Source organism: Mycobacterium genavense ATCC 51234 (genome assembly GCF_000526915.1).
Lineage (GTDB): Bacteria > Actinomycetota > Actinomycetes > Mycobacteriales > Mycobacteriaceae > Mycobacterium > Mycobacterium genavense.
In genome coordinates this window covers 346029-403699 of sequence record NZ_JAGZ01000004.1, presented here as the reverse complement: position 1 = coordinate 403699, position 57671 = coordinate 346029, and the positions used below count along the sequence as shown (strand labels likewise).

The 57671-nt window shown below is 67.2% G+C and carries 47 protein-coding genes, 1 tRNA gene and 7 pseudogenes (2 of these 55 cut by a window edge); 28 read left to right on the top strand and 27 right to left on the bottom strand.

The window, feature by feature from the left end; all coding sequences use genetic code 11:
* The 9 genes and pseudogenes from T428_RS27610 to T428_RS27600 all read left to right on the top strand — a co-directional run.
* Positions 1 to 1655: pseudogene (locus tag T428_RS27610) on the top strand (heavy metal translocating P-type ATPase); it begins 286 nt to the left of the window's first position.
* Complete coding sequence (locus tag T428_RS0112245; RefSeq protein WP_036467921.1) at positions 1652 to 2491, top strand: mycofactocin-coupled SDR family oxidoreductase; 840 nt, start codon at positions 1652 to 1654, stop codon at positions 2489 to 2491. The pseudogene T428_RS27610 and the gene T428_RS0112245 overlap by 4 nt, the downstream one beginning before the upstream one ends.
* A gap of 113 nt (positions 2492 to 2604) precedes the next feature.
* Positions 2605 to 3003: an ArsR/SmtB family transcription factor gene (locus tag T428_RS0112240; protein WP_084298716.1), complete on the top strand. Its 399-nt coding sequence runs from the start codon at positions 2605 to 2607 to the stop codon at positions 3001 to 3003.
* A pseudogene (locus T428_RS27605) lies at positions 3000 to 4014 on the top strand (cation diffusion facilitator family transporter). Before T428_RS0112240 ends, T428_RS27605 begins: the two are co-directional and overlap by 4 nt.
* A 168-nt stretch (positions 4015 to 4182) precedes the next feature.
* Positions 4183 to 4764: a TetR/AcrR family transcriptional regulator gene (locus T428_RS0112220; protein ID WP_084298737.1), complete on the top strand. Its 582-nt coding sequence runs from the start codon at positions 4183 to 4185 to the stop codon at positions 4762 to 4764.
* 129 nt (positions 4765 to 4893) lie between these two features.
* On the top strand, positions 4894 to 6102 hold the full coding sequence (locus T428_RS0112215; RefSeq protein ID WP_025736701.1) for a lipid-transfer protein: 1209 nt from the start codon (positions 4894 to 4896) through the stop codon (positions 6100 to 6102).
* A gap of 34 nt (positions 6103 to 6136) precedes the next feature.
* The gene (locus T428_RS0112210; RefSeq protein ID WP_025736700.1) at positions 6137 to 6571 is read left to right on the top strand and encodes a type II toxin-antitoxin system Rv0910 family toxin; all 435 of its coding nucleotides are present in this window, start codon (positions 6137 to 6139) and stop codon (positions 6569 to 6571) included.
* Positions 6568 to 7455 carry a MaoC/PaaZ C-terminal domain-containing protein gene (locus tag T428_RS0112205; RefSeq protein WP_025736699.1) on the top strand — a complete coding sequence of 296 codons (888 nt, stop codon included), beginning with the start codon at positions 6568 to 6570 and terminating at the stop codon, positions 7453 to 7455. Before T428_RS0112210 ends, T428_RS0112205 begins: the two co-directional genes overlap by 4 nt.
* A gap of 2 nt (positions 7456 to 7457) precedes the next feature.
* A pseudogene (locus tag T428_RS27600) lies at positions 7458 to 7760 on the top strand (SDR family NAD(P)-dependent oxidoreductase); the annotation flags it as partial.
* Here T428_RS27600 and T428_RS35410 read toward each other — a convergent pair.
* From T428_RS35410 to T428_RS0112170, 8 genes are all read right to left on the bottom strand, one after another.
* Positions 7726 to 8673: an AMP-binding protein gene (locus tag T428_RS35410; protein WP_281173779.1), complete on the bottom strand. Its 948-nt coding sequence runs from the start codon at positions 8671 to 8673 to the stop codon at positions 7726 to 7728. The pseudogene T428_RS27600 and the gene T428_RS35410 overlap by 35 nt on opposite strands.
* Positions 8655 to 9281, bottom strand: coding sequence for an AMP-binding protein (locus T428_RS35405; RefSeq protein ID WP_211243940.1), 627 nt, complete (start codon positions 9279 to 9281; stop codon positions 8655 to 8657). The genes T428_RS35410 and T428_RS35405 overlap by 19 nt, the downstream gene beginning before the upstream one ends.
* A 35-nt stretch (positions 9282 to 9316) precedes the next feature.
* On the bottom strand, positions 9317 to 10312 hold the full coding sequence (locus tag T428_RS27590; RefSeq protein WP_245604885.1) for an aldehyde dehydrogenase family protein: 996 nt from the start codon (positions 10310 to 10312) through the stop codon (positions 9317 to 9319).
* Positions 10313 to 10782: 470 nt separating this feature from the next.
* A tRNA-Ala gene (locus T428_RS0112190) sits at positions 10783 to 10855 on the bottom strand.
* 50 nt (positions 10856 to 10905) lie between these two features.
* On the bottom strand, positions 10906 to 11913 hold the full coding sequence (gene sepX, locus T428_RS0112185) for a divisome protein SepX/GlpR (protein WP_051465227.1): 1008 nt from the start codon (positions 11911 to 11913) through the stop codon (positions 10906 to 10908).
* A gap of 201 nt (positions 11914 to 12114) precedes the next feature.
* Positions 12115 to 12768: a GNAT family N-acetyltransferase gene (locus T428_RS0112180; RefSeq protein WP_025736697.1), complete on the bottom strand. Its 654-nt coding sequence runs from the start codon at positions 12766 to 12768 to the stop codon at positions 12115 to 12117.
* A gap of 21 nt (positions 12769 to 12789) precedes the next feature.
* A complete protein-coding gene (gene glp, locus T428_RS0112175; RefSeq protein ID WP_025736695.1) occupies positions 12790 to 14082 on the bottom strand; it encodes a molybdotransferase-like divisome protein Glp in 1293 nt (430 codons plus the stop codon).
* A gap of 97 nt (positions 14083 to 14179) precedes the next feature.
* Complete coding sequence (locus tag T428_RS0112170; RefSeq protein ID WP_025736693.1) at positions 14180 to 15094, bottom strand: UTP--glucose-1-phosphate uridylyltransferase; 915 nt, start codon at positions 15092 to 15094, stop codon at positions 14180 to 14182.
* A gap of 76 nt (positions 15095 to 15170) precedes the next feature.
* Between T428_RS0112170 and T428_RS0112165 the strand changes: the two genes are divergently transcribed.
* The 4 genes and pseudogenes from T428_RS0112165 (at position 15171) to mscL (ending at position 17454) form a co-directional block, all read left to right on the top strand.
* Entirely contained in the window at positions 15171 to 15776 is a 606-nt protein-coding gene (locus tag T428_RS0112165) for a 5-formyltetrahydrofolate cyclo-ligase (protein ID WP_025736692.1), read from the top strand.
* A gap of 73 nt (positions 15777 to 15849) precedes the next feature.
* The gene (locus T428_RS0112160; RefSeq protein WP_025736691.1) at positions 15850 to 16182 is read left to right on the top strand and encodes an FmdB family zinc ribbon protein; all 333 of its coding nucleotides are present in this window, start codon (positions 15850 to 15852) and stop codon (positions 16180 to 16182) included.
* Between the two features lie 66 nt (positions 16183 to 16248).
* Positions 16249 to 16928 (top strand): annotated as a pseudogene (locus T428_RS27585) (SAF domain-containing protein).
* A 64-nt stretch (positions 16929 to 16992) separates the two neighbouring features.
* A complete protein-coding gene (mscL, locus tag T428_RS0112150) occupies positions 16993 to 17454 on the top strand; it encodes a large-conductance mechanosensitive channel protein MscL (RefSeq protein WP_025736690.1) in 462 nt (153 codons plus the stop codon).
* A gap of 23 nt (positions 17455 to 17477) precedes the next feature.
* On the opposite strand, the gene T428_RS0112145 is transcribed toward mscL, so the two are convergent.
* The 5 genes from T428_RS0112145 to rpmF all read right to left on the bottom strand — a co-directional run bounded on the left by T428_RS0112145 (position 17478) and on the right by rpmF (position 22184).
* Positions 17478 to 18038, bottom strand: a complete 561-nt coding sequence (locus tag T428_RS0112145) for a MogA/MoaB family molybdenum cofactor biosynthesis protein (RefSeq protein ID WP_036467839.1) — start codon at positions 18036 to 18038, stop codon at positions 17478 to 17480.
* Positions 18038 to 19573, bottom strand: a complete 1536-nt coding sequence (locus tag T428_RS0112140; RefSeq protein WP_025736688.1) for a S1C family serine protease — start codon at positions 19571 to 19573, stop codon at positions 18038 to 18040. Before T428_RS0112140 ends, T428_RS0112145 begins: the two co-directional genes overlap by 1 nt.
* Before the next feature lie 74 nt (positions 19574 to 19647).
* Positions 19648 to 21207: a HAMP domain-containing sensor histidine kinase gene (locus tag T428_RS0112135; RefSeq protein ID WP_025736687.1), complete on the bottom strand. Its 1560-nt coding sequence runs from the start codon at positions 21205 to 21207 to the stop codon at positions 19648 to 19650.
* On the bottom strand, positions 21207 to 21890 hold the full coding sequence (mprA, locus tag T428_RS0112130; RefSeq protein WP_036467912.1) for a two-component system response regulator MprA: 684 nt from the start codon (positions 21888 to 21890) through the stop codon (positions 21207 to 21209). Before mprA ends, T428_RS0112135 begins: the two co-directional genes overlap by 1 nt.
* 120 nt (positions 21891 to 22010) lie before the next feature.
* A complete protein-coding gene (gene rpmF, locus T428_RS0112125; protein WP_025736685.1) occupies positions 22011 to 22184 on the bottom strand; it encodes a 50S ribosomal protein L32 in 174 nt (57 codons plus the stop codon).
* A gap of 249 nt (positions 22185 to 22433) precedes the next feature.
* Between rpmF and T428_RS0112120 the strand changes: the two genes are divergently transcribed.
* The 9 genes and pseudogenes from T428_RS0112120 (at position 22434) to T428_RS0112080 (ending at position 34713) form a co-directional block, all read left to right on the top strand.
* Positions 22434 to 24155 carry an acyclic terpene utilization AtuA family protein gene (locus T428_RS0112120; RefSeq protein ID WP_025736684.1) on the top strand — a complete coding sequence of 574 codons (1722 nt, stop codon included), beginning with the start codon at positions 22434 to 22436 and terminating at the stop codon, positions 24153 to 24155.
* On the top strand, positions 24152 to 25300 hold the full coding sequence (locus T428_RS0112115; RefSeq protein ID WP_025736683.1) for an acyl-CoA dehydrogenase family protein: 1149 nt from the start codon (positions 24152 to 24154) through the stop codon (positions 25298 to 25300). Before T428_RS0112120 ends, T428_RS0112115 begins: the two co-directional genes overlap by 4 nt.
* Before the next feature lie 59 nt (positions 25301 to 25359).
* Positions 25360 to 26892 (top strand): acyl-CoA carboxylase subunit beta, encoded by a 1533-nt coding sequence (locus T428_RS0112110; RefSeq protein ID WP_211243948.1) that lies wholly within the window; start codon positions 25360 to 25362, stop codon positions 26890 to 26892.
* A gap of 5 nt (positions 26893 to 26897) precedes the next feature.
* Positions 26898 to 28871, top strand: coding sequence for an acetyl/propionyl/methylcrotonyl-CoA carboxylase subunit alpha (locus T428_RS0112105; RefSeq protein ID WP_025736681.1), 1974 nt, complete (start codon positions 26898 to 26900; stop codon positions 28869 to 28871).
* Positions 28868 to 30034, top strand: a complete 1167-nt coding sequence (locus tag T428_RS0112100) for an acyl-CoA dehydrogenase family protein (protein ID WP_025736680.1) — start codon at positions 28868 to 28870, stop codon at positions 30032 to 30034. Before T428_RS0112105 ends, T428_RS0112100 begins: the two co-directional genes overlap by 4 nt.
* Positions 30034 to 30840, top strand: a complete 807-nt coding sequence (locus T428_RS0112095) for an enoyl-CoA hydratase family protein (protein ID WP_025736679.1) — start codon at positions 30034 to 30036, stop codon at positions 30838 to 30840. The genes T428_RS0112100 and T428_RS0112095 overlap by 1 nt, the downstream gene beginning before the upstream one ends.
* 74 nt (positions 30841 to 30914) lie before the next feature.
* Positions 30915 to 31517: a DUF1707 SHOCT-like domain-containing protein gene (locus T428_RS0112090; RefSeq protein ID WP_036467835.1), complete on the top strand. Its 603-nt coding sequence runs from the start codon at positions 30915 to 30917 to the stop codon at positions 31515 to 31517.
* A gap of 330 nt (positions 31518 to 31847) precedes the next feature.
* Positions 31848 to 33327: pseudogene (locus tag T428_RS27580) on the top strand (condensation domain-containing protein).
* Positions 33328 to 33330: 3 nt separating this feature from the next.
* Complete coding sequence (locus T428_RS0112080; protein WP_025736677.1) at positions 33331 to 34713, top strand: hypothetical protein; 1383 nt, start codon at positions 33331 to 33333, stop codon at positions 34711 to 34713.
* On the opposite strand, the gene T428_RS0112075 is transcribed toward T428_RS0112080, so the two are convergent.
* From T428_RS0112075 to T428_RS27570, 6 genes are all read right to left on the bottom strand, one after another.
* Positions 34710 to 36692, bottom strand: a complete 1983-nt coding sequence (locus T428_RS0112075; protein WP_025736676.1) for a vWA domain-containing protein — start codon at positions 36690 to 36692, stop codon at positions 34710 to 34712. The two genes, T428_RS0112080 and T428_RS0112075, sit on opposite strands and share 4 nt — an antisense overlap.
* Positions 36685 to 38070, bottom strand: a complete 1386-nt coding sequence (locus T428_RS0112070) for a sigma 54-interacting transcriptional regulator (RefSeq protein WP_036467833.1) — start codon at positions 38068 to 38070, stop codon at positions 36685 to 36687. Before T428_RS0112070 ends, T428_RS0112075 begins: the two co-directional genes overlap by 8 nt.
* A gap of 63 nt (positions 38071 to 38133) precedes the next feature.
* On the bottom strand, positions 38134 to 39717 hold the full coding sequence (purH, locus tag T428_RS0112065) for a bifunctional phosphoribosylaminoimidazolecarboxamide formyltransferase/IMP cyclohydrolase (protein ID WP_025736674.1): 1584 nt from the start codon (positions 39715 to 39717) through the stop codon (positions 38134 to 38136).
* On the bottom strand, positions 39714 to 40343 hold the full coding sequence (gene purN, locus T428_RS0112060) for a phosphoribosylglycinamide formyltransferase (protein WP_025736673.1): 630 nt from the start codon (positions 40341 to 40343) through the stop codon (positions 39714 to 39716). The genes purH and purN overlap by 4 nt, the downstream gene beginning before the upstream one ends.
* Positions 40344 to 40442: 99 nt before the next feature.
* Positions 40443 to 41864 (bottom strand): cell division protein PerM, encoded by a 1422-nt coding sequence (locus tag T428_RS27575; protein WP_211243939.1) that lies wholly within the window; start codon positions 41862 to 41864, stop codon positions 40443 to 40445.
* Positions 41865 to 41903: 39 nt separating this feature from the next.
* Positions 41904 to 42755 carry a DUF5336 domain-containing protein gene (locus T428_RS27570; protein ID WP_036467831.1) on the bottom strand — a complete coding sequence of 284 codons (852 nt, stop codon included), beginning with the start codon at positions 42753 to 42755 and terminating at the stop codon, positions 41904 to 41906.
* Between the two features lie 284 nt (positions 42756 to 43039).
* On the opposite strand from T428_RS27570, the gene T428_RS0112045 reads away from it, so the two are divergent.
* Complete coding sequence (locus T428_RS0112045; protein ID WP_025736672.1) at positions 43040 to 43888, top strand: LLM class F420-dependent oxidoreductase; 849 nt, start codon at positions 43040 to 43042, stop codon at positions 43886 to 43888.
* A gap of 23 nt (positions 43889 to 43911) precedes the next feature.
* Here T428_RS0112045 and T428_RS27565 read toward each other — a convergent pair.
* The 3 genes and pseudogenes from T428_RS27565 to sucC all read right to left on the bottom strand — a co-directional run bounded on the left by T428_RS27565 (position 43912) and on the right by sucC (position 47617).
* Positions 43912 to 45431: pseudogene (locus tag T428_RS27565) on the bottom strand (acetyl-CoA acetyltransferase).
* A 107-nt stretch (positions 45432 to 45538) separates the two neighbouring features.
* On the bottom strand, positions 45539 to 46441 hold the full coding sequence (sucD, locus tag T428_RS0112035; RefSeq protein WP_025736670.1) for a succinate--CoA ligase subunit alpha: 903 nt from the start codon (positions 46439 to 46441) through the stop codon (positions 45539 to 45541).
* Positions 46442 to 46453: 12 nt separating this feature from the next.
* A complete protein-coding gene (sucC, locus tag T428_RS0112030; RefSeq protein WP_025736669.1) occupies positions 46454 to 47617 on the bottom strand; it encodes an ADP-forming succinate--CoA ligase subunit beta in 1164 nt (387 codons plus the stop codon).
* 264 nt (positions 47618 to 47881) lie between these two features.
* On the opposite strand from sucC, the gene T428_RS0112025 reads away from it, so the two are divergent.
* Both T428_RS0112025 and T428_RS27560 read left to right on the top strand, forming a co-directional pair.
* Positions 47882 to 48979 (top strand): M23 family metallopeptidase, encoded by a 1098-nt coding sequence (locus T428_RS0112025; protein WP_025736668.1) that lies wholly within the window; start codon positions 47882 to 47884, stop codon positions 48977 to 48979.
* Between the two features lie 149 nt (positions 48980 to 49128).
* Positions 49129 to 49518, top strand: coding sequence for a hypothetical protein (locus tag T428_RS27560; RefSeq protein ID WP_036467829.1), 390 nt, complete (start codon positions 49129 to 49131; stop codon positions 49516 to 49518).
* A gap of 94 nt (positions 49519 to 49612) precedes the next feature.
* Here the strand turns inward: T428_RS27560 and pcrA are convergent, their stop codons facing one another.
* Complete coding sequence (gene pcrA, locus T428_RS0112015; protein WP_025736666.1) at positions 49613 to 51955, bottom strand: DNA helicase PcrA; 2343 nt, start codon at positions 51953 to 51955, stop codon at positions 49613 to 49615.
* Positions 51956 to 52304: 349 nt separating this feature from the next.
* Here pcrA and T428_RS0112010 point away from each other — a divergent pair, with 349 nt between their 5' ends.
* Together T428_RS0112010 and pgi are read left to right on the top strand one after the other, a co-directional pair.
* Complete coding sequence (locus T428_RS0112010) at positions 52305 to 52577, top strand: chorismate mutase (RefSeq protein WP_025736665.1); 273 nt, start codon at positions 52305 to 52307, stop codon at positions 52575 to 52577.
* A gap of 109 nt (positions 52578 to 52686) precedes the next feature.
* Positions 52687 to 54351, top strand: coding sequence for a glucose-6-phosphate isomerase (gene pgi, locus T428_RS0112005; RefSeq protein WP_025736664.1), 1665 nt, complete (start codon positions 52687 to 52689; stop codon positions 54349 to 54351).
* Positions 54352 to 54367: 16 nt separating this feature from the next.
* Here the strand turns inward: pgi and T428_RS0112000 are convergent, their stop codons facing one another.
* From T428_RS0112000 to cobF, 4 genes and pseudogenes are all read right to left on the bottom strand, one after another.
* Positions 54368 to 55117, bottom strand: coding sequence for an SDR family oxidoreductase (locus T428_RS0112000; protein ID WP_025736663.1), 750 nt, complete (start codon positions 55115 to 55117; stop codon positions 54368 to 54370).
* 60 nt (positions 55118 to 55177) lie between these two features.
* Complete coding sequence (locus T428_RS34485; protein ID WP_245604884.1) at positions 55178 to 55648, bottom strand: zinc finger domain-containing protein; 471 nt, start codon at positions 55646 to 55648, stop codon at positions 55178 to 55180.
* Between the two features lie 150 nt (positions 55649 to 55798).
* Positions 55799 to 56041, bottom strand: a pseudogene (locus T428_RS35400) (DNA-formamidopyrimidine glycosylase family protein); the annotation flags it as partial.
* Positions 56042 to 56084: 43 nt separating this feature from the next.
* Positions 56085 to 56831 (bottom strand): precorrin-6A synthase (deacetylating), encoded by a 747-nt coding sequence (gene cobF / locus T428_RS0111990; protein ID WP_025736661.1) that lies wholly within the window; start codon positions 56829 to 56831, stop codon positions 56085 to 56087.
* A 95-nt stretch (positions 56832 to 56926) separates the two neighbouring features.
* Here cobF and T428_RS0111985 point away from each other — a divergent pair, with 95 nt between their 5' ends.
* Positions 56927 to 57671, top strand: the 5' portion of a protein-coding gene (locus tag T428_RS0111985) for an AurF N-oxygenase family protein (RefSeq protein ID WP_025736660.1). 161 nt of this gene lie beyond the right edge of the window; the window shows 745 of its 906 coding nt (coding positions 1-745); the start codon lies at positions 56927 to 56929; the stop codon falls past the right edge of the window.

The following is a 57671-nucleotide window of genomic DNA, read 5'->3' as shown; positions in this document are numbered from 1 at the left end:
CGAGCATCGGGCAGGTCTTCGACGGCGCCCTGCTGATCGTCATCTTCGCCACGTCCGGCGCGTTGGAGGACGCGGCGACCAAGCGCACCGAGGACTCGGTCCAGGGCTTGCTTGATCTGGCACCCGATCGCGCGGTCCGCATCGACGCCGACGGGCTCGAGGAAAAGGTCGACGCCGCCGACCTGCGGGGCGGTGACGTCGTCAGCGTGCGCCCGGGTGAGCGCGTCTGCGCCGACGGCGTCGTCGTCGAGGGCGCCTCCGACGTCGACCAATCCTCGGTCACCGGGGAGCCGATGCCGTTCGCCAAGGCAGGCGATGACGAGGTCTTCGCTGGCACGCTCAACGGCGCTGGGGCACTTCGTGTTCGCGTCACCAAGGACCCATCCGAAACCGTCGTCGCCCGCATTGTCGCCCTCGTCGCCGAAGCGTCGGCCACCAAAGCCAAGACGCAGCTGTTCATCGAGAAGGTCGAGCAACGCTATTCCGTCGGCGTCGTCGCGGCCACCCTCGCCCTGTTCGCGGTGCCCCTGATTCTCGGGGCGCAACTGCAGACCACGCTGCTGCGGGCAATGACATTCATGATCGTGGCGTCACCGTGCGCGGTGGTGCTGGCGACCATGCCGCCGCTGCTCTCGGCGATCGCCACCGCCGGACGCCACGGTGTGCTGGTCAAGTCGGCGGTCGCGATGGAACACCTGGCGGACACCACTGCGGTGACCCTCGACAAGACCGGCACTCTGACGACCGGCGCGCCGCAACTGACCGGTATCGCCGCGATCGAGGACGGCGCCTCCGACGACGACGTGCTGCGAATAGCCGCCAGCGCAGAGCAATTCAGCGAACATCCGCTCGGGCGTGCGATCGTCGCCGCCGCCCGGGCACGCGGACTCGCCGTTGCCGAAACCGCCGATTTTCTGGCCCTTCCCGGTCGCGGCGTGCGGGCACGTCTCGGGGACCGGACCATCGAGGTGCTCAGTCCGCGCGCATTTTCCGCCAACCCGCTCGCGGCCGGCAGCTTCGAACGCCGGGGCAGCACCGCGGTGCTCGTCGTGGTCGACGGTGCGCCGGTGGGTGTGCTCGGACTCGACGACACCGTGCGCGAGGGCACCGACGCGGTGGTCCGCGCCATCGCCGCGACCACTGCAAGCCCCCCGGTCCTGCTGACCGGCGATACCCGGCCGGCCGCAGAGCAGCTGGCCGCGCAGGTCGGCATCACCGATGTTCGGGCCGACCTGCTGCCCGACGAAAAGGTCGCCGCCGTGCGGGGGTTGCAGGCTCACGGGCACCGCGTGCTGTTCGTCGGCGACGGCATCAACGACGCACCCGCCATGGCCGCCGCGCATAGCTCAATTGCCATGGGCCGCAACGGAGCCGACCTGACGCTGGAAACCGCCGATGCCGTCACCGTCCGTGACGAACTCGCCACCATCCCGGCCGTCATTAGGCTGGCCCGTCGTGCCCGCCGGGTGGTCATCGCGAACCTGGCCATCGCGGCGACCTTCATCATCGGCCTCGTCGTCTGGGATTTGCTGGGGCACCTGCCACTGCCCCTCGGCGTGGCGGGCCACGAGGGGTCGACGATCATCGTCGCGCTCAATGGGTTGCGTCTCCTGCGCGGGCGGGCGTGGCGGTCAGCGATATCGTGGTCACCATGACAAACGGCAGGGTGGCCGGCAAGGTCGCGTTCATCACGGGTGCCGCGCGCGGCCAAGGACGGGAACATGCCGTCCGTCTCGCCAAAGAAGGCGCCGACATTATCGCCGTCGATGTGTGTAGCGACGTCGAGGGCGTCAGCTATCCGGGAGCGACGGAGGCCGATCTCGACGAAACCGCGGCGCTGGTGGAGAAGCTGGACCGGCGCGTCGTGACGGCCAAGGCCGACGTCAGAGACCTCACAGCCCTTCGCGATGCGTTGCAGCGGGGAATCGACCAGTTGGGTCGGCCCGATGTGGTGGTTGCCAACGCCGGGATCAGCGGCAGTCCCGCGCCGGCCGCGCTGCTCGAAGAAGCGGCCTGGCAGACGATGCTCGACATCAATCTCACCGGGGTCTGGCACACCGTCAAGGTGGCGGTGCCGCATATGTCCGACGGCCGCGGCGGATCCATCATCTTGGTGAGCTCGATGCTGGGGCTGCGCGGCGGCGGGTACATGGCGCACTACGCCTCGGCCAAGCACGGCGTGGTCGGACTGATGAATTCGCTCGCGAATGAGCTTGCGCCACAGTTGATTCGGGTCAATTCGATCCATCCCGGCAACGTGCGGACGCCGATGATCGACAATCAGCCGTTCCATCGCACGTTGCGACCGGACCTGCCCAACCCCACGATGGACGACACGGCCGCCGTGCTCGGCCATTTCCACATGCTGCCGGTGCCGGTGATCGAGGCGCGGGCGGTCAGCAATGCCGTGCTGTTTCTCGCTTCCGACGAGGCGCAGTACATCACCGGGGCGGCACTGCCGATCGACGCCGGGGCCGTCGCGAAGTTCTAACGCGTGCGGGCCACCGCCTCGAGCGTGCGCTCAGGTCGGCCCACACGCACACTGGCAACCCTGAGCTTACTCGGCGGACGCGCCCGGCCCGGGCCTTCCACTATTATCTACGTATGAATGCAGATAACGCTGCAGCGCCACTCGCGGAGGATCAGGTCGGCCTGATCGTCGAAGTCTTTCGAATGTTGGCCGACCACACCCGCATTCAGGTGTTGTGGGCGCTGACCGAGGGCGAGTCGTCGGTCAACGACCTCGCCGAAAAGGTGGACAAGCCCGCGCCGTCGGTGTCGCAGCATCTGGCCAAGCTGCGCATGGCCCGCCTGGTCCGCACCCGCCGGGCCGGCACCAAGATCTTCTACAGCCTGGAAAACGAACACGTCCGCCAGTTGGTCATCGACGCGGTGTTCAACGCCGAGCATGCCGGCCCCGGCGTGCCGTCCCATCACCGCGGCGACCCGAACGTGCGGGGCATCACCGCCGAGCGCCGGGCGCGAAAGGCCAAGGCGCGATGAGCGATCACCAGCACGAGCACCCGAAGGGATTGCGGGGTGCGATCAAAGAAATTTTCGCGCCGCACTCGCACGACTCCGCCGACAGTTTTGACAGTGAGCTGGAATCCAGCGCCGACGGCATCCGCGCGGTCAAGGTCAGCCTGCTGGTCCTGGGCGCGACCGCCGTCGCGCAAATCGTCGTCGTGATCCTGTCCGGCTCCATCGCGCTGGCCGCCGACACCATCCACAACTTCTCCGACGCGCTCACCGCCGTCCCGCTGTGGATCGCGTTTGCGTTGAGCACCAAGCCCGCAACTCGGCGCTACACCTACGGGTTCGGCCGATCCGAAGACCTCGCCGGACTGTTCGTGGTCGCCATGATCACGCTGTCGGCGATCGTCGCCGGGTATGAGGCCATCGAGCGGCTGATCACTCCGCGACCCATCGAGCACCTCGGCTGGGTCGCCGTGGCAGGAGTTCTCGGGTTCATCGGAAACGAATGGGTGGCGCTGTACCGCGTTCGGGTGGAACGCCGCATCGGCTCGGCCGCACTGGTTGCCGACGGCCTGCACGCCCGCACCGACGGCTTCACCTCGCTGGCGGTGCTGATCGGCGCCGGCGGCGTGGCGTTGGGCCTCCCACTTGCCGATCCGATCATCGGTCTGGTGATCACGGTGGCCATTCTGGGGGTGCTGCGTACCGCGGCGCGTGATGTGTTCCGCCGGCTGATGGACGGCGTGGATCCGACGTTCATCGACACCGCCGAAGCACGCTGGCCGGCCGGGGGTGCTATCGGTGCGGAGCGTCCGGATGCGCTGGATTGGGCACCGGCTGCACGCCGACGCCGAGCTCGACATCGATCCCGCGCTGAGCTTGGCTGCCGCACACGAGATTGCGCACGCGTCGGAACACGATCTGATTCACGCGGTGCCGAAGCTGACCACGGCGATGATCCACGCCTATCCCGCCGGCGGCACCAATGCGGCGCAGCGACATCGCGATCACATCGCGTCACACCCTCATCACCACTGAAGCGCCGCACCAAGTTTACGTGCCGAGTGGCATGTCCTGGGCCCGACGCGAGGCCCGGTATCATTATGCGACGGCGCACGCGCGTGTACCGTCGAGCGAGGTGTAACCGTGGCAGCAGATGGCAGTGCGGGCGCCGTCCGGCGTACCCAGGCCGAGCGCAGCACCGCCATGCGTACCCGATTGCTGGACGCGACGGTCGAGTGTCTCGTCGCATACGGATATGCGGGCATCTCGACGCACCGCGTCGTCCAACTCGCGGGTGTGACCCGCGGCGCACAAGTGCATCACTTCCGGTCCAAGGAAGACCTCGTGGTGGCCGCGATCGAACACCTCGCAGAGCAACGTACCCAAGCTGCGATCCGTGAACTCGGCCGCGTGAGGTCGACACCGGACCCAGTTGCGACGGCATTGAACTATCTCTGGGAATCCCATCAAGGCCCGATATTCGCTGCGACAGTGGAGCTTTGGATCGCCGCCCGGACCGACCCCGCCCTGGCGACGCAGGTGGAGCGTGTCGAGCCCATCGTGAACGGTGCGATCATCGCCGCCATCGCCCAGCTGCTTCCCGAACACTCCGCACAGCGCGAGCTGCGGGACATCCTCTACACCGCCATGGATGCGCTGCGCGGGATCTTGGTGTCCAGTTTCGGTGATCCCGATCCGAAGCGGGCCCGGCGGCGCTGGGATCGCGTGTGCGTCCATCTGCGTGCGCTGTTGGCGAACATGCTCGACGGCGCGCCGCTCACCTGACGTCGCGCTCGCGCCGCCCTGCCCCGCAGTGGGTACCGAATCCGCCTCACCTCGGCATTGGGCACGGGCGCTTGAGTTATTTACAAACCACTTGATATGTTTCTTCCTCATCGAGCGGAAGGAGCCCTGGTGTCGCGAAGAGTCTTCGTCATCGGTGTCGGCATGACGAAATTCGAGAAACCCGGACACCGGGAAGGCTGGGATTACCCGGACATGGCCCGGGAGTCCGGAACCAAGGCACTCGCGGACGCGAGGATCGACTACTCGGAGATCGACGAGGCCTATGTCGGTTACGTGTACGGTGTCGGTTACGTGTACGGCGAGTCGACGTCGGGTCAGCGCGCCGTGTACGAGCTGGGGATGTCGGGCATCCCGGTGGTCAACGTCAACAACAACTGCTCGACCGGCTCGACGGTGCTCTACCTCGCGGCACGGGCGATCCGCGGCGGCCTGGCGCAGTGCGCACTCGCACTTGGATTCGAGAAGATGCAGCTCGGTTCCTTGGGCTCGACCTACGACGATCGCGCCCAGCCGATGGAGAAGCATATCCTCGCGATGGCCGAGATCTCTGAGGTGCTGTTTCCGCCCGCGCCATGGATGTTCGGCGCGGCGGGCCGCGAGCACATGCGGCAATTCGGCAGTACCGCAGAACATCTCGCGAAAATCGGCTACAAGAACCACAAGCATTCGGTGAATAACCCGTACGCGCAGTTCCAGCACAAGTACTCGCTCGACGACATCCTCGGTGCGCGGGTGATCTACGACCCGCTGACCAAGCTGCAATGCTCGCCGACCTCGGACGGCTCCGGCGCCGCAATCCTTGCCAGCGAGGAGTTCGTCGACAGGCACGGGTTGGGCGGACAGGCCGTGGAGATCGTCGGGCAGGCGATGACCACCGACTACCGGAACAGCTTCGACGGAACCTGCAAGGCCCTCATCGGCCACCACATGAATGTCGCTGCGGCACATCGGGTCTATGACCAATGCGGGCTGGGCCCCGACGATTTTCAGGTGATCGAGCTGCACGATTGCTTCTCGGCCAACGAGCTGCTGCTTTACGAGGCGCTCGGCCTGTGTGGCGAGGGCGAGGCGACCAAGCTGATCGACAATGGGGACACCACCTATGGCGGCCGCTGGGTAGTGAACCCGTCAGGTGGCCTGATCTCCAAAGGCCACCCGCTGGGCGCCACCGGGCTCGCACAGTGCGCCGAACTCACCTGGCAGTTGCGCGGCTCTGCCGGCGCACGGCAAGTCGAGAACGTCACCGCAGCACTGCAACACAACATCGGACTGGGCGGCGCCGCCATCGTCACCGCCTACCAGCGTGCCGAACGCTGAGCGGCCAGCGCAACGATCGAAGGAGACACGAGCAATGGGACACATCGAAGCGACCCGCGAACTGTCCGCCGCGCCCGCGGCGCTGTGGGCGACCGTCGCGAACCCCCACACCTGGAACGAGTGGTTCACCGTGCACGACAAGTGGATGGAGGAGCCGCCCGCCACGCTGAGTGCCGGATCCACGATGTCGGCCAAGATCGTCATGCTCGGCATGGCCAACAAGATCGACTGGACCGTCGACACCGTCGAGGCGCCCACCCGCCTGGTGCTCAGCGGAACCGGCATGGCCGGCGTCAAAGCGACGTTCGAATTCATCATCGTGCCCGAAGGTTCTGGATCGCGGTTCACCGTCGCCGGTGACTTCGAGGGGGCTCTGGTCAAGGGCGCGCTGGCGAAGGCGGTCCAAAAGGACGGTGTCAAGCAACTCGACAAGAGCCTCGACGCACTCGACGCCCTGGCCGACGCATGAACACGGCACAGGACCTCGGCAAGCTGGAGTTCGACGACAGTGGCCTCGACAAGTGGACCGAAGAGGAACGCTTCGAGGCCACCGCCGAACGGCTGGCCGAGTACGCCGCTGCCACCAACGATCCCATCGAGGCCCACCGTCGTGGTGCCATCGCGGCGCCCGTGTTCGCGATTGTGCCGGTGTTCGAGGCGTTGCTCATCCCGGCCGTCGACGTCCTTCCCGTGGAACTGATCCCGCGAGTGGTGCACGGGGAGCAGGACTTCCACTTCCACCGCCCGATCAAACCGGGCGACAAGCTGGTGTCGCGCGCCAAGATGATCGGCTACCAGGGGCTGGACAACGGCACCCGCGCCGCGATCATGCTCGACTGCCGCACGGAGGACGGCGAACTGGTCAACGAGCAGTACGTGACCACGTTCATCCGCGGCTACAACGTGGGACGCACGGTCGGTGCACTGAGCCCCGATCACAAGTTCGACGAGGCGCTGCGTGACCGGGACCCGATAGCGATCGTGCGTCAGCACGTCGACAACGATCAGACCTTCCGCTACTCGCTCGCCTCGGGCGACCCGATGCCGATCCACCTCGACGAGGAGGTCGCGATAGCTGCGGGTCTGCCCGGCATCATCGCCCATGGTCTGTGCACCATGGCGTTCACGTCGTGGGCGCTGCTGACGCAGGTGGGCCACTCGGATGTGAACCGGCTCAAGCGATTCGCGGTCCGCTTCGCCAAAATGGTGCTTCCCGGCGACGACCTCGAGACGCGGATCTGGGCGAAGGACACATCCGGCGGCAGCACCACTTACATGTTCGAATCCACCCGGGTCGGCAGCGACGGCCAGAAGGCCATCACCGACGGACTCGCCGTATTCGAGGAGTCATAGCGATGGGACAGCTGGACGGACGGGTCGCGGTCATCTCCGGCGCCGGGCGCGGTATCGGACGCGAGCACGCACTGCTGTTCGCCGCAGAAGGTGCCCGAGTCGTGGTCAACGACCTCGGCGGCAGCAATTCGGGCGAAGGCGCCGACGGCGGGCCGGCCCACGAGGTGGTCGACGAAATCCGCGCGGCCGGCGGAGTGGCGGTGGCCAACACCGAGAGCATCGCCACCTGGGACGGCGCCAAATCACTTGTCCAACAGTCGATCGATGAATTCAGCCGGCTCGACGTCGTGGTGAACAACGCGGGGGCCACCACCTCGCCACGCGTGACTCAAGATGCTCCATGATTTCTTGGGCCGCCAATGTCACGCCCGCCCTCACCACGACACAGGCCAGCGGGCGCTCAACCCAGCGCTCGTGTGGGATTGCGATGACGGCCGCTTCAGCGACCTTGGGGTGAGCCATGATCTCGTTTTCCAGCTGCACCGAACTGATCCACTCACCACCGGATTTCACAAGATCCTTGGCCCGGTCCACCAGCAAGAGGGGGCCGTATCGGTCGCACATCCCCACATCGCCGGTACGCAGCCAGCCATCGTCGGCGAACGACGCATGATCGTCGTCGGTGTTGAAGTAGGCGCCCGCGATCCACGGACCCGCGGCTTGCACCTCTCCGACGCTGCTGTTGTCCCACGGCATCTCTGCGCCCGTCTCCGGGTCGACCAACCCTAGCTCCACTAGGGGTACCGGTGGGCCCTGACGGGACCAGGAATCGGCCTTCTCGTCCGCGCTCAGCACATCGTGCTGAGTCCGCGGTGTGCACACGGTGGCCAGCGGGCTAGTCTCGGTCATGCCCCAAATCTGGGTGACCGGACGGCCAATCGCGTCCTGATAGTCCCGCGAGAGTGCCTTGGGTACCGCCGACCCGCCGCACAAGATGCACCGCAGGGCCGAGAGATCGTACCCGCGGAGCAGCGGGGCGATGCCCATCCAAATCGTAGGAACTCCGGCGGTCACCGAAACTTTGTGGGCGGCCAGAAGCCCCAGCAGCGCCCGCGAGCTCATATTCCGGCCAGGGAGCACCAGGCTTGCGCCGGCGAGCAGAGCCGCATACGGCAGGCCCCCCAAATTCGCATGGAACATCGGGACAATCGGCATCACGACGTCGCGTTCACTCAAGCCCAGCACGTCAGCGCCCAACGCTACCAACGAATGCAGCACTGTCGAGCGATGTGAGTAGACCACATCCTTCGGGTTGCCAGTGGTCCCCGACGTGTACACATTGCCGCAGCCGCGTTCTCGTCCTCGACTTTGAAGTGCCCTTGATACGGCTCATACCCGGCCAGCAGCTGGTGGTAGCGAAGGACGCGCCGACTATCGGGGATTTCGTCGTCCGACCCATCCTCGATCACAACGAAGTACTGCACCGCGGCGAGTTGATCGGCCAGTGGCCACAGCAAGCCCAGCAGCGACCGGTCGACGAAGACGATCTCGTCCTGCGCATGATTGGCGATATACGTAATCTGCTCGGGAAACAACCGAGTGTTCACGGTGTGAAGTACGCGGCCCGCGCACGGAACCGCCAGGTACAGTGCCAGATGTTGTTCGGTGTTCCAGCAAAACGTCGCTACCCTCGCGTGTCGCCCGATGCCCAGCCCGTCGAGCGCCGCGGCCAATCGCCGAACCTGGTCACAAACGTCTGCGATCGTCGAGATGGACACCTCTGTGCCTGCATTGGCTGTGATGACCTTTTTGTGCCCGAAGTACCGTTCCGCACGATGAAAGATGTTCGGCAGCACCAGCGAACGGCTCTGCATCAACCCGAGCACGACAATCCTTTCTGGCAGCGGTCAACGGTTCCACGTCAGCCGGGTAGTGCTATCGACTTGGTCTCAAGGAACTCAGCAAACCCGTCCATGCCGAATTCACGACCGAGTCCACTTTGCTTGTATCCCCCGAACGGGGTATCGGTCGCCAGCCATACCGCACCGTTGATTCCCACCGTTCCGGTGCGGAGCTTTCGTGCGATACTCATGGCACGTTCCGTGTCTCTACTGTGCACGACCGCCGACAAAACATAGATGCTGTTGTTGGCGATCTGCACCGCGTCTTCGTCGCCGTCATAGGGGATCACCGCAAGGACCGGGCCGAAAATCTCCTCCTGTGCGATCACTGCATCCGGGGCGACGTCGCAGAAAAGAGTGGGCTCGACGTAGAAACCCGCGGGCAACGACTCTGGGGCACCACCGCCGTTCATAAGTCGCGCTTCTTGCTTTCCGACGTCGATCAAGCTCAGAATCCGCGCTCTTTGTTTTGCGTTGATCACCGGCCCTACCACCACCGCTGGGTCGGTCGGATCGCCGCACCTTAGCGCTTCAAACACGGCTTGCGCGACGTCCAAACCTTCGTCGTATCGGTTGCGCGGCAACAATAGTCGTGTCGCCAGCGCGCAGCCCTGGCCGGCGTGTGCACACACCCCGGCGATGTTTGCAGCCAAGGAAGGCAGTTCCGCGTCATCGAGAACAATGTTTGCCGATTTACCGCCGAGCTCCAGGCACACTCGCGTGACGTTGTTGGCCGCCGCGGCCATGATGAGTTTTCCCACGGCTGTCGATCCGGTGAACGTGATCATGTCGACTCTGGGATCGAGGACCAGCGCTTCGCCTAGCAACGGGTCGGTGCCGGTGACGACGTTGACGACGCCCGGAGGAATATCAGTGTGCTCGGCGAAGATTCGGCCGAGCTCAGTGCCACTCCATGGAGTATCGGGGGCGGGCTTGAGGACCGTCGTGCAACCGGCAGCCAATGCGGTTGCCACTTTGAAGATGTTGAGTGGTAACGGGAAATTCCACGGGGTGATCGCACCGACGACACCAACAGGCTTGCGCAGGACGGTGCGCCGCGACGTGACTCCCGCAAGCGTCTCGCGCGCAGCGATCGACGTTTCGTAGGGATAGGAAGCGGCCAGATTCGCCCAGTAAGAACCGAATCGAGAATGGTGTCAAGCCAGATCGAATGGGTGAGAGCGACGGGGACACCAGCCTCTTGAACAAGGATGTGACGCAGGAGCTCCTGTTCGGCGTGCAAGCCCTCGTGCAACTGTCGCAAGCAGTGGGCCCGGAGGGAGTGATCATGCGACCAAGAACTGTTGTCGAACGCATGCCGTGCGGCGGCGATCGCGGCCATGACGCCGCGCGTCGGTCAGCGCGCATAGGCCACGTGCGGACTATAGGAACGTCATGGATACCACGCGCCTCGATGACGCGAATCTTCGAATATGGGGCCCACCGAACGGGCGGAGTTCGGTGAGAAGCCAGGCTGTCCGGAAAGTGGAGCTAAGGGGAATCGAACCCCTGACCTACTCGATGCGAACGAGTCGCGCTACCAACTGCGCCATAGCCCCTGACCGCTAGCAGGCTACCAGTTCCGCGACAACGCCAGCACCAACAGGCGCTACTGGCCGACGGCGCGGAGCAGGTCCCGGGGCCAGCCGTAGTGGCGCTGCGGCATCGCGTAGTCCAGGTGCTCGAAGATCGGGTCCTCGTCATCGATCTCCAGCACCACCGCGCCGGGGCGGCGCAGCCGCGACGGCACCACGTCGTAGTCGCGGTCGCGGGTGTTCTCCACGCCCATGCGCGCGCGGGCCATTCGCTGGGTGCGACGGCGGCGGATCCTCTCCTCGATCCTGGTCTGCCGGCGCAGATAGCCCAGGTAAAGCACGGTGATCGCAGTGGCCACGCCGCACACCCACCAGGCCGTCCGGCTGATCTCGAACGCGGCCGTCGCCGAGCCGACCAGGACGACGGCCATCACCATCAGCACCTTCTTGCGAAAGGCGTACTTGCGGGCACTCACAGCGGCCGCGGTCTTGGTGTCGAAGCGGAGCCGGCGCTGGGCGCTCGACGGCACCACGCGCTCGCGCACGCCCACCTCGTCGTCCTCGGCCTCGGGCTCCAAACCGGACGAGTCCTCGACGTATTCGTACTCGTCGTCGAGGTGGTCCTCGTCGTGCTCCTGTTCGTCCACCGGGGTCTCGACGGCCGCGGCGCTGGCTCCGGCCGGTAGGGCGTCCGAGTCCTCGACGACGTCGACGTCCAGATAGTCGGGCTCGGCCGGCTCGGCCGCGGCCACCCGCATCACCACCGGACGGGCGGGGCGCAGCTCCTCGGTCTCGGCATCGCGGTCGTCGTGGGCCCCAGCGTGGTCATCGTGGTGCTCGGCGTCGTCGAAGTCCTCGTCGACCGGGTCTTCCGGCTTCCAGTCCGGATCGCTGCGGTGGCCGGCGGCCGGACCGCTGCGCCGCAGCAAGCGGGAACCGGCGCCGTTGAGCACCCGGGTGGCCAGCGCCACGTCGCTGGTGCGTCGCACGGCGTCGCGTTTGCTGATCAGCATCGGTACCAGCACGAACAGCCAGAGCACCACGAGCGAGATCCACAACAACGACTGCGGGATGCTTGGCATGATGACCTGCTCCTTCTGGTCGGGATCCCCCACGAGGCCGATCGTTGACCCGCGCGGCCGGGACCTGTGACCAGCGCAATTACACACCTGTAATTTGCCTCAATCAAGCATCACACGCCACATATGTCACGCTAGCCACAGAATTATTGCGGTTTCGGCACGGCGGCGGGTCGCCGAGCACCGAAACGAAGCGTCGACAAGTTACGCCCAGCGCGCGTGCCCGGCGCGGACCAGCGTCGACGCGACCGATCCGTAGACCTCCTCGGCCGTGATGGCCATCAGGAGATGGTCGCGCCACGCCCGGTCGACCTCGAGGTAACGCCGTAGCAGGCCCTCCTCGCGGAAGCCGACCTTGGCCAGTACGGCCCGGCTCGCCACGTTCTCCGGACGCACGGTGGCCTCCACCCGATGCAGCATCACCGGCCCGAAGCAATGGTCCAGCCCCAGCGCCAAGGCGCCGGTGGCCACGCCGCCCCCGGTCGCCGCGCTGGGCACCCAGTAGCCGATCCACGCCGAGCGCAACGCGCCGTGGGTAACGTTGCCGATGGTCAGTTGCCCGCAGAACTGCCCGTCCAACTCGATCACGTACGGCAGCATGCGGCCGTTGCGGGCCTCGGCACGCAGGCCCGAACACAGCGCCGGCCACGCCGCGACGGTGTGCCGCATCGCCCAGTCACCGTCGGAAGTCGGCTCCCACGGTTCCAGATGCGCCCGGTCGGCCAACCGGTACCGGCTCCACTGGGCGCCGTCGCGCATCCGCACCGCGCGCAACCGCACCACACCGGCGGCAACCCGCAACGGCCCCACCGGCGAGGGCCAACCGGGATGACGGGTGTGGGAGCGCAAGAGGTTCACGAGCGTGCGCAGTCGTTTGCGTCAGCCGCGCTGGGCCAGGAACGCGACGTCGACGATCTCACCGGTCCGGATCTGTTCGGCCCCACTGGGAACCACAATTAGACAGTTTGCCTCAGCCAACGTCGCGAGCAAATGCGACGACGCCCCCGGTCCGCCGCCCAACGCCTGCACCAAATATTCGCCGCTGTCCTGGTCGCGCATCAGCTGGCCGCGCAGGTAACCCTTGCGGCCGGCCACCGACGTGATCGGCGACAACGTGCGCGCCTGCACGATCCGGCGCATCGGCTGGCGCTTGCCCAGCGACAGCCGGATCAGCGGCCGCACCATCACCTCGAAGACCACCAGCGCGCTGACCGGGTTGGACGGCAGCAGGAACACCGGCACGCCGTCGCGCCCCAGCTGCCCGAATCCCTGCACCGAGCCGGGGTGCATCGCGACCCGGACGACCTCCATGTCGCCCAACTCAGACAGCACCACCCGCACCGCCTCGGCCGCCGCACCCCCGACCCCGCCGACGATCACCACGACCTCGGCGCGATTGATCTGGCCCTGGACGATTTCGCCAAGCTCCGCCGGGTTGTTGGGCACGATGCCGACCCGGTTGACCTCCGCACCGGCATCGCGGGCCGCGGCCGCCAACGCATAGGAGTTGACGTCGTAGACCTGCCCGTTGCCCGGGGTCCGCGAGATGTCGACCAGCTCGCCGCCCACCGCCATCACCGAGACCCGCGGGCGCGGATGCACCAGCACCCGCTCCCGGCCGACCGCCGCGAGCAGGCCCACCTGCGCCGCACCGATGATCGTCCCGGCCCGCACCGCGACATCGCCGGGCTGGACGTCGTCGCCGGCGCGCCGCACGTAGGCACCCGACGGCGCCCCGCGCAGGATCCGCACCTTCGACGTGCCGCCGTCCGTCCAGCGCAACGGCAGCACCGCGTCGGCCAGCGTGGGTAGCGGCGCCCCGGTCTGCACCCGGACCGCCTGCCGCGGCTGCAGCCGGCTCGGCGTCCGGGCGCCGGCCTCGATGGTCCCCATCACCGGCAGCACCAGCCCGCCGGCGCTGTCCTCGTCGGCCATCGGGTCGCCGGTCTCGTCGAGCGCAAGATCGTCACCCACTTCGCCGACACCCAGCACGTCGACGCTGCGCACCGCGTAGCCGTCGATCGCGGCCTGATCGAAACCGGGCAGCGGCCGCTCGGTCACCACTTCTTCGGCGCACAACAATCCCTGCGCCTCCGCGATCGCGACACGGATCGGGCGCGGGGCTACCGCGGCCGCCGTTATCCGGGCTTGCTGCTCCTCTACCGAACGCATCAGCCGCGCCTCCCTGCCGTCAACACGCCGTATCGGGCCCGGTGAACGGACCAAGCCCGATCGCCCGGTCGTTCACCGGGCCCGGCATGGCGGCCGGCTACTGCTCGTTCAGGCCCAATCGCGCCACCAACCACCGCCGCAATTCCGGGCCGTAGTCGTCACGATCCAATGCAAAGTCAACCGCAGCCTTGAGGTAGCCACCAGGATTTCCCAAGTCGTGTCGAGATCCGCGATGCACGACGACATGAACCGGGTGTCCCTCTTTGATCAGCAGCGCGATCGCGTCGGTGAGCTGTAGTTCGCCGCCGGCGCCGTGGTCGATGCGGCGCAGCGCGTCGAAGATGGCGCGGTCGAGCACGTACCGGCCGGCCGCCGCGTACAGCGACGGGGCGTCGGCGGCCTTGGGTTTTTCGACCATGCCCTTGACCTTGAGGACGTCGGAACTGTCGGCACCCGGCACGGCCTCGACGTCGAACACACCGTAGGCGCTGATCTCTTCGGGCGTGACCTCGATGGCGCACAACACCGTGCCGCCATGGTCGGCGCGCACCTTGGACATCGTCTCCAGCACGCCGGTCGGCAGCACCAGGTCGTCGGGCAGCAGCACCATGACGGCGTCCTCGTCGGGCGTCAGGGTGGGCTCCACGCAGCTGATGGCGTGTCCCAATCCGAGCGGCTCGGCCTGCACCACCGACTCGACCTTGATCAGCGCGGGCGCGCGACGCACCTTGGCCAGCATCGCCTTCTTGCCGCGCGCTTCAAGCGTGCCCTCCAGCACCAGGTCCTCGACGAAGTGCGCGACGACGCCGTCCTTGCCCTCGGAGGTGATGATCACCAGCCGCTCGGCGCCGGCCGCGGCCGCTTCCTCCGCGACCAGCTCGATGCCCGGCGTGTCGACGACGGGCAACAGCTCTTTGGGCACCGTCTTGGTGGCCGGCAGGAATCGCGTGCCCAGACCGGCTGCCGGGACGATCGCCGTGTACGGGATCGGGACTTCATCTGGCCGTGACATCGTTCACACCATAGCGCTCAGAGGGGTTGCCGCCGTTGCATGGCAGGCCGAATACCCATGCTGTCATCGTTGACGCATGACGACTCCGGCCAAGGCCGCCGTGCGCGAGCAAGTGCTGGCGGCCCGAAGTCTGGTTGGCGACGACGTTCGGGCCGCCGAGGCGCGCCTGCTCGACGAGCACCTCGCGCTCGCGGTGAGTGGCGGCATCACCGTCTGCGCCTACGTTCCGGTGGGCACCGAACCGGGCTCGGTCGCGATGCTCGACATGCTGCTGCGACACACGCGCCGGGTGCTGTTGCCCGTCGCGCGGACCACCGGCGACGGCACCCCGATGCGGCTGCGCTGGGCCGAGTACCGGCCGGGCGCACTCGTCCGCGGCCGTTGGGGGCTGCTCGAACCGCCCGAGCCCTGGCTGCCGGAGTCGGCGCTGGCCGAAGCCGAAATGGTGGTGGTCCCGGCGTTGGCCGTCGACCGCCGCGGCACCCGGCTGGGCCGGGGACTGGGCTACTACGACCGCTCGCTGGACGCCCGGAACCGGCACGCCCGGTTGATCGCGATGGTGCGCGACGAGGAGTTCGTCGAGGAGTTGCCGGCCGATCCGCACGACGTGCCGATGACCCACGTGATCACCCCGGGACGGGGTGTGCTGGCGCTGCCGGTCGACGGCGGGGCGCGGGAATGAGACGGATTTCATGGCTGTTTTAGCACTCGAGCACTGTAGAGTGCTAACAAGCTTATCTAACGGAGGTTCTTCAGTGCCGACCTACAGCTACGCGTGCACCGAATGCGACAACCGCTTTGACGTGGTGCAAGCCTTCACCGACGACACCCTGACCACTTGCGAGAAGTGCTCGGGCCGGCTGCGCAAACTGTTCAACTCCGTCGGCGTCGTGTTCAAGGGCAGCGGCTTCTACCGCACCGACAGCCGCGAGTCGGGCAAGAAATCGTCGAGCTCGAGCAACGGCTCCTCGACCAACGGCTCCAGCGAGAGCTCCAGCTCGAGCGAGAAATCCGCCTCCAGCGAGAAGTCCGGCTCGTCCGAGAAGTCGACGTCCAGCGAGAAGTCGACCGCGACCGCGTCCAGCTAGCGAGTTATCCACAACCGACATCGCCGACGGGGGCTTTCGGCAGCGCGTCGCGCTTACCGTTGCGGCGTGGGGGAACCGTCGCTGAATCCGGCACTGCTACACCGGATATCGGCGTCGCTGCGACCGGATTGGACCCGGACCGTGCTGGCCCGGCGGGTGATGGCAGGCGGGCTCGTCGTGTTGGCCGGGGTCGCGGCGGTGCGCTCGAATCCGGACGGCGATCGCGTCGACGTGGTGGTCGCCACCCGTGACCTGACTCCCGGCGCCGCGTTGACACAAGACGATGTTCGAGTCGAAAAGCGTTTGGCCACAACACTTCCGGACGGTTCACAAGCCGATCTGAGCGCCGTGGTCGGCTCGACGCTGGCCGGTCCGACGCGCCGCGGCGAGGTGCTCACCGATGTCCGCTTGCTGGGCAGTCGGCTGGCCGAGGCCGCGATTGCCGCGAAGGCCGGGCCGGGTGCGCGCATCGTGCCGCTGCATCTGGCCGACAGCGCGCTGATCGACCTCGTTCGCGTCGGCGACGTCGTCGACGTGCTGGCCGCGCCGCCTACCGACGCGCAGCCGGGCACCGCGGCGATCAGCAAGCTGTGGCCACCGATGCCGTCGTCGTCCTCGTGTCGCCCAAGCAGAAAGTCCAGGCCGCAGACGGTGACCGCGTAGTGTTAGTTGCGCTGCCGGCTCGCGTGGCGAACACGGTGGCAGGTTCGGTCCTGGGGCAGGCCGTGACCCTCACCCTGCACTGAGAGCCTGGCAGCCGTTCGCTACAGCACCCGCGGCAAACTGTGTCCAGCCCAGAAAGGACGTCGAATTCTCAAGGGGTTCAAGGAGTTTCTCGCGCGGGGCAATATCGTCGACCTGTCCGTCGCGGTGGTCATCGGTACCGCATTCACCGGACTGGTCACCAAGTTCACCGACAGCATCATCACGCCGTTGATCAACCGGGTCGGCGTCAACCAGAAGTCCGACGTCGGGATCCTGAAGATCGGTATCGGCGGCGGGCAGACCATCGACCTGAACGTTCTGGTGTCGGCCGCGATCAACTTCATCCTCGTCGCCGCGGTGGTGTACTTCCTGGTCGTGCTGCCCTACAACACTTTCCGCAAGCGCGGCGAGGTCGAGCAGGCCGACGACGCCCAGATCGTGCTGCTGACCGAGATCCGCGACCTGCTGGCACAGACCAACGGAGACGGCTCGTCGGGCCGCCACGGTGGGCCGGGCACCACGCCGCCGCCCGAGCACGGGCCGCGCGCGGACGCCGAGTCGCGGTAATACCACCGGCCGGTCGGGCGAGTTTAAATCTCGAGGCTCGACAACTGCCCGATGATCTGCGCGGCGAGGGGATTCAGCGTCGCCATGCCGTCGCGGACGGCGTAACGGGAACCGGCGAGGTTGACCACGAGCGTGCTTCCGGACACGCCGGCCAGACCCCGGGACAGTCCGGCGTCGATGATGCCCGCGGACAGCCCGGACGCGCGCACGGCCTCGGCGATGCCGAGGATTTCGCGGTCCAGAATCTCGCGCGTGGCCTCCGGGGTGACGTCGCGCGGGGTCACTCCGGTCCCGCCGACCGAGACCACCAGATCGACCCCGCCGATCACCGCGGTGTTGAGCGCGTTGCGGATCTCGACCTCGTCGGCGGCCACCGCCACCACACCGTCGACGACGAATCCCGCCTCGGTCAGCAGCTCGGTGACCAGCGGGCCGCTGTGGTCTTCTTCGTCCCCGTGGGCGGTGCGATCATCGACCACCACGACCAGCGCCCGGCCGACCACCAATTCCGCACCCGATTCCATGGGTGCAACCGTATATCCGAGCTCGGACAGTGACTCGTTCAGAGGCTCGTCGACTCTCATCACTGATCCGCCTTGCCGAGGGTGACCTGCACGGTCCGGCTGCCACCGCCGGGATCTTGGAACGTCAGCGATACCTTGTCGCCCGGCGCCTTGGACCGCACCGCGGCCACCAGGGCGTCGGCGCTGTTGATCGGGCGGTCGTCGACCTTGGTGACGACCACGTTCTTGGGCACCCCGGCATTCGAGGCCGCGCCACCCTGCACGACCTCGACGACCTTGGCCCCCGGCGTGCTCTTGTCACTGGTCACCTGCACGCCCAGCGAGGCATGTGAGGCCTTACCGGTGCTGATTAGCTCGTCGGCGATGCGCTTGGCCTGGTCGACCGGGATCGCGAACCCGAGCCCGATCGAACCGCTCTGGGCGTCGGGCGAGTCGCCGCCCAGCGTGGCGATCGCGGAGTTGATGCCGACCAGCTGGCCGTTCAGGTTGACCAGCGCCCCGCCGGAGTTACCCGGGTTGATCGCGGCGTCGGTCTGGATGGCGTCCAGCACCGTGTTCTGGTTGCCGGACTCACCGGTCGTCGACACCGGCCGGTTCAACGCGCTGATGATTCCGGTGGTCACCGTGCCGGACAAGCCCAGCGGGGATCCGATCGCCAGCACCGGCTGGCCGACCCGCACATCCGACGACGAGCCCATCGCGATGGGCGTCAGACCGGACACGCCCTGGACGCGGATGACGGCGATGTCACTGGTGGGATCGGCGCCCACCACCGTGAACGGTGCGGTGCGCCCGTCGAAGAAGGTCACCGTCGTTTTCGGTGCCGGACCACCCGGCCCCCCGGGCAACGGGCTGCCGGGCGGGGTGCTACCGGGTATCGGCGCGCTTGGCCCCTTGGGCCGGCCGGCGGCCGCGGCGATGACGTGGTTGTTGGTCAAGATCAGCCCGTCGGACGACAAGATGACGCCGGAGCCCTCTTCGGACGCGCGGCCAAGGTCGGTCTCCAGCATGACGACGCTGGGTACCACCTTTTGCGCGACCTGTTGGACGGTGCCGGGCGCCATGTTAGCCGCCGGCACGCCGGGCGTAGCCCCCGACGGTCCGCCGCTACTGCTGGAAGTCGTGGTGTGCGTGCCCAGTTCGACGACCGTTGCCGCGGCGCCACCGATACCCGCCGACACCACCGCGACCGCCAGCGCGCCGGCTACCAGCAGGCCCGCCCGGGATCGCTTCTCGGGCCGCGGGGGCCCCATCGGGGGCAGCATGCCGGGAACCGGACCCGACCCGGTGTCCCCGGGAATCGGACCCACTCCGGTGCCGGCCGGGATCGGACCCGCGCCCGTGCCCGGGATCCGGCCCGGCCCGGCGCCGCCGGTGACCGAACCCGCCCCGGTGTCCCCGAACGGCTCGTAGGGCCGCCGGTATTGCGACGTCTGCGACGGTTGCGACTGCTGCCCTTGTTGGTACCGCCAGTCGTACGGCTGGTTGTACGGTTGCTGATGCCCTTGGGCATACGCGGAACCTGCTGGCTGGTTAGGCGCGCTTGGGTATCCCGGTTGCTGCGGCGGTGGCGAATACCTCGGGTCATTCGTCATGTCGCTAAGTCGCTCTTCCTCTAATAGGGGTGCTGTCGAGCTCGACTTGGCTCGATTTCCAACACTAACTGCATCTACCTTGCGCGTGCGGACTGAGAGTCCACTGAGATAACGTTCGTCGATTCCCGAGAGTTCGCTGCGTCGCCCTCCATGGGAACCGCGGGGTCGGTCTTGGCCTCGTTGTCGACGTCAGCCCCGCCCTCGGTCCCGGCCGTCGGATACGTCGACACCGGCAGTGGCCGGCCGGGAAGTAGCACGTAGATCGATGTTCCCGGGGGATGGCCGCCCGAAACGGTGTCTTCGACGCGTAGCAGTCCGCCGTGATTGAGCACCACCTGCTTGACGATGGCCAACCCCAGACCCGAGCCCGGCAGGGCCCGCGCCGTCGTCGACCGGTAGAACCGCTCGAACACCAGGCGCCGTTCGTGCGGTGGGATACCCGGGCCCAAGTCCGAGACGATCAACTCGGCATGCGAGGGGTCGAGTTGGCGCATCCGGACACCGACGCGGCCGCCCGGCGGACTCCACTTGGCGGCGTTGTCCATCAGGTTCAGCACCGCCCGTGACAGCCCGGCATTGTCACCGTAGACCTGCCATGGAATCACGTCGACGTCGAAGTGAATGTCGTTGCGCCGCCGCCTGACTCGCTCCAGGCTGCGGTCGATGACCTCGGACATGTCGACCGGCTCGTGCACCACCTGGCCGGCGTCGTCGCGGGTGAGGTCCACCAAATCGCCTACCAGAGTGGACAATTCCTCGATCTGCGCCAGCACATCGGTACGCAGGTCGACCATCTCCTGCTCGGGAAGCCGTGGCGCCCCCGGTTCCATGGACGCCATCAGCAGTTCGACGTTGGTCCGCAGCGACGTCAGCGGGGTGCGCAATTCGTGTCCGGCGTCGGTGACCAGTCGGGCCTGCCGCTCCCGAGATTCGGCGAGTGCTCGCAGCATCAAGTTGAATGCCTCGGTGAGCCTTGCCAATTCGTCGCTACCGAACACCGGGATGGGCCGCAGGTCGTCGGTGCGCGCGACTCGTTCGGCCGCTTCGGTGAGCCGGGCCACCGGCCGCAGCCCTGCCCGGGTGACCATGCCACCGGCCACCGCGGCGACCGCGACCCCGATACCGCCGACGACCAGCAGCACCCAGCGCAGTTTGGTCATCACCGCCTCGGTGGGGCGCAGGCTCTTGGAGATCAGCAGCGAACTGCCGTTGGGCAGGTGGATCGCCAGGATGCGCTGATCGGCGGCGGTGCGGCGGGACATGAACAGGTCACCGCGGATGACCGCCTTCTCCGGCGCGTCGACCGGCAGCGTCTGGCCCGGCTGTTGGGCGGTGTAGATCGAGTGGCCCGGGTTCACCAGCATCGCGTTGACGTCCGAATATGCCGTGCCCTCAATGGCCTTCGCCGGGTCGGCGGCCAGCGAACCGCTGGCGATCAGCAGCTGCGCGCGGCTGTCCAGCTGATTGTCGATGTCGCTGTAGAGCGCGGCCGCGATCACCGCGTAGACGGCAAACGCCATCAGCACGACGACCATCGCCACCATCGACATCGCCAGCAACATCACCCGCCACCGCAGCGACAACGAACTGGGGGCTCGCAGTGGTGCGCGCCGACGTCGTTGGAACCGGATCATCAGGGTGGCGTCTCCCGAAGGACATAGCCCACACCCCGCACGGTGTGGATCAGGCGCGGCTCACCGTCGGCCTCGGTCTTGCGGCGCAGGTACCCCACGTAGACCTCCAGCGCGTTGCCCGAGGTGGGAAAGTCGAATCCCCACACCTCCTCGAGAATGCGGCTGCGGGTCAGCACCCGGCGCGGGTTGGCGATCAGCATCTCCAGCAGCGCGAACTCGGTGCGGGTCAGACTGATCCGGCGATGCCCGCGGGTGACCTCACGGGTCACCGGGTCCAGGGCCAGATCGGAGAACGTCATGGCGACCGACTCGGCGTCCTCGGGCTTGGTGCGGCGCAGCAGCGCCCGCATCCGGGCCAGCAGCTCTTCCAGGGCGAACGGCTTGGGCAGGTAGTCGTCCGCGCCGGCGTCCAGGCCGGCGACCCGCTCGGACACCGAATCGCGGGCGGTCAACACCAGGATCGGCAGGTCGTCGCCGGTGCTGCGCAGTTGCCGGCAGACTTCGAGACCGTCCAGCCGCGGCATCATGACGTCGAGCACGACGGCGTCGGGCCGGTCGCTGGAGATGATCTCCAGCGCCTCGACCCCGTCATGGGCTAACTCGACCGAGTAGCCGTTGAAGGAAAGCGACCTGCGCAGCGATTCGCGGACCGCGCGATCGTCATCGACGACAAGAATGCGCACGGCCACTAGTTTCGCCCTGGGGCCTGAGAGCGGGCTGAGAGGCGCGCCGCGTATTTGCCGAGATCTCTGTCGGACGACGATGTGGGCCGGCACGGCCCGCCGAGAAGTCGGACAATCCAGCTAGCGTCGGTCGAGATCGATCAGGCCCAGGCGCGCCGCCTTGAGCAGGCGACGCGGCACCTTGTGCTTCTGGCCGGCCACGGTCACACCGACAAGCTCGGTCTTGGTGGCCTTCCACTGCGAGCGGCGGCTACGGGTGTTCGAGCGCGACATCCTGCGCTTGGGTGTGGCCATGGTCGGGCCTTACTCCTCGGGTGGGGGCTTCGGGTCGTGCGTCGCTCGGCATGGCCCGGGACGGCCGACGGCGACGATTGCCCTCCAGAATAGTCGGTGACCTGCTGGCCGCCAAAATGGGCCGTGCGGCCTGCGCGGCTATGACGGCAGCGTCGAGACGGGCATCCTTGACGTGACACCGGCGGTACCCGCTAGCCTACCGGGTGGTTGGTTGGTGGAGCGCCGGTAATTTCCGAATGGAGGACGCCAATGGCCTCGGGTTCTAGCCGGTCCGGTGCTGTCCGGATCGCGAACTGCTCGGGGTTCTACGGCGACCGGCTGTCGGCCATGCGCGAGATGCTGACCGGCGGCTCGGGCGATCCGGTGGACTACCTCACCGGCGACTATCTGGCCGAGCTCACCATGCTGATCCTGGGCCGCGACCGGATGAAACACCCCGAGCGCGGCTACGCCAAGACCTTCCTGACCCAGCTCGAAGACTGCCTGGGCGAGGCCCGTGACCGCGGGGTGCGCATCGTCGCCAACGCCGGCGGACTCAACCCCGCCGGGCTGGCCGACGCGATCCGCGCCCTGGCCGAACGGCTGGGCGTGCCCGCCCGCGTCGCCCACGTCGAAGGCGACGACCTGACGCCGCGCGTGGCCGAACTCGGGCTGGGCACGCCGCTGACGGCCAACGCCTACCTGGGCGCCTGGGGCATCGTCGACTGCCTCAATGACGGAGCCGACGTCGTCGTCACCGGCCGGGTCACCGACGCGTCGGTGATCGTCGGGGCGGCGGCCGCGCACTTCGGCTGGGGCCGCACCGACTACGACGCGCTGGCCGGCGCGGTGGTCGCCGGGCACGTGATCGAATGCGGCGTGCAGGCCACCGGCGGCAACTACGCGTTCTTCACCGAAGTGGCCGACCTGTCCTACCCGGGCTTCCCGCTGGCCGAGGTCAACGCCGACGGATCGTCGGTGATCACCAAGCACCCCGGCACCGGCGGGCTGGTCAGCGTCGACACCGTCACCGCGCAGCTGCTCTACGAGATCACCGGCGCCCGGTACGCCAACCCGGATGTCACGGCGCGGATGGACTCCGTCGAGCTGTCGACCGACGGGCCCGACCGGGTGCGGATTAGTGGCGTGGTCGGCGAACCGCCACCGCCCACGCTGAATATTTCGCTGAACAGCATCGGCGGCTTCCGCAACGCGATGACCTTCGTGCTGACCGGGCTGGACATCGAGGCCAAGGCCGAGCTGGTGCGCCGCCAACTCGAAGCCGGGCTCACCGTCAAACCCGCGGAGCTGCAGTGGTCGCTGGCCCGCACCGATCACCCCGACGCCGACACCGAGGAGGCGGCCAGCGCGCTGCTGCACTGCGTGGTCCGCGACCCCGACCCCGCCAATGTCGGGCGCCAATTCTCTTCGGCAGCAGTCGAATTGGCGCTCGCCAGTTACCCCGGATTCCACGTCACCGCCCCGCCTGGTGACGGTCAGGTTTACGGTGTCTTCACCGCCGGCTACGTCGATGCCGCCATCGTGCCGCACGTCGCGGTGCACAGCGACGGCACCCGCGTCGACATCCCTTGTGCCACCGATACTTTGGAACTCAGGGACGCTGCCACACCGGCATTGCCGGAACCGCTGCCCGACGGCCCGACCCGGCGCGCACCCCTGGGGCGCATCGCCGGCGCCCGCAGCGGCGACAAGGGCGGCTCGGCCAACGTCGGAGTCTGGGTACGCACCGAGTACCAATGGCGTTGGCTGGCCAACACATTGACCGTCGAACTCCTCAAAGAGCTGCTGCCCGAAGCGGCGGACTGCGACGTCACCCGTCACGTACTGCCCAACCTGCGCGCGGTGAACTTCGTGATCGACGGCATCCTCGGCCAGGGCGTCGCCTACCAAGCACGGTTCGATCCACAGGCCAAGGGGCTGGGCGAATGGCTGCGCAGCCGCCACGTCGACATCCCGGAAAGCCTGCTATGAGTATTTGGACCACCCCGGAACGCGGGCAACTGCGAAAGACGGTGCGCGCGTTCACCGAACGCGAGATCCTGCCGCACGTCGACGAGTGGGAACGCACCGGCGATCTGCCGCGCGAGTTGCATCGGCGAGCGGGGGCGGCCGGGCTGCTGGGCGCGGGACTGCCCGAAGCGGTCGGCGGCGGTGGCGGCGACGGCGCCGACTCGGTGCTCATCTGCGAGGAGTTTCATCAGGCCGGCGGGCCGGGCGGCGTCTTCGCGTCGTTGTTGACCTGTGGCATCGCGGTTCCCCACATGATCGCCTGCGGCGACCGGCGGCTGATCGACGAGTTCGTCCGGCCGACGCTGGCCGGCGAGAAGATCGGATCGCTGGCCATCACCGAACCCGGCAGCGGTTCGGACGTCGGACATTTACGGACGTCCGCGGTCCGCGACGGCGACCACTATGTGGTCAACGGCGCCAAGACCTACATCACCTCCGGCGTCCGCGCCGACTACGTCGTCACCGCGGTGCGCACCGGAGGCCCCGGCGCGGCGGGGGTTTCGCTGCTGGTGGTGGACAAGAGCACGCCCGGCTTCGAGGTGAGCCGCAAGCTGGACAAGATGGGCTGGCGCTCGTCGGACACCGCCGAGCTGTCCTACACCGACACAAGAGTGCCGGTGGCCAACCTGGTCGGCGCCGAGAACAGCGGATTCGCTCAGATCGCGCAGGCGTTCGTCTCCGAGCGGATCGGGCTTGCCGCACAAGCGTATTCGAGTGCGCAGCGATGCCTGGACATCACCGCGGCGTGGTGCCGTGACCGCGAGACCTTTGGCCGCCCCCTGATTTCCCGCCAGTCGGTGCAGAACACCCTGGCCGAGATGGCCCGGCGCATCGACGTCGCGCGGGTTTATTCGCGCAGCGTGGTGGAACGCCAGCTCGCCGGTGAAACGAATCTGATCCCGCAGGTGTGCTTCGCCAAGAACACTGCCGTCGAGGCCGGCGAATGGGTGGCCAATCAAGCCGTTCAGCTTTTCGGCGGCATGTGCTACATGACCGAATCCGAAGTCGAACGCCAATATCGGGACATGCGAATCCTCGGCATCGGCGGCGGTACCACCGAAATCCTGACCGCGCTGTCCGCCAAACTCTTGGGGTATCAATCGTGACGGTATTGCAGTCCACCCTCGACCCGAAGGCATCCAGCTACGCCGACGCGGCCGAAACCATGATCGCCAAGCTCGCCGAGATCGACGCCGAGCACGGCAAGGCGCTGGCCGGCGGCGGCGCGAAATACACCGAGCGCCACCACACCCGCGGCAAATTCACCGCACGTGAGCGCATCGAACTGCTGCTGGACCCGGACTCGCCGTTCCTCGAGCTGAGCCCGCTGGCCGCCTACGGCAGTTCCTTCACCCTGGGCGCGAGCGTGGTGGTGGGCATCGGCGCCGTCGAGGGCGTGGAGTGCCTGATCGTCGCCAACGACCCGACGGTCAAGGGCGGCACCAGCAATCCGTGGACGCTGAAAAAGATATTGCGGGCCAACCAGATTGCGCTGCAGAACCGGCTGCCGGTGATCTCGCTGGTAGAATCCGGTGGCGCGGACCTGCCCACCCAGAAGGAGATCTTCGTCCCCGGTGGGCAGATGTTCCGCGATCTGACCCGGCTGTCGGCGGCGGGCATTCCGACGATCGCGCTGGTCTTCGGTAACTCCACGGCCGGCGGTGCCTACATCCCGGGCATGTCCGATCACGTCGTGATGATCAAGGAACGCTCCAAGGTGTTTTTGGCCGGTCCCCCGCTGGTGAAGATGGCCACCGGCGAGGAATCCGACGACGAATCGCTCGGCGGCGCCGAAATGCACGCCCGCACTTCGGGTCTGGCCGACTACTTCGCCGTCGACGAGCTCGACGCGATCCGCATCGGGTGCCGCGTGGTGGCCCGGCTGAACTGGCGCAAGCTCGGGCCCGCGCCGCGGCCGGTGACCGAGCCGCTGTTCGACGCCGAGGAGCTGATCGGCATCGTGCCCTCGGATCTGCGCATCCCGTTCGACCCGCGCGACGTGATCGCGCGCATCGTCGACGGCTCCGAATTCGACGAGTTCAAGCCGATGTACGGGTCGTCGCTGGTGACGGGCTGGGCGACGCTGTGCGGCTACCCGATCGGCATTCTGGCCAACCACCGCGGTGTGCTGTTCAGCGAGGAGTCGCAGAAGGCGACCCAATTCATCCAGCTGGCCAACCGCTACGACACGCCACTGTTGTTCTTGCACAACACCACCGGATACATGGTCGGCAAGGACTACGAGGAAGGCGGCATGATCAAACACGGATCGATGATGATCAACGCCGTGTCCAATTCGACCGTCCCGCACATCTCGTTACTGATCGGCGCGTCCTACGGCGCCGGCCACTACGGGATGTGCGGACGCGCCTACGATCCCCGATTCCTGTTCGCCTGGCCCAGCGCCAAATCCGCGGTGATGGGCGGTGTCCAGCTGGCCGGCGTGCTGTCGATCGTGGCCCGCGCGGCCGCCGAGGCCCGCGGTCAGCAGGTCGACAAGGACGCCGACGCCGCGATGCGCGCCGCCGTCGAGGGCCAGATCGAGGCCGAGTCGCTGCCGATGGTCTTGTCCGGGATGTTGTACGACGACGGGGTGATCGATCCCCGCGATACCCGCACGGTATTGGGAATGTGTCTGTCCGCCATCGCGAATGCACCGATCAAGGGGACGTCGAACTTCGGCGTCTTCCGGATGTGAGCCCGATGCTTACTCGAGTACTGGTTGCCAACCGCGGCGAGATCGCCCGCCGGGTCTTCGCCACCTGCCGCCGCCTCGGCCTGGGCACCGTCGCGGTCCACACCGACCCGGACGCCGCGGCACCCTATGTCGCCGAGGCCGACGCGCGGGTCCGCTTGCCCAACACCAACGACTATCTCAATGCCGAGGCTTTGATAGCCGCCGCCCGCGCCGCCGGCGCCGACGCCATCCATCCCGGCTACGGATTTCTCTCGGAGAACGCCGACTTCGCGGCGGCGGTCCAGGACGCGGGCCTGACCTGGATCGGTCCGCCGGAGGACGCGGTGCGGGCGATGGGCTCCAAGATCGAGTCCAAGAAGCTGATGGCATCGGCCGGGGTGCCGGTGCTCGACGAACTGGACCCCGATTCGGTCACGCAGGCGTCGCTGCCGGTGCTGGTCAAGGCGTCCGCCGGTGGCGGCGGCCGCGGCATGCGAGTGGTCCGCGAGTTGTCAGCTCTGACAAGCGAAGTCGCCGCGGCCCGGCGCGAAACGCAGTCCGCCTTCGGCGACCCGACCGTGTTCTGCGAGCGCTACCTGCCCACCGGCCACCACGTAGAGGTTCAGGTGCTTGCCGACAACCACGGCACGGTATGGGCGGTCGGCGAGCGGGAATGCTCCATTCAGCGGCGCCACCAGAAGATCATCGAAGAGGCTCCGTCGCCGTTGGTGGAGCGCATTCCGGGCATGCGGGCCAAGTTGTTCGACGCCGCCCGGCTGGCCGCCAGCGCGATCGGCTATGCCGGCGCCGGCACCGTGGAGTTCCTCGCCGACGGCGACGGCGAGTTCTTCTTCCTCGAGATGAACACCCGGCTGCAGGTCGAACACCCGGTCACCGAAGAGACCACCGGGATCGACCTCGTCGAACTGCAGCTCGCCGTGGCCGACGGCGTGCGTCTCGGTGTCGAACCTCCGGCGGCCCAGGGCCATTCGATCGAAGCCCGGCTCTATGCCGAAGATCCCGCGCGCGGCTGGCAACCGCAGGCCGGCCCGGTGCACACCTTTGACGTGCCGGGCACCCGGACCGAGTTCAGTTCGCTGGGACAGCGCACCGGAATCCGGTTGGACTCCGGCATTGTCGACGGATCGATCGTCTCGATCCACTACGACCCGATGCTGGCCAAGGTCATCTCGTACGCACCCACCCGCCGGCAATCCGCGCTGGTGTTGGCCGACGCGTTGGCCCGAACCCGACTGCACGGCCTGCGCACCAACCGCGAGCTGTTGGTGAACGTGCTGCGGCATCCGGATTTTCTCGACGGTGCCACCGACACCGCGTTTTTCGACACACATGGCCTGGACCGGCTGTCGGCACCGCTCGGCGACCAGAGCGTGGTCCGCTTGTCGGCGATCGCCGCCGCGCTCGCCGAGGCCGCGCACAATCGCGGGTCCGCCACCGTTTACGGCTCGCTGCCCAGCGGCTGGCGCAACCTGGCCTCGGGCTTCCAGGTCAAGACGTACCGCGATGACCAGGACAACGAGCACCGGGTCGAATACCGGTTCACCAGAACCGGATTGGTGCTTGCCAGCGACGAGCCGGTGCAGCTGGTCTCGTCGACGCCCGACGAGGTGGTGCTGGCCGACGCCAACGGGGTGGCCTGCCGCTTCGCGGTCGCCCGCTACGGCTCCGACGTCTACGTCGACTCGCCGCGTGGGCCCGTGCACTTGCACGCGCTGCCCCGGTTCCCCGAGCCCGGATCGTCGGTCGAGAAGAGATCGCTGGTCGCGCCCATGCCCGGCAACGTGATTCGGCTGGGTGCCGCGGCGGGTGACACGGTGACGGCGGGCCAACCGCTAATCTGGCTGGAGGCCATGAAGATGGAGCACACCATCACCGCGCCGGCCGACGGGGTTCTCGCCGAACTCAACGTCGCGCCCGGCCAACAAGTCGAAGTCGGTGCCGTCCTGGCCCGTGTCGAATCAGAAGGAGATCCACAGTGACCGATACCAGCTTCATCGAAAGCGAGGAACGGCGGGCGCTGCGTAAGTCGGTGGCAGCGTGGGCGTCCAACTACGGCAGTGAGTACTACCTGGAAAAGGCCCGCACACACCAGCACACCGACGAATTGTGGTCCGAGGCAGGTAAACTCGGCTTTCTCGGCGTCAACCTGCCGGAGGAATACGGCGGCGGTGGCGCCGGAATGTACGAGCTGTCGCTGGTCATGGAGGAAATGGCCGCCGCGGGCAGCGCGCTGCTGCTGATAGTGGTTTCGCCCGCGATCAACGGCACCATCATCAGCAAGTTCGGCACCGACGAGCAGAAGAAGCGCTGGATCCCGTCCATCGCCGACGGCACGTTGACGATGGCGTTCGCGATCACCGAGCCCGACGCCGGTTCCAACTCGCACAAGATCATCACGACGGCGCGCCGCGACGGCAGCGACTGGATTCTCAAGGGCCAGAAGGTCTTCATCTCCGGCATCGATCAGGCGCAGGCCGTGCTGGTGGTGGCTCGCAGCGAGGAGGCGAAGACCGGCAAGCTGCGACCGGCACTGTTCGTGGTGCCCACCGACTCCCCCGGCTTCACCTACACGCCGATCGAGATGGAACTGATCAGCCCCGAGCGTCAGTTCCAGGTTTTCCTGGACGACGTTCGGCTGCCCGCCGACGCCTTGGTCGGGGCCGAAGACGCCGCGATCGCACAGCTTTTCGCGGGCCTGAACCCCGAACGGATCATGGGCGCGGCCAGCTCGGTCGGCATGGGCCGCTTCGCACTGGAAAAGGCCGCCGACTACGTCAAGACCCGCCAGGTGTGGGGAACGCCGATCGGTGCCCACCAGGGGCTGTCACATCCGTTGGCGCAGTGCCACATTGAGGTGGAGCTCGCCAAACTGATGATGCAGAAGGCGGCCACACTCTACGACAGCGGCGACGACGCGGGCGCGGCGGAGGCCGCCAACATGGCCAAATACGCTGCGGCCGAGGCCGCTAACCGTTCGGTGGATCAGGCCGTGCAGTCGATGGGCGGCAACGGGCTGACCAAGGAGTACGGTGTGGCCGCGATGCTCACCTCGGCCCGGCTGGGGCGCATCGCGCCGGTCAGCCGCGAGATGGTGCTCAACTTCGTCGCGCAGACGTCCCTGGGCCTGCCTCGAAGCTACTGATGGACGCAGTCGTCGAATACTCCGTCTCGGGGCCGTCGGCCTGCCTGACGCTGAACTCGCCGCACAACCGCAATGCGCTGTCGGCCACGCTGGTCGCCCAGTTACACCAGGGCCTGCGCGCCGCGGCGGAGGATCCGGCGGTGCGGGTGGTGGTGCTCGGACACACCGGTGGCACGTTCTGCGCTGGAGCAGATCTCTCGGAGAATTCTGCGGCCGGCGGCGGGGACCCGTTCGACCTGGCCGCGGCGCGGGCCAAGGAGATGACCGCATTGCTGCGCACCATCGTCTCCTCGCCGCTGCCGGTCATCGCCGCCGTCGACGGCCACGTCCGCGCGGGCGGGTTCGGCTTGGTGAGCGCCTGCGACATCGCCGTGGCCGGGCCGCGCAGCACCTTCGCGCTGACCGAGGCGCGCATCGGCGTCGCCCCGTCGATCATCTCGCTGACCCTGCTGCCGAAGCTGTCGCCGCGAGCGGCCGCCCGCTACTACCTCACCGGCGAGACGTTCGATGCCGCCGTGGCCGCGGAGATCGGGTTGGTCACGATCGCCACCGACGACGTGGAGGCCGCGGTGGCCGAACTGGTCGCCGATATCGGCCGTGGGTCGCCCCAGGGCCTGGCGGCATCAAAGGCATTGACAACGGCGGCCGTGCTCGAAGGATTCGACCGCGATGCCGAACGGCTCGCCGAGGAATCCGCCCGGCTGTTCGTCTCCGACGAAGCGCGCGAAGGCATGCTCGCATTCCTGCAAAAACGTCCACCGAGTTGGGCCCCGCCCGCCGCTGTCGACGATGCCGGACGCAATTAGGCATGCGTAGGAGGATGGTTGCGATTTAGCCAACCCTCTTGCAGCAAGTCCCCGACGTCGTACGCTCGTGGATGATGAGCGATTCGGCGCAACGTGATGCGAAGGACGCCCGCGAGGATTTCTCGCGTGCGGCCGACACTGATCGCATACAAATCGCACAATTGCTGGCGTATGCCGCCGAGCAGGGCCGCCTGCAACTCAAAGATTACGAAGACCGGCTGGCCAGGGCGTACGCGGCCACGACCTACGAGGAACTGGATCAGCTGCGGGCCGACTTGCCGGGCACGCCGATAAGCCCGCGCCGGGGCGGCAAACCGAATCCGGCGCCCTCCACACTGCTGCTCGCGTTGTTGAGTGGATTCGAGCGGCGCGGCCGCTGGAACGTGCCGAAGAAGCTGACCACGTTCACGCTGTGGGGCAGCGGGGTGGTGGATCTGCGCTACGCCGACTTCACCTCCACGGAAGTCGACATCCATGTGGTCTCGATCATGGGTGCACAGAAAATCTTGTTGCCGCCCGAGGTCAATGTCGAAATCCACGGCCGCGGGGTTATGGGTGGCTTCGATCGCGAAATCGTCGGGCAAGGCATGCCCGGCGCCCCGAAGGTCAATATCCACGGCTTCTCGTTATGGGGCGGTGTGGGCATCAAGCGCAAAGCGCGCCGACCCCACGGGTAAGCCCGTCTCGGGCACCACTGAGCTACCTCGGCCGACCCGGCCGCGCCCGATTGGGGCAGTAAGGCTACTGACATCGCGCTGAAAACGGGTGGGATTGCGTATCTTCGCAAAACCGCACAAAATGTGCCGTCCCTCGACTAGCGTCCAGACCAGCAATTCAGGGGGTGCAAGCGACGCCACGGGTTGGGCACGGGCGTATCGGGACGTGCGTCGCAAGAATTCCAGCGCGAAGGTGTATTTGTGCTGCGCGAAAAACGATGCGTCAGCGGCATTTCCATCTCTCGCCGGGCCGCCCACGAAATGTCGGCACCACGCAAGGCGAGGCTCAATATGGTCGCACTCGGGAACATCAACGAATGGCCACCCGGTCCGCTCACCATGTGGACCGCCGTACCAACGGCACACGAGGCGACCCGCACCGCGCGCCGAAGTGACCTTGCCCCGAGTTACCAGCAGGCGCAACACCTCTGGGCCGCATACCACGGCAAGGCGCTGAACAGACAGCTACCGCGGCTGATGATCGTGGCGTGGGACATCCCGGGCACCTGCGACATTCCGGCGATGACCACCGCGGTCAACGCCCATGTGCGTCGGCACGACACCTACCACAACTGGTTCGAATTCGACGAGGGCGCGATCGTGCGCCGCACCATCGAAGACCCTGCGGCCATCGACTTGGTACCCGTGTCGTGGGGGCATATGACCCCCGACCAAGTTCGTACCCACGTCTTGACGACGACCCGCGAAACGCTGCAATGGGGTTGCTTCAGTTTCGGTATCGTCCAGCACACCGACTACTTCACCTTCTATGCCAGTGTCGATCATCTGCACATCGACGGGCTGTCGGCCGGCGTCATCTTCTGCGACATCCACCTGACCTACCAAGAGCTGGTGCAGGGCGCCGATCCGCGCCCGACCGCCACGCCGGCCGAGCTCAGGAGTTACCGCGCCTACACCGCGCGGCAGCGCACCAGGGTTGCGGGGCTGACCCTGTCATCGCCGGAGATCAAAGACTGGATCGAGTTCGCGCGGGACGCCGACGGCGACTGGCCGAGCTTCCCGCTGCCCCTGGGCGACACTTGGACCAGCAGCGCCGGCGACTTGGTGACCGTCGAGTTGTTGGACGCGGCCGCAACGGAGGCCTTCGATGCCGCCTGCATCGCGGCGGGCGCCCGGTTCATCGGCGGCGTCCTGGCGTGCACCGCGTTGGCCGAATATATATATATTGACCGGCAAAGAGATTCATCGCGGCTTCACCGCACGGGACACGCGGGCACCGGGCACCGACACGATGACGGTGGGCTGGTTCGCAAGCATGGTTCCGGTCATCGTGCCGACTGACGGCGTTTCCTTCCCCGAGGCCGCCCGGGCCGCCCAGAAGTCGTTCGATGCCGCCAAGGATCTCGCTCAGGTGCCCGTCGAGCGGGTCTTGGAACTCGCGACGCCGGAGGAGTTGGGCATCAAACTGCCCTCGCAGCTGCCGATGATGCTGTCCTTCCTCGACTTTCGCAAGATTCCACTGGCCGGGCTGTGGGCCGAGACGAACTTCGGAACCTACGGCGACAGCCTGTCCCATGGCGAAATCAACGTGTGGATCAACCGGCACGCCGAGCGAACCACGGTCACGATCTCGTTCCCGGACAACGAGGTGGCCCGGGAGTCGGTACACCAATACATCGAGACGCTGAATCGGATTTTCGCCCGCGTCGCGGGCAAGGCTCTCGAGCAGTCGAGAACCTTTGCCGCGGAACCCGATTCGGATGGCCTGTATGCCGTCGCCCCGACGAAGGACGACGATGAGGCGGCCTAGAACATGAGCAACCTGCTGGATTTGGCCGACCAGACACTGTTTCTCGGCGAGCGAGCCACCGCGACCACCAGCGCGTTGCAATGTATCTGGGTGTACGACCGGCCCGTCGACATCGACGCCCTGCGGCGGTTCCACCACCACCTGGGCCGGGGCCGGCTGTCGCGGCGAATCGAACGGTCTCCGTTGCCGTTCGGCCGTCACCGCTGGGTGACGCCCAGCGACCGGCCCAGTCTCGAGATCGCGGCAACGCCGCGCCCGCGTGACGAGGTCGACGCGTGGCTACAGACGCAGACCAGTCACCGGCCGGACGCCGAACACGGTCCCGGCTGGCACCTTGCCATGCTGCCGCTAACCGACGGCGGTGCGGTGCTCAGTTTCGTCGTCACCCATTGCCTCACCGACGGCGTCGGCCTGTGCGAAGCGTTGGCCGACGCGGCGTGCGGGCGTTACGACCCGATCAGCTGGCCACCCGCCGCCGCGCGGCGTCGGTGGCAGGCTCTGCGCGAGGACATCCGCCAAACCGATTGCGACACAGCGGATGTGGGGCGCACCGCGCTCGCCGCAGTGCGAATGGCCCGGCGAGCCAACGGGGCCGCCGCGCGATCCCGGCAAGCCAACGGGGTCGCCGCGCCCACATCCAAGAAGCGGCCCGCACCGCCGCGCGGACCCGACCACGGCATCACCCTGCCGACGGCAATGCTCTTCTTCGACGCCGAGGAGTGGGACGCCCGCGCACAGGAACTCGGCGGAACCAGCAACGCGCTGCTCGTCGGGTTGGCAGCACACCTCGCCCACCGGGTGGGGCGGGTCGCCGCCGACGGCTCGGTCAACGTGGGAATGCCGCTCAACGAGCGCACCCCGGGCGATACCCGCGCCAACGCCGTGGTCAACGTCGACGTCACGATCAAACCGGCAGCCGCGACGACCAGCCTCGGCGAGATCCGCGCCGCGATCAAGCAAGCGCTGATCCGCAAGCAGGATCTACCCGACGAGCGCTGGGCATTGCTGCCGCTGATTCCGCTGATCCCGAAACCGGCGTTCCGCCGGCTGATCAGCGTGGTCACCGGCGGTGCCACCACGGTCGTGTCGTCCAATCTCGGCGCGATCAACCCGGCGGCCAACCGGCCGGACGGCACCGACGCCGACCACTTCGCGATGAAGTCGCTGTACCCGGGCGTCACCGCCGCGACGATGTACCGCACCAACGGCGCGCTGGCGTTGTTGTCGGGGCGCGCCAACGGCCGGGTCTTCGTCTCGCTGCTGGCCTACGAGCTGGGCCGGCATAATTCGAATGACAAGTTAGCACAGCATATTTCGAGTGCACTGAACGAGTTCTCGCTGACCGCCACACGGGGCTGGCGCGCCGCCAGCCCCGTGACGGGTTAGCGCCGCCGCCGAGACCGCAGGTAATCGCCGACCACGGCGGCGCCCAGGCCGTCGAGATCGGGCACCACGACGCGTCCCTCCACCCGTCGCGCGACCTGGTCGATGAACCGCGCCAGCCCGGGGTCGCTGCCCAGCCGGAAGATGGTGATCTGCGCGCCCAGCCGCGCCATGTCGTCGAACCCGCGCACGGTGTGCGCGATGGTCCGTGGATGAGGCGGATAGTCGAAGAACACCGACGACCCGTCGCCGTCGACATCCTCGAGGTGTGCGGTCGGTTCCCCGTCGGTCACCACCAGCACGACGGGTTGCGCGTTGGGGTGGCGGCGCAGATGACGGCCGGCCAACGCCAGCGCGTGGTGCAGGTTGGTGCCCTGCTCGTAGACCCCCTCCAGGCCGGTCAGCTCGGCGGCGGTCACGGTCCGGGCGTAGCGGCCAAACGCGATGATCTGCAAGGCATCCGAGCGGAACCGGGTGCAGACCAGATGGTTGAGCGCGAGCGCGGTCTGCTTCATCGGCAGCCAGCGATTCTCCATCACCATCGAAAACGAGGTGTCGACCAGCAGCGCCACCGCTGCCTGGGTGCGCGTCTCGGTCTCGGACACCTCGACGTCGTCGACGGTGATCTTCACCCGCGCGTCCGGGCCGTCCAGCGTCGCGGTTCCCGCCTGCCGTAGCACCGCGTTGGTCAGGGTGCGCGGGATGTTCCACGGCTCGGTGTCACCGAACTGCCATGGCCGGGTCGCACCGGTCAGCTCCCCCGCCGCTCCGGCGCGGCGCAGCTCACGGTCGCCACGACGGCTGGAAAGCTGTTGTGCCACATCGCGTAATGCCGTCTCACCGAGCCTGCGCATGGCCTTGGGCGACAGCCGCCACTGGCCGTCGGAGCCACGGTCCAAGAAACCCTGATTGACCAGGGCCCGTTCCAGTTCGGCCAGCGTCCGCGCGTCGACGGCGGCCTGGTCGCCGAGCTGGCGCGCCAGCGCGTCGAGATCGACGTCGTCCATCGTGGCGCCGGGATAGCTCTGCGAAAGCTGGTCGGCCAACTGCTCCAGTTCGGCGATGTCGGCCAGGGCCTGGGTGCCTTCACCCATGCCGAACGGGTTGTCACCGGAGAACTGCTCGGAGCCCATCCAGTCCTCACTCGGCCGCGCGGCCTGCAGGTGCGAGTCGAGCCGGTTCAGTGCCTGCATCAGCGACGGCGACCCAAAAGCCTGCTGCGCCAAGGCATCAAGCTCGGCACGCTGGTCGGGGCTGAGGCTGTTGCGGAACCGCTGCGCGGCGGCCGCGCGCTTGGCCAGCGAGTCCAGCAGCTCCTCGACGTTGCGGGGGTTCTCCGGGAAGAACTCGCCGTGGGAGTCCATGAACTCGTCGAAATCCTGCTGCGTGTCCTCCCCGCGGGCATGCTTGTCCAGCAGGTCGTTGAGGTCGTTCACCATGTCGGTGACGCGCTGGCGATCCTCGTCGGTGGCGCCCTCCAGGGCTTCTTTCATACCGGCGAGGCGCTGGTCGAGCATCTCGCGGCCGAGCAAATCCTTGATCTGGTCGTACTTTTCCCGGGCCTCGGCGCTGCGCCAGTTGTATTCGGACAGTTCTTGGACGGCCTTGGCCGGCGAGGACGGTAGCGCGTCGAGCTGCAGTTCGCCGAAACGGGCGTCGTCGTCGAGCGCACGGGCCAGCTCCTTGCGCTCGGCCAGCACCGCCTCGTCCAACAGCCTCTTGATGTCCTGCAGAGTTCCGTCTAAGTTATTGCGCCGCAACAAGTCCCGTCGGCGACGGTTCGCCTCGGCCGCCAGCCGGTCCGCGCCACGCATGTTCTCGGTACCACGTCGCATCAGCTCGGACAGCGCCCGGCGCGGCGAGGCACCCGCCATGACGTCCTGCCCGATCTGCTCGAGGGCCTCGCGCAGATCCACCGGCGGAGCCAGCGGGTCGGGCCCACCGGTGTACGCCGAGTATCGCGACGAATGCCCTTTAGCCATAGACGGTTTGGCCCTCGCCAGACACCTTGTCGATCCTCTTGGCCAGGTACAGCGCTTCCAGTGCCAGTTCCAGTGCCGCGGCGCGCTCACCCTCGGATTGCGCGTGCAACCGGTCGGCGATCTGCTCCACGACGGGCAATCCCGGAACGGCGGCCAGCACGTCCTTGGCCGAGATCCGCTCCCCGGTCGTCACCGCGGAGCCGGCTTCCACCGCCGCGACCAACGGCGCGACGTCGATGCCCCCGAACGCTCGCGACGCGGTGTCGGCGGTCGCGCGGCGCAACAGGTGCTCGAGCACCGCCTGCTCGCGGCCTTCCTCGCCCGATTCGAACTCCAGCTTGCCGCGCAGCACGTCGATCACGGTGCCCAGGTCCACAACTCGGGCGACGGGGTCGCTCTCGCCGAGCACCGCGCCGCGGTGCCGCGCCGATGCCGCGACGGTCTCGGCGGCGGCGATGGCGAACCGTGCCGATACGCCGGATCGCTGGTCGACCGAGTTGGACTCGCGCAGGTAGCGGGCGAACCGCGCGATCACCTGCATCAGATAGTCGGGCACCTGCGCGCTCAGGTGTGCTTCCTGCACGATGACGCCGACCTCCGCGTCCAGCTCCAGCGGGTAGTGGGTGCGGATCTCGGCGCCGAAGCGGTCCTTGAGCGGGGTGATGATGCGACCCCGGTTGGTGTAGTCCTCCGGGTTGGCGCTGGCGACCACCAGCACGTCCAGCGGCAGGCGCAGCGTGTAGCCGCGGACCTGAATGTCGCGTTCCTCCATCACGTTGAGCATCGAGACTTGGATGCGCTCGGCGAGGTCGGGCAGCTCGTTGACCGCCACGATGCCGCGGTGCGCGCGCGGGATCAGGCCGTAGGCGATGGTCTCCGGGTCGCCCAGACTGCGCCCTTCGGCCACCTTGATCGGGTCGATGTCACCGACGAGGTCGGCGACGCTGGTGTCCGGGGTGGCCAGCTTCTCGGTGTAGCGCTCGCCGCGGTGCCGCCACTCCACCGGCAGGTCGTCGCCCAGGGTGGCCGCCCGCCGGATCGACTCCGGCGTGATCGGCGTGTAGGGATGCTCGCCGAGCTCCGCGCCGCCGATCACTGGCGTCCATTCGTCCAGCAGCCCGACCAGCGCGCGCAGCAGCCGAGTCTTGCCCTGGCCGCGTTCGCCGAGCAGAACGAAGTCGTGACCCGCGATCAGTGCCCGCTCCAGCTGGGGTATTACGGTGTCCTCGAATCCCAGGATGCCCGGCCAGATATCGTCGCCCTCGGCCAAGGCGGTCAGCAGATTCTCGCGGATTTCCTGCTTGACTCCGCGCTCGCGATGGCCGGATGCACGCAGTTCGCCCAAGGTTCGGGACAGATTGCTCGGTGATGTCACCACTCCAAGTTACGTCCCGCCATACAGGTGCGTCATGCGCACCGGCTTTACCGCGGCCCGGAGGCTTCAGTGCGCGAAGTGACGAGCCCCGGTGAGGTACAGGGTGACGCCGGCTGCGGCAGCCGCCGCGGTGACATCGTCGTCACGCACCGAGCCGCCCGGGTGCACGATCGCCTTGACTCCGGCCCGCGTCAGCGTCTCCAACCCGTCGGGGAACGGGAAGAACCCGTCGGAAGCGGCCACCGCGCCGGCGACTCGTTCGCCGCCGCGTGCGTTCCCTCTTTCAACGGCCAGCCGGGCCGCGTCGACCCGGTTGACCTGGCCCATGCCGACGCCGATGGTCGCCCCGCCGCCGGCGATCACGATCGCGTTCGACTTGACCGCGCGACAGGCCCGCCAGGCAAAGACCAGGTCGCTCAGCGTCGCCGGGTCCGCCGGTGATCCGGTCGCCAGCGTCCAGTTGGCGGGGTTGTCACCGTGCGCGTCAAGCTGATCGCGCTGCTGCATCAGCAGTCCCCCGCTGATTGGTCTCAGCTCGGAGCCACCGGCCAGCGGCTCGGAGGCCACCAACACCCGGATGTTCTTCTTGCGCGTCAGCACATCGAGGGCATCCGGCGCGTAGGCCGGGGCGACGATCACCTCGGTGAAGATGGTGCTGACGTACTCCGCCATCTCAAGGCTGACTTTGGTATTGGTGGCGATGACGCCGCCGAAGGCGCTCAGCGGATCGCACTCGTGAGCCTTGCGATGCGCGTCAGCGACCGAAACCGACGAGATCGCGATGCCACATGGGTTGGCGTGCTTGATGATTGCCACACAGGTTTCTTCATGGTCGAAGGCTGCCCGCCAGGCCGCGTCCGCATCGGTGAAGTTGTTGTAGGACATCTCTTTTCCGTGCAGCTGCTCGGCCTGCGCCAGGCCCGGCCACGCTGCTGGGTCGACGTAAAGCGCCGCCTGCTGGTGCGGGTTCTCCCCGTAGCGCAGCATCGCCGAACGGCGCCAGCTGTGGCCGAACCACTGCGGGAACGTGGTTTCCGGATGCTCGGGCGCCAGCGTCGACTCCATCCAGCTCGCCACCGCGATGTCGTACTCGGCGGTGTGTTGAAACGCCAACGACGCCAGCTTCTTGCGCTCGGCGAGGGTGAATCCGCCGTTGCGGGTGGCGGCGAGCACCCCGTCGTAGCCGAGCGGATCGACGACCACCGCCACACTCGGATGGTTCTTGGCGGCCGCCCGAACCATCGAGGGCCCGCCGATGTCGATCTGCTCGACGCATTCGTCCAGGCCCGCGCCGGAGTCGACGGTCTGGCTGAACGGATACAGGTTGACGACGACCAGCTCGAAGGCGGCGATCCCGAGCTCCTCGAGCGCCGCGGCGTGCTCGGGCTTGCGCAGATCGGCCAGCAGTCCGGCGTGCACTCGCGGGTGCAGCGTCTTGACTCGGCCGTCGAGCACCTCGGGGAAGCCGGTCAGCTCCTCCACGGGTGTCACCGGAATCCCTTTGTCCGCAATGGTCTTCGCGGTCGATCCGGTCGAGACGATCTCGACGCCGGCCGCACTTAGCCCCTGCGCGAGTTCGATCAGGCCGGTCTTGTCGTAGACGCTGATCAACGCGCGGCGAATCGCTCTTCTTGACTCGTCGGTGCTCATCCTATGGTCGCCTTTCGTCCGTTCCAGGTCACGCCGCGGGTCGCGATCGCGGCTACCACGTCCACCAGCAGTCGCCGTTCGATGACTTTGATGCGCTCGTGCAGTGTCTCTTCGGTGTCGCCGTCGAGCACCGGAATGGGCTCCTGCGCCAATATCGGCCCGGTGTCCATGCCGGCGTCCACCAGGTGCACCGTACAGCCCGTGACCTTCACACCGTAAGCCAGCGCTTCGGGAACCGCGTGCGCTCCGGCGAATGCCGGCAGCAGTGCCGGATGCGTGTTCAGCGTGCGACCGCAGAATCGTGAAAGGAATTGCGGTCCAAGGATTTTCATGAATCCTGCCGAGACGATCAGATCGGGTGAGTGTGCGGCGGTGGCCTCGGTGATGGCGGCGTCCCAGGCTTCGCGGCTGGGGTGGTCGCCGAGCCGGACGGTGAAGGTCGGCACCGATGCGGCAGCGGCGATCTCGGTGGCCCGGCAGTCACGGTCCACCCCCACCGCGACCACCCGGGCCGGGTAGTCGTCGACGGCGGCGTCCAGCAGGGAATTCAGTAGCGTTCCGGTGCCCGATGCCAGCACCACCAGTCGCGCCGGCGCACTCGGGGGCACGCGGAGCGGTTCGACCACATCGCGAAGCCTAATGGGAGTCGATCGGCGGTCGCGCGACGCGTCGGGCAATGGCGCTGGCGCCCTGTTGTTCGGGCGCCCGCGGAGGGTATAGAGCGGCTAGTCCCGCTCGGTCGCCCGGTGCTCCGGTTCGTCGGGCCCGGCCTCGGGCTCAGGTGCCTCGGCGGCGGGCTCCCCAGCCGCGGGCTCTTCAGCCGCGGGCTCTTCAGGCGCGGGCTCCCCGGAGAACGGCTCGTCGAACGGGGTTTCGGCGAACTCCTCGGCGTCGTCGAGCAGCAGGTCGTGGCCGGCGGGCTCCGAGGACGCCTGCGCGAAGTCCTGCGGTTCCGCGGCGGGCGGCGCCGCCGCGCGCTTTGGTTTGGGCCGTCGCGACCGGCGCCTGATCCCGCCGGCCATCACCACCGTGGCCCAACCGATCACCGCGAACCAGAAGAAGGTGCCGATCCACAGCGCGCCCTGGTCCACCCCGACGTCGCCGACGTTGCCCAGCCGGCCGCCGCTGCCCAACGCCAGCAGCGACATCATCAGTGCCCCGACCACCGCGGCAACCAGCAGCTTGGCCACCGCCGGCAGCAGCGGAAGCGGGCGCCGGGCGCATTGCTGGCCGACCGCCACACCCGACGACGCCCCGACGATCAGCAGTGCGACCCACACCGGCCCCAGCGGCGGTGACGGCGCTGCGGCCAGGACGGGCAGCGCCGGAATGTCGCCGCCGAAAACCGTGAACGAACTGAACGTCGCAAAACCGATATGAGCACTGGATCCCACCGCGACCGCCGACGTGCCGACGATCACGTTGGGCGCGTAGAGCATTGAAAGCACGGTGAGGCTGAACTCGCCGAAGATGGAATCGGTGATCCCGTAGAGATCCTGCATCGTCGCCCAGTGCACGACCAGCGAAGCCGCCGTCACGAACCCGGACAGGCCGACCAGCGCCAGCACCCCGGCGGTCGCGGCACGCAGCGAATCGACCAGCCAGAAGGGCAGCGACGCCGCCGTCAATGCCCGTCGGCCGAATCGCGAACCCACCCCAATCGCGGCACCGATCGCGTGCACCACCAAAACACTGGCGAACGCGCGCAGCGCTCCGGGTGTCTGCAGCTCGGTGAGCACCGTGGATGCGTCGTGGATGACGGCCAGCGCGATCGCCGCGACCAGCAGGGGCCCACCCAGCGCCGAGGCGACGACCCACCGGACCACGAGCCAAGACGAGTAGCGGCTGGCGGCCCGCGCCGTGGTGCGCGCGGTCGCCCACACCATGAACAGGTTGGGCGCCAGCGGCAAGACGCCGAGCTCGCGACCGCCGATCGAGATCGGCACCTTGTGCACGCCGAGCCAGATGCTGGCGATCGCCCCGAGCGCTCCGGTCATGTCGCTGTTGGCGATCAACAGCTGTAGCAGCGTGACCGCGGCGATGACGACCAGCGCCAGCAACGCGGGACCGAACGCGACCCGGACCAGGTCACGCGCCTGACGAGCACCCGCTGCCCGGCTGTCCCCGCTTGCTGCCACCCTGTTCACTCTTGGCGCACGTGCCCGACGAGGCGCGATAGCCCGCGGTTAGGCCGGCGCAGAAGGTGACTGGTCGCCGGGCTGCTCGGAAGCACCCGTACCGCCGACCGACGGGGGCGGGCTGACGCTCGGGAAACCGGTGGGCGGCGTCGTCGGACCCTGCTGCTGAGCCGCCGACTGCGGTCCGGATTGCGGGGACTGCGCGCCAAAGCCGCCGGTCGGGATCGCGCTCTGGGTCGGGGCCTGGCTCGAGGGGTTGTACCCGCCGTATTGCGATCCGTACTGCGACTGCGGGTTGTGCTGCTGCGGGCCCTGCTGACCGTAGTACCCACCGTGCTGCTGTCCGCCGTACTGCCCGTACTGGCCGTACTGGCCGTACTGCTGCGCGTAGGGGTCGTACTTGGGCCGCGGCGGCGGCGCGGTGATGACGCCGGCGTCGAGCAGCAGCACGACGACAGCGGCGACGGCCTGCAGCACGCTGGCCGCGACCAGCGGCCACATGGCCCACCCGACGGCGAATCCGGCCGGGGTGTTGATCATCTCGGCGATCGCCAGCATCGCGCCCAACACGGCGACGGCCGCCACCACGCCCGCGTAGTTCTTGGCCTTGGGCAGCAGGCTCAGTCCGGCCAACAGCGCGGCCAGGACGGCGACCAGCACCGCGGTCCCGGCGTCACCGGCGCGGCCGCCGGACGCCGGACCCAGGTCGGCGCTGAGCACGAAGGTCGGTCCGAAGTTCAGCAGGTACACCGTCAGGCCGAGCACGAGCACGGCGATGTTGACGTACAGCGGCAGCTTGCTCTCGCCGTCGTCGGTCTTCGCGAACGACGGCGTGGCACCGGGGTAGGAGCCGCCGGGCTGCGCTTGCGGATAGCCGGAACTCCCGAGCGAGTAGGTCATGACTCCTCCTGTTGCTTCCAGTGCCTTCAAGACCTCGACAGTCGCCACGCAGGCGTTGCGGTGCGACGCTGTGCTTCCAGGGCTCGCCGTACTCGAACGCCAAGACGTGCCCGCGCTTGCGTTACGCGCGATCGATCAACCACGCTAGCGCACGTTCGGACGGCCGTGCCGGAGCGACCGGCCCCCGCACGCAACCAGGGCGGATCGTCGCGGCACCCCGTCTCGGAGACGCTCGGCCGGGGGCGGGTTGCCCGGCGCAGGTAGAACACGTTGTAATTCTGTGCATGGATTACGGGCTAGTGCTTTTCACCAGCGACCGGGGCATCACCCCGGCGGCCGCCGCCAAACTTGCCGACGACCACGGCTTCAAGACGTTCTACGTGCCAGAACACACGCATATCCCGGTCAAGCGGGAGGCGGCGCACCCGACCACCGGTGACGAGTCACTGCCGGACGACTGGTACATGCGCACGTTGGACCCGTGGGTAAGCCTGGGCGCCGCGTGCGCGGTGACGTCGCGGGTGCGGCTGTCCACCGCGGTGGCCCTGCCCGTCGAGCATGACCCGATCACGCTGGCCAAAAGCATCGCCACACTGGACCACCTGTCCGGTGGACGGGTCAGCCTGGGCGTTGGATTCGGTTGGAACACCGACGAACTGACCGATCACGGCGTGCCGGCCGGACGACGCCGCACCTGCCTGCGCGAGTACCTCGAAGCGATGCGCGCACTGTGGACGCAGGAGGAGGCCTCCTACGACGGCGAGTTCGCCAAGTTCGGGCCCAGCTGGGCGTGGCCCAAGCCGGTGCAGGCCCACGTTCCGGTGCTGGTGGGTGCCGCGGGCAACGAGAAGAACTTCAAGTGGATCGCGCGCAGCGCCGACGGTTGGATCACCACGCCGCGCGACCTCAATATCGACGAGCCGGTGAAGCTGTTGCAAGACACCTGGGCGGCCGCCGGGCGTGACGACGCCCCGCAAATCGTGGCGCTGGACTTCAAGCCGGTGCCCGAGAAGCTGGCGCACTGGTCCGAGCTCGGGGTGACCGAGGTGCTGTTCGGACTGCCGGACAAGTCCGAGGACGAGGTCACCGCCTACGTGGAGCGTGTGGCGGGCAAGCTCTCCTCGATGGTCTAGCCCCCCACGCCCGTGCCGCGAGGCTACGCGAGCGAGGCCCGGTTGCCGTTGTCGGTCGACCACACCGAGATCTCGGCGCCGAGCGGGTCGCCGTCGCACATCAGCGCGACGAGGTCGTCGTCGGTCGTCGTGGCCATGAACCGGCTGTTGTCCGCGGCGAGCCGGCCGACGATGATGCCGGTGCGGGTCGGCCAGTCGTAGCGCACCGAGTATGTCTCGATCCGCGCCGCGCCGTCGGGGGTCTTCGTGACGTCGAACTTCGGCAGCGCGTGGATTTTCTTGTTCAGCTGCGCGCAGTTGTCGGTGCGCCAGTCCACCGGTGTGGTCGAGTAGATCCCGACCGAGTACTTGCTCATGATCCCGCCGTTGGCACCGACGAAGCCGAATTGCCCGGGCCTGTCCCGCATTTGCGTGACGGTCTCGGCGATACCGTGCAGCGAATAGCTGCTGCCGGGGCCGCCGAAGTAGGGCAGCCCACCGGTCAGGGTCAGGCCGCGCGGGTCGTCCCCGTCGATGCCCAGGGCTTCGCAGATGACGAACACGGGGAACGGAAAGCAGCTGTACAGATCGAAGGTGGCGATGTCGTCGACGCCAATTCCGGCTACCCGCAATGCTTCTCGGGCCGCATGGGCCGCCGCCGGACTGGCGCCGAGGTCGACGCGATCCAGCATCGCCTGCTCGACCATGTCTGAGTGGCCGTGCAGATAGACCCACTTGTCCCGCGCCACACCGAGGCGGGTCGCCGCCGCCACCGACATCAGCACCGCCGCGGCGCCCTGGTTCACCTGATCCCGGCGACGAGCAGCCGCGGGTACGGGTCACAGATCATCCGGTTGTCGTCGGTGACGGTGCTGATCTCGTCGACGGTCCGCTCCAACGGCGATGACGAAAACGGGTTCTTGGCAGCCACTTTCGACATCGGGGCGAACAGCTCGGCCATCTCGCGCCGATAGTCGGCCACACCATGGCCGAGACGGGCGCAGCGGGCGTTCTCCAGCAGCCCGTACTGCACGGGCGCCCCGGTCAAACCGTGTTGAATCGTGTAATCGTTGTAGCTGAAGATCTGGTGGCCGCGATCCTCCAGCTGTCCCTCGACGTGTTCGGTGAAATCGGGTTTGTCGTCGCGAGTTGCGAAGTAGCGCGCCGTCGACCCCGGCTCCGAGCCCATGATCAGCACGACGTCGGCCTCGCCGGCCGCGATCGCCGTGCCGGCCTCGGTGACCAGCTTCTGCGGACCCTGCCCACCGACGGGTTCGAGCACCACGCGGGCCGGGTTGCCGCCGAGACGGTTCATCACCGAGCGCGGATAGTTGTTCGACTTGCCGAGCGCGGGCGGCATCGACCCGGAGAGCTCGAACTGTCGCAGCCCGAAGACCGTGTCGACGGCCTGCGCAACGCCTGTGACGCCGGTGTCGGCAAGCGCTTCCCGCACCGCCGCCGTCGCCAGGTCGACCGCCGACATGCCCCGATAGTCGGGGTCGTCGATGCGCTCGGTGAACTGGTCGACGCCGACGAGCACCGGGGTACGCGGATCCACCGGCATGACAAACCTCCTGGCAACTGTTAGTTCGACAGGCTAACCGATGGCGGGGGCCGAAACGAGACCGCGGCCCGACCATGAATGCCGTCGGGCCGCGGTCTCGTGAAGAACTACAGGCTCTGCAGGATCTCCCGGGCCAGCGCCGCTGTCTCCGACGGCGTCTTGCCCACTTTCACCCCGGCGGCTTCCAGGGCCTCCTTCTTGGCGGCCGCGGTCCCCGACGACCCGGACACGATCGCGCCCGCGTGGCCCATCGTCTTGCCTTCCGGCGCAGTGAATCCCGCGACGTAGCCGACGACCGGCTTGGACAAGTTGGCCTTGATGTAGTCGGCCGCCCGTTCCTCGGCGTCGCCGCCGATCTCGCCGATCATCACGATGATCTTGGTGTCGGGATCCTTCTCGAAGGCCTCGATCGCGTCGATGTGGGTGGTGCCGATCACCGGGTCACCGCCGATACCGATCGAGGTCGAAAAGCCGAAATCGCGCAGCTCGTACATCATCTGGTAGGTCAGCGTGCCGGACTTGGAGACCAGGCCCACAGGACCGGGTCCGCTGATGTTCGCCGGCGTAATGCCGGCCAGCGCCTCACCCGGCGTGATGATGCCGGGGCAGTTCGGGCCGATGATCCGCGTCTTCTGACCCTTGTCGACGTTGTAGGCCCACGCATATGCGCTGTCCTGCACCGGAATTCCCTCGGTGATGACCACCAGCAGCGGGATCTCGGCATCGATGGCCTCGATGATCGCGTCCTTGGCGAACTTCGGCGGCACGAAGACGACCGACACGTTGGCTCCGGTCTCCTTCATCGCCTCGGCGACGCTGCCGAACACCGGGAGTTCGACGTCCTTGCCGACCGGGTCGACGTGCGACACCGTGGTGCCGGCCTTGCGCGCGTTGACACCACCGACCACCTGCGTGCCGGCCTTCAACATCAGCGCGGTGTGCTTGGTGCCCTCACCGCCGGTAATGCCCTGGACGATTACCTTCGAGTCCTTGTTCAGGAAAATCGACATGTCTTGACTCCCTTACTTGTTCGCCAGCTCGGCGGCTTTGTCGGCACCGGCGTCCATGGTCTCGGCCTGGATCACCAGCGGGTGGTTGGCGTCGGCGAGGATCTTGCGGCCTTCGTCGACGTTGTTGCCGTCGAAACGGACCACCAGCGGCTTGTTGGCCTCGTCGCCGAGCATGTTCAACGCGGTCACAATGCCGTTGGCGACGGCGTCGCAGGAGGTGATGCCCCCGAACACGTTGACGAACACGCTCTTGACCTGCTTGTCGTTCAGGATGACGTCGAGGCCCGCGGCCATCACCTCGGCCGACGCGCCGCCGCCGATGTCGAGGAAGTTGGCCGGCTTGACCCCGCCGTGCTTCTCGCCGGCGTAGGCGACGACGTCGAGCGTCGACATCGCCAGGCCGGCGCCGTTGCCGATGATGCCGACGGAGCCGTCGAGCTTGACGTAGTTGAGGTCGTGCTCCTTGGCCTTGAGCTCCAGCGGGTCGGTGGCGTCGCGGTCCTCGAACTGGGCATGACCGGGCTGACGGAAGTCCGCGTTGGCGTCCAGGGTGACCTTTCCGTCCAGCGCGAGGATCCGGTCGTCGGGCGTGCGCACCAGCGGGTTGACCTCGACCAGCGTGGCGTCTTCCGCGACGAACAGCTCCCACAACTTCTGGATGGTGTTGGCCGCGGCGTCGAGCACCTCGGACGGCAGGTGACCCTGCTCGGCGATCGACCGCGCGGTCGCCAGGTCGACACCGGTCACGGCGTTCACCGGGACTTTGGACAGCCGCTCGGGCTTGGTGGCGGCGACCTCTTCGATCTCCATCCCGCCCTCGACCGAGCACATCGCCAGGTAGGTGCGGTTGGCGCGGTCGAGCAGGAACGAGATGTAGTACTCCTCGGCAATGTCGCTGGCCTCGGCGACCAGCAGCTTCTTCACGATGTGGCCCTTGATGTCCAGGCCGAGGATGTTCTTGGCGTGCTCGTATGCGTCGTCGGGTGTCGCGGCGAATTTGACGCCACCCGCTTTGCCGCGGCCACCGACCTTGACCTGCGCCTTGACCATTACCGGGGCGCCCACCTCGGTCGCGATTTCCTTCGCGCCCTCGGCGGTGTCGGTTACACGACCGGGCGTAGTAGGTACGTTGTGCTTAACGAACAGTTCTTTCGCTTGATACTCGAAAAGGTCCATGAACTCACTGTCTTCGCTCGAGTTATTTGCAAGGCCTACAGCTCGGCGGTGCCGGGATCGGCAACTCGCACGGTGGAACTGTAACCACCCGCCGAATAGCCGCGACCGGCGCATCCACCCATGTGGCGCAGGTCACGACACGCCGGGAAGGGCTAAACGTGATCCAGTTCACAATCGGTCCCCGAGGTTGCCAGTCGGTTCCGTGAACGGATAACGTCCTTACGTCCAGATAACGTTATGGTCACGATACGAGGACATCTCAGCTTGTCCCAACACCGTCTCGCGCGTACTCCTGCGTTGTCGGGAGCCGGTCGCCAATACCGCGACCAGTGGGCACAACCGCACCAGAACGAAGTCACCGAAATCCTGCCGCTGGACGGATTCGACTTCGACGACCTGGACTTCGCGGACTTCGGTGAGCTCGACGACCTGGACCTGAGCAACGGCTCCACGTTCGACTACGAAGCGCAGGTGCTGCTCGCGCCCGCACTCGACGACCTGGACGCGACCGACGACCTGAGCCCGCTGCCGCTGGCGCCACCCGCCCCCGTGGCCACGACCCCCGCGGACCCCCACGAATCCCTGGTCCAGCTCGCCCTCAAGCTCGGCGCCGACCTTAGCTCTGACGACATCGACGTGGCGGGTGTGGCCCGCCGCAGCGGGCAGCACCGCAAGCAACCGACCAGTGCCGCCAAGGGCCGCGTGCTGATTTCGGCGATGGCGGCCGGCGCCGCGGCCGCGGCCGCGCACACCGCGACCAGTCAAGCCGAAACCACCAAGGCCGAGACGGTGCTGACCGCCAACGCGTCGGCGCTGACCGGCGGATCGGGCGGCAACGCCACCCGCGGTGCGCAAGTGATCGCCGTCCAACCCGCGGCCAACACCCTGCACAACCAGGAACTCGCCAAGGGCGTGGCCTTCGCCAACGACCGCGCCCAGCGCGAGGCGCGCCTGCAGCAGCCGCTCTACGTCATGCCCACGCACGGGATCTTCACGTCGAACTTCGGCTATCGGTGGGGCGTGCTGCACGCCGGCATCGACCTCGCCAACTCGATCGGCACGCCGATCGTGGCGGTGTCCGACGGTGTCGTCATCGACGCTGGCCCCACCGCCGGCTACGGCATGTGGGTCAAGCTGCTGCACGCCGACGGCACCGTCACGCTGTATGGCCACATCAACACCGCGCTGGTCAGCGTCGGTCAGCGCGTGATGGCCGGCGACCAGATCGCCACGATGGGCAACCGCGGCAACTCCACCGGCCCGCACCTGCACTTCGAGGTGTTGCGAGGCGGCACCGAGCGCATCGACCCGGTCCCGTGGCTGGCCAAGCGGGGAATTTTCGTCGGCAATTACGCTGGTTGAGGTGACCGCGCCGAACGACCCCGTCTCTTCCGACCCACCCTCCCACTCACGAACCCGGATCATTCGGCGTGCCCCCAGCGGGCCGATGCCGTCGATCCCGGAGAGCCCGACCACCCACCTGCCACGGCAAGCCGCATCCGCGCGGTGCCGTGCCGGATCGCCCGGTCGATGAACCCACTCCCCGGACGGTGCCGGCGGCCGCCGCGGTCAGCATCGTCAGCGGCTGGGCCACGTCGGTGGTGGCCACCGATTTGATCGCCGGCTGGTGGCGGACCGACCGCCTGTTCTGCATCGCGATCGCGTTCCTCGCGCTGGTCTTCGCGACCGCCACCATCACCGGGGTGATCATGCTGCTGCAGGGTCGCGCCCTGGGCCGTTATCTGATCACGACGGGCGCGGTCGTCGCGGTGCTGACCTACGGCGGCGTCTTCATCGCGGGCGCCCGCGTCGCGTGGATCGTGCACGCCTTCCCGCTGCTGCCGATCGCCAGCGTGGTGCTGGCGCTGCATCCGCGGACCAAACGCTGGCTCGAGCAGTAATCCCGTTCGCCGCCCGCCCTCTGTCCGCCGAACGTGCTCTCATGGCGACGATTTCGCGAATTTTCCGCCACCAGAGCACGTTGGGCGCAATGAATTAGAGCTTGCTGACCGGGGCGTGGTTGTGCATCAGTTTGACGCGCCCGGCGCTGCCGAAGTCGATCAGCGACATCGCCGATTCACCGACGCCGGAGACTTCCTCCACGCGGCCCAGGCCGTACTTGTCGTGCGTCACCCGATCGCCGGGTGCGAGCACCAGCAACGGACGTTTGCCCGCCCCTCCAGAGCGGCTCGTGGGCGCCGCCCGCGGAGTCCCGAACCGTCCGGTGCCGCTCACCGGCGCACTGTACGACGGGGCCGGCGCGGTGCGCCGCCAATCCATCAACTCTTGCGGAATCTCTTGCAGGAAGCGCGATTCCGGGTTGACCATCGGCTGCCCCCAAGAGGACCGGACGATAGCCCGGCTCACATACAGCCGCTGCCGGGCGCGGGTGATGCCCACGTAGGCCAGCCGGCGTTCCTCGCAGAGCTCGGTCGGGTCGTCGAGGGCCCGCATGTGCGGGAACATTCCGTCCTCCCAGCCGGTGACGAACACCACCGGGAACTCCAGACCCTTGGCGGTGTGCAACGTCATCAACGTCACCAGCCCGGCGTCGTGCTCGGGAATCTCGTCGGTGTCGGCGACGAGGGACACCCGCTCCAGAAACGACGCCAGCACACCGGTTTCGGGCACGTCTTCGTCTGCGAGGGCTTGCTCGGATTCGTCGAGTGCGGCAGCGTTGGCCTCGTCGATGCTGAATTCGTGTGCGACGCTGACGAGTTCGTTCAGGTTGTCCAGCCTGGCCAACTCCTGCGGATCGGTCGAGGATTCCAGCTCGCGCCGATATCCGGTGCGCTCCAGCACCGCCTCCACCAGATCGCCGAGATCGTCGTCGAGACGACCCCGCAGCTCGTCGAGTAGCTCGACGAATCCTGAAATTGCCTTCTCTGCACGGGAATTGAGCATCGGTACGTTGCCTTCGGCGGCGACGACCAACGCGTCGGCGAAGCTGGCGCCGGTGTTCTCGGCGTAGACCGCCACACACGCCTCGGCCCGGTCGCCGATGCCACGGCGCGGCGTGTTGAGGATGCGCCGCATGCTGACCGCGTCGCCGGGGTTGTCCAGCACCCGCAAGTAGGCGACGATGTCGCGGATCTCCTTGCGCTCGTAGAACCGCACTCCCCCGACCACCTTGTAGGGGATGCCGGCCCGGATGAAGACCTCTTCCAACGACCGCGACGAATTGTTGGTGCGGTAGAAGACGGCTACATCGTTATAGGTAATTTCACCCTGTTCGACGAGCGCGTCAATTTCTTGGGCGACGAATCTGGCCTCGTCGTGCTCATTGTCGGCGACATATCCGACGATCAACTCCCCTTCACCGGCGTCGGTCCACAGCCGCTTCTCCCGGCGCCCGGAGTTGCGCGCGATGACCGAATTGGCCGCCGAAAGAATGTTCTGTGTCGAGCGGTAATTCTGCTCCAGCAGAATGGTGGTGGCGTCCGGGTAGTCGCGTTCAAACTCCTCGATATTGCGAATGGTGGCGCCCCGGAACGCGTAGATCGACTGATCGGCGTCGCCGACCACACATAACTCCGCGGGCGGCACGTCGTCGTCGGACGAACTGCCGTCTGCGCGGCCGACCAATTCGCGCACGAGCACGTACTGAGCGTGGTTGGTGTCCTGGTATTCGTCGACCAGGACGTGCCGGAACCGGCGCCGGTAGTACTGGGCGATCTGCGGGAACGTCTGCAGCACCGCGACGGTCTCGCCGATCAGGTCGTCGAAGTCCAGCGCGTTGGCCGCCCGCAGCCGCCGTTGGTATTCGCCGTAGACCGACGCGACGGTGCGAGCCAAGTCATCGGATTCGTCCGTGAGTTTGGCCACAGCCTGATCCGGATCGATGAGCTCGTTTTTGAGGTTGGAGATCGCGACGGACAGCAGTCGCGGCGAGTACCGCTTGATGTCCAGACCCATGTCGCGCCCGATCATCTGCAGCAACCGGCGCGAGTCGTCGGCGTCATAGATGGAGAAGTTGGAATTGAGGCCTTTGATCAGGGAGGCCTGGTTGCGCAGGATGCGCACGCAGGTCGAGTGGAAGGTGGACACCCACATCGCACGGGCACGGTTTCCCACCAGCCGCACCACCCGTTCGCGCATCTCAGCTGCGGCTTTGTTGGTAAAAGTGATCGCCAGAATCTGTCCGACGCCCACGCCGCGCGCGGCGATCAGGTAGGCCACGCGCCGCGTCAGCACCGCGGTCTTCCCCGAACCTGCGCCGGCCACGATCAAAAGGGGCGAGCCCTGGTGGACGACGGCTTGGCGTTGTTGCGGATTGAGCCCGTCGAGCAGCTGGTCAATCTCGGCGGCGAGCTTGGCATCGGTTGCGTGCACAGTCATGTCTGACTCAATTTACCGCCGACGACCGACGGCAAGTGCCCAGGCCACGGCCCCACAGCAGGGTCATGTGGGGTCAATTTTTCGTTTTGCTCCCGCGTGTCCGTGGGTGTGGCACACTCGTTACATGGACAATACGCAGCTCCATCGCCGCCTCTCGATCCTCGAGTGGCGTCGCCGATTTTTTTGTGGGTATCGCCCCGCGGTGCCCATGGTCTAGTTGTGATTGCTAGAGCCAGTGGTCCGCTTCCGGATTCAGGGCTCGAACTTTTTCCAGAGCGCGAAACGTTTGCAGACCCAAAAGCGAACAAGACGAAAAGAATAACATTAAAACAACACGGGGGTAGCAGGGATGAGCGTCGAGATGATCGACATTGAACAGTTGGCGAACATTGAAGAGTTGCGCCTCGAGATCGACCGGTTGGACGCCGAGATTCTTGCGGCCGTCCGTCGGCGTGCCGAAGTCTCGCGGGAAATCGGCCGCGCTCGGATGGCGTCCGGGGGGACGCGCCTGGTGCACAGCCGTGAAATGAAGGTCATCCAGCGTTACAGCGAACTCGGTCCGGAGGGTAAGGACCTGGCGATGCTGCTGCTGCGCTTGGGCAGGGGCCGACTCGGCCACTGACAATCCTCGAACCCGAGGATTCTTTACCGCCAATTTCTGTATTGCCGCGGCAGCTCGTGCTGTCGGGTAGCGGTGGCTGTGCTCCGCGAGTCGGCACTAGGGTCGAATCATGACCTCCGTGCTCACCATCCCCGACATCACCGCCACCCCGGCGTGGAACGCCCTGCGTAAGCATCACGGGCAAATCGGCGAAACCCACCTGCGCCAGATCTTCGCCGACGACCCCGACCGTGGCCGCGATCTGACGGTGACGGTCGGGGATCTCTACATCGACTACAGCAAGCACCGCGTCACTCGCGAGACGTTGCGGCTGCTGGTCGATCTGGCGCGGGCGGCCAATCTCGAAGAGCGCCGGGATCAGATGTTCTCCGGTGTGCACATCAACACCTCGGAAGATCGTGCGGTTCTGCACACCGCGCTGCGACTGCCCCGGGATGCCGAGCTGGTGGTCGACGGCCAAAACGTCGTCGCGGACGTCCACAGCGTGCTGGACGCAATGGGCGATTTCACCGATCGGCTGCGCAGCGGCGAATGGACCGGGGCCACCGGGCAACGAATCCGCACCGTCGTCAACATCGGTATCGGCGGTTCGGACCTGGGTCCGGCGATGGTGTATCAGGCGTTGCGTCATTACGCGGACGCGGGGATTTCGGCACGCTTTGTGTCCAACGTCGACCCCGCGGACCTGGTCGCAAAGCTGACCGATTTGGACCCGGCCACAACGCTTTTCATCGTCGCGTCGAAGACGTTCTCGACGCTGGAGACCCTGACCAATGCCACGGCCGCGCGCCGCTGGCTGACCGACGCGCTCGGCGACGCCGCGGTCTCCAAGCATTTTGTCGCGGTCTCGACCAACAAGCGCCTGGTCGACGAATTCGGCATCAACACCGACAACATGTTCGGCTTCTGGGATTGGGTCGGCGGGCGCTACTCCGTCGATTCCGCGATCGGCCTGTCGGTGATGGCCGTCATCGGGCGAGAGGCCTTCGCCGACTTCCTGTCCGGGTTCCACATCGTGGACCAACATTTCAAGACCGCCCCGCTGGAGTCCAACGCGCCGGCGCTGCTCGGCCTGATCAGCCTGTGGTATTCGAACTTCCTGGGCGCGCAGTCCAGGGCGGTGCTGCCCTACTCCAACGACCTGGCCCGCTTCGCGGCGTATCTGCAGCAGCTGACGATGGAATCCAACGGCAAGTCGATGCGCGCCGACGGCACACCGGTCACCACCGAAACCGGTGAAATCTATTGGGGCGAACCGGGAACCAACGGCCAGCACGCGTTCTACCAATTGATCCATCAAGGCACCAAATTGATACCGGCCGACTTCATCGGCTTCAGCCAGCCCACCGACGACCTGCCCACCGCCGATGGCACCGGCAGCATGCACGACCTGTTGATGAGCAACTTCTTCGCGCAGACGCAGGTGCTGGCGTTCGGCAAGACGGCCGAAGAAATCGCCGCCGAGGGCACGCCTGCCGACGTAGTGCCGCACAAGGTCATGCCCGGCAACCGCCCGTCGACTTCGATTCTGGCCGACCGGCTTACGCCGTCGGTGGTCGGACAGCTGATCGCGCTGTACGAGCACCAGGTGTTCACCGAGGGCGTGGTGTGGGGAATCGATTCGTTCGATCAGTGGGGTGTCGAGTTGGGCAAGACGCAGGCCAAGGCGTTGCTTCCAGTGCTCACCAGCGACACCTCCCCGGCGCCGCAGTCGGACAGCTCGACCGATGCCCTGGTCCGTCGTTACCGGACCGAACGCGGGCGGGTCAGCTAAGGGTCGCGAGCGTCGGTCAGGCGAACGGCTTGGTCAGCGGCGGCGGTAGCACCCGCATCAGCTGCACCAGCGGTGCCCACGGCCACCGCGGCACCACGGCCCGGCCAGGTTCGCGCTCGATGGCGTCGACCAGCGCCCGGACGCCGGTTTCGTTGTCCACCATCAGCATTGTGCTCGCCGACTTGGCGGTCATCTCCGACTCGATGTAGCCCGGCTCGATCGTCGACACCTTGATCGGACCCCTGGCGTATTCGGCGCGCAGCGACTCGCCCAGCGACTTCAGGCCCGCCTTGCTGGCGCAGTAGGCGGCCTTGACGCCCGGCACCCCGGTGTTACCGAGCACCGACGAGATCAGCACCAGGTGCCCCGAGCCGGTCTTGGTGAAGATCTCCAGCGCGGATTCGATCTGCACCAGCGCGGCCACCAGGTTGGTCTCGATGGTCGCCTTGTTGGCCCACAACTTGCCCGAGCCCAGCTTGGCGCCCTTGCCGATACCGGCGTTGACGATGACGCGGTCGAGGCCGTCGATTTCGTCGCGCAGTTCGGCGAAGACCTTCGGCACCTGCTCGTGATCGTTGACATCGAGCGCGGCGCCCGCGATCTTGATCGCTGGATACTGTTGCGAGAGCTCGGTTTTCAGCTCGTCGAGCCGGTCGGTGCGGCGGGCGCACAGCGCCAGATCGCGACCTTTGGCGGCGAAATTGCGCGCCATGCCGGCGCCCAGGCCGGAACTGGCGCCGGTGATGAGGATCTTCTGGCGAGTCACCCGGGCAGCATATCGACACGCGTCAAGTTCGCGACGATCGACCGGTACCAGCACCCACGCTCATTTCAGCAGCCGCGACATCCGCCGATCGGCGAGCGCCTTGCCGCCGGTCTGGCACGTCGGGCAGTACTGAAAAGACTTGTCCACGAACGACACTTCCCGCACGGTGTCCCCGCACACCGGGCAGGGCAACCCGGCGCGCGCGTGCACCCGGAGCCCGGACCGCTTCTCGCCCTTGAGCGTCGCCGCGCCCTGGCCGACCGAACGGTTCACCGCGTCGGTCAGCACCGAGATCATCGCGTCGTGCAACGTGACGAGCTGCTCGCGGGTCAGCTTCCCGGCCGTGGCGAATGGCGAGATCTTGGCGACGTGCAAGATTTCGTCGCTGTAGGCGTTGCCGATCCCGGCGATCACCTTCTGGTCGGTGATGACGGTCTTGATCCGCCCGGTATTGCCGGCCAGCACCCCGGCCAGGTCGTCGGCGCTCAGGTCCAGGGCGTCGGGGCCCAGCGCGGCGATGCCCGGCACCAGCTCCGGATCGTCGACCAGCCACACCGCCAGCCGTTTCTGAGTGCCGGCCTCGGTGAGGTCGAAGCCCGGTGCCTGCCCCGGGGTGCCGAGGTGCACCCGCAGTGCAATGGGTCCCCTGCCCGGTCGCAGCGGCGCGGCGGCGAGATTGTCCGACCAGCGCAGCCAGCCCGCGCGGGACAGGTGCGCGATCAGCAGCAGATGCCCGGCCTGTAGCCCCAGGTACTTACCCCAGCGGTTGGCTCCGGTGACGGTCTGGCCGTGCAGCGCGCTGATCGGCGGATCGAAGGTTTTCAGGACCGACAGTGCCCCGACGTCGACGCGGCCGATGGTCGAACCCACGGCATGACGCCGCAGGTGGTCGACGAGCGCTTCGATCTCGGGCAGTTCGGGCACACCTTCAGTTTGCCGATCGTGACGGCGAAGTGTCCATCGATGCTCACGGCGCCCGTAATAGATAGGTATCCATGATCCAGCCGTGCCGTTGGCGGGCCTGCGAACGCAGCGCCGCGATGCGCGCGCCGACCTCACCGACGGTGCCCGCCACCAGCAGCTCGTCGTCGGTACCCAGATAGGCGCCCCACCAGATCCTGGTGTCGGCCGGGCAGATCGCGAACGTGCAGTCGGCGTCGAGCATCACCACCGCCGAGCCGGACAGCCCGTGCCTGCGCAGCTGACGCCCGGTGGTGATCAGCACCGGTTCGCCGACGTCGTTGAGCGGGATGCGGTGCCGGGCGGTCAGCGCCTGGACGGCGGTGATGCCCGCGATGACGTCGTAGGTGAACTCGACGGCTGCCTGTTTGCTGATGGCGTCGAGAATCCGCAGCGTGCTGTCGTACAGCGACGGGTCACCCCAGGCCAGGAAGGCCCCGACGCCGTCGGGCCCCAGCTCGGTGGCGATGGCTTGCGCCCAGATCGTGGTGCGCTCGGCGTGCCAATCGGCGACCGCCTCCCGGTAGTCGCCTTCGCTCGCGCGTTTCGGGTCGGGTAGCTCGACGAACCGATAGCCCGGTTCGCGGATGAACCGGGTACAGATCTCTCGCCGCAGTGCGATCAGGTCGCTCTTCGCCTCGCCCTTGTCCATCGCGAAGAACACCTGGGTGTCGTTGAGCGCCTCGATCGCCTGCACGGTCACGTGGTCGGGGTCCCCGGCGCCGATGCCGATCACGTGGATATGCCGACTCACCCGCTACCTCCTGACAGTCGTTCCGGTGTCAGATTCCCGAATCGCAACTTCCAACACCTAGTCGGGACCCCCAAATACCCGGTACCATGGGTACCGTGACTACTGCGGTGGGGCCAGGCGGGTCGAGTCGTGAAGAGTTTTCCGAGCGGCTGCTCAAGGGGTCGGTCAAGAAGTCCTACGAACCGATCGTCGATATCGACTGGGATGCCCCGCTGGACCCGGACAAGTTCTATCTGCCGCCCCGGCTGGTGTCGCTGTACGGCACGCCGATGTGGGACGAGATGACCCGCGAGCAACAGATCGAGCTGTCTCGCCAGGAATTGGTCAACACGCTGTCGACCGGGATCTGGTTCGAGAACATGCTCAACCAGTCGCTGCTGCGCACGATCCTGCACGAGGATCCGACCAGCAGGTCGACGCATTACAAGCTGACCGAGCTAGGCGACGAGACCCGGCACATGGTGATGTTCGGCAAGGCCATCGAGCGCATCGGCGCCAAACCGATACAGCCGCGGCGGCTGCATCGCTACATCATCAACACGCTTCCGCTGATTTTCCAGCGCGGCTCCATGCTGTGGATGGCCGCCCTGATCGGCGAAGAGATCTTCGATTCGCTGCAACGGCAGATGATGGACGACCCCGAATTGCAGCCAATCATTCAGCGGCTCATGCGGATTCACGTCACCGAAGAGGCGCGCCACATCCAGTTCGCCCGCGACGGCGCCCGCAAGCGGGCACAGACGATGCCACGGTTCAACAAATTGTTCATGGCCAACTTCAACGGACTCGGCGGGTACTTCTTCCGTTTCTTGTTCAGCAATCCCATCCCCTACGCGCGGG

Excerpts from the sequence above, each read along its gene's own strand:
- T428_RS0112245 (WP_036467921.1), top strand. The coding sequence starts at position 1,652 with ATGACAAACGGCAGGGTGGCCGGCAAGGTCGCGTTCATCACGGGTGCC.
- T428_RS0112240 (WP_084298716.1), top strand. The coding sequence starts at position 2,605 with ATGAATGCAGATAACGCTGCAGCGCCACTCGCGGAGGATCAGGTCGGC.
- T428_RS0112220 (WP_084298737.1), top strand. The coding sequence starts at position 4,183 with ATGCGTACCCGATTGCTGGACGCGACGGTCGAGTGTCTCGTCGCATAC.
- T428_RS0112210 (WP_025736700.1), top strand. The coding sequence starts at position 6,137 with ATGGGACACATCGAAGCGACCCGCGAACTGTCCGCCGCGCCCGCGGCG.
- T428_RS0112205 (WP_025736699.1), top strand. The coding sequence starts at position 6,568 with ATGAACACGGCACAGGACCTCGGCAAGCTGGAGTTCGACGACAGTGGC.
- sepX (WP_051465227.1), bottom strand. The coding sequence starts at position 11,913 with ATGCCAAGCATCCCGCAGTCGTTGTTGTGGATCTCGCTCGTGGTGCTC.
- glp (WP_025736695.1), bottom strand. The coding sequence starts at position 14,082 with ATGCGTTCGGTAGAGGAGCAGCAAGCCCGGATAACGGCGGCCGCGGTA.
- T428_RS0112170 (WP_025736693.1), bottom strand. The coding sequence starts at position 15,094 with ATGTCACGGCCAGATGAAGTCCCGATCCCGTACACGGCGATCGTCCCG.
- T428_RS0112165 (WP_025736692.1), top strand. The coding sequence starts at position 15,171 with ATGACGACTCCGGCCAAGGCCGCCGTGCGCGAGCAAGTGCTGGCGGCC.
- T428_RS0112145 (WP_036467839.1), bottom strand. The coding sequence starts at position 18,038 with ATGAGAGTCGACGAGCCTCTGAACGAGTCACTGTCCGAGCTCGGATAT.
- T428_RS0112140 (WP_025736688.1), bottom strand. The coding sequence starts at position 19,573 with ATGACGAATGACCCGAGGTATTCGCCACCGCCGCAGCAACCGGGATAC.
- T428_RS0112135 (WP_025736687.1), bottom strand. The coding sequence starts at position 21,207 with ATGATCCGGTTCCAACGACGTCGGCGCGCACCACTGCGAGCCCCCAGT.
- rpmF (WP_025736685.1), bottom strand. The coding sequence starts at position 22,184 with ATGGCCACACCCAAGCGCAGGATGTCGCGCTCGAACACCCGTAGCCGC.
- T428_RS0112120 (WP_025736684.1), top strand. The coding sequence starts at position 22,434 with ATGGCCTCGGGTTCTAGCCGGTCCGGTGCTGTCCGGATCGCGAACTGC.
- T428_RS0112115 (WP_025736683.1), top strand. The coding sequence starts at position 24,152 with ATGAGTATTTGGACCACCCCGGAACGCGGGCAACTGCGAAAGACGGTG.
- T428_RS0112110 (WP_211243948.1), top strand. The coding sequence starts at position 25,360 with ATGATCGCCAAGCTCGCCGAGATCGACGCCGAGCACGGCAAGGCGCTG.
- T428_RS0112105 (WP_025736681.1), top strand. The coding sequence starts at position 26,898 with ATGCTTACTCGAGTACTGGTTGCCAACCGCGGCGAGATCGCCCGCCGG.
- T428_RS0112095 (WP_025736679.1), top strand. The coding sequence starts at position 30,034 with ATGGACGCAGTCGTCGAATACTCCGTCTCGGGGCCGTCGGCCTGCCTG.
- T428_RS0112090 (WP_036467835.1), top strand. The coding sequence starts at position 30,915 with ATGAGCGATTCGGCGCAACGTGATGCGAAGGACGCCCGCGAGGATTTC.
- T428_RS0112080 (WP_025736677.1), top strand. The coding sequence starts at position 33,331 with ATGAGCAACCTGCTGGATTTGGCCGACCAGACACTGTTTCTCGGCGAG.
- T428_RS0112075 (WP_025736676.1), bottom strand. The coding sequence starts at position 36,692 with ATGGCTAAAGGGCATTCGTCGCGATACTCGGCGTACACCGGTGGGCCC.
- purH (WP_025736674.1), bottom strand. The coding sequence starts at position 39,717 with ATGAGCACCGACGAGTCAAGAAGAGCGATTCGCCGCGCGTTGATCAGC.
- T428_RS27570 (WP_036467831.1), bottom strand. The coding sequence starts at position 42,755 with ATGACCTACTCGCTCGGGAGTTCCGGCTATCCGCAAGCGCAGCCCGGC.
- T428_RS0112045 (WP_025736672.1), top strand. The coding sequence starts at position 43,040 with ATGGATTACGGGCTAGTGCTTTTCACCAGCGACCGGGGCATCACCCCG.
- sucD (WP_025736670.1), bottom strand. The coding sequence starts at position 46,441 with ATGTCGATTTTCCTGAACAAGGACTCGAAGGTAATCGTCCAGGGCATT.
- sucC (WP_025736669.1), bottom strand. The coding sequence starts at position 47,617 with ATGGACCTTTTCGAGTATCAAGCGAAAGAACTGTTCGTTAAGCACAAC.
- pcrA (WP_025736666.1), bottom strand. The coding sequence starts at position 51,955 with ATGACTGTGCACGCAACCGATGCCAAGCTCGCCGCCGAGATTGACCAG.
- T428_RS0112010 (WP_025736665.1), top strand. The coding sequence starts at position 52,305 with ATGAGCGTCGAGATGATCGACATTGAACAGTTGGCGAACATTGAAGAG.
- pgi (WP_025736664.1), top strand. The coding sequence starts at position 52,687 with ATGACCTCCGTGCTCACCATCCCCGACATCACCGCCACCCCGGCGTGG.